The sequence below is a fragment of the Streptomyces sp. NPDC056987 genome, assembly GCF_042673865.1.
Taxonomy (GTDB): Bacteria; Actinomycetota; Actinomycetes; order Streptomycetales; family Streptomycetaceae; genus Streptomyces.
Map to the genome: position 1 here is coordinate 56928 of NZ_JBHURV010000027.1, position 57671 is coordinate 114598.

Annotated in this window: 47 protein-coding genes (2 of these 47 cut by a window edge); 30 read left to right on the top strand and 17 right to left on the bottom strand. The window is 71.6% G+C overall.

Going from position 1 to position 57671, the window contains the following annotated elements:
* A protein-coding gene (locus ACFTZC_RS27770) for a serine/threonine-protein kinase (protein ID WP_382894261.1) crosses the window boundary here: on the bottom strand, window positions 1-813 show its 5' portion. The gene continues 1164 nt to the left of window position 1, outside the view; the window shows 813 of its 1977 coding nt (coding positions 1-813); it begins with the start codon at window positions 811-813; the stop codon falls past the left edge of the window.
* A 303-nt stretch (window positions 814-1116) separates the two neighbouring features.
* On the opposite strand from ACFTZC_RS27770, the gene ACFTZC_RS27775 reads away from it, so the two are divergent.
* The 5 genes from ACFTZC_RS27775 (at window position 1117) to ACFTZC_RS27795 (ending at window position 7704) form a co-directional block, all read left to right on the top strand.
* Entirely contained in the window at window positions 1117-2508 is a 1392-nt protein-coding gene (locus ACFTZC_RS27775) for an aspartate aminotransferase family protein (protein WP_382894262.1), read from the top strand.
* 199 nt (window positions 2509-2707) lie between these two features.
* Entirely contained in the window at window positions 2708-3409 is a 702-nt protein-coding gene (locus ACFTZC_RS27780; protein ID WP_382894264.1) for a GntR family transcriptional regulator, read from the top strand.
* The gene (locus ACFTZC_RS27785) at window positions 3406-6204 is read left to right on the top strand and encodes a glycosyltransferase (RefSeq protein WP_382894266.1); all 2799 of its coding nucleotides are present in this window, start codon (window positions 3406-3408) and stop codon (window positions 6202-6204) included. Before ACFTZC_RS27780 ends, ACFTZC_RS27785 begins: the two co-directional genes overlap by 4 nt.
* 250 nt (window positions 6205-6454) lie before the next feature.
* Window positions 6455-7105: a hypothetical protein gene (locus ACFTZC_RS27790; RefSeq protein WP_382894268.1), complete on the top strand. Its 651-nt coding sequence runs from the start codon at window positions 6455-6457 to the stop codon at window positions 7103-7105.
* A gap of 188 nt (window positions 7106-7293) precedes the next feature.
* Window positions 7294-7704, top strand: coding sequence for a DUF488 domain-containing protein (locus ACFTZC_RS27795; RefSeq protein ID WP_382894270.1), 411 nt, complete (start codon window positions 7294-7296; stop codon window positions 7702-7704).
* A gap of 18 nt (window positions 7705-7722) precedes the next feature.
* On the opposite strand, the gene ACFTZC_RS27800 is transcribed toward ACFTZC_RS27795, so the two are convergent.
* Window positions 7723-8514 (bottom strand): SLATT domain-containing protein, encoded by a 792-nt coding sequence (locus ACFTZC_RS27800; RefSeq protein ID WP_382894272.1) that lies wholly within the window; start codon window positions 8512-8514, stop codon window positions 7723-7725.
* Window positions 8515-8861: 347 nt separating this feature from the next.
* On the opposite strand from ACFTZC_RS27800, the gene ACFTZC_RS27805 reads away from it, so the two are divergent.
* The 7 genes from ACFTZC_RS27805 (at window position 8862) to ACFTZC_RS27835 (ending at window position 16013) form a co-directional block, all read left to right on the top strand.
* Window positions 8862-9197: a YbaB/EbfC family nucleoid-associated protein gene (locus ACFTZC_RS27805; protein ID WP_382894365.1), complete on the top strand. Its 336-nt coding sequence runs from the start codon at window positions 8862-8864 to the stop codon at window positions 9195-9197.
* A gap of 64 nt (window positions 9198-9261) precedes the next feature.
* On the top strand, window positions 9262-9861 hold the full coding sequence (gene recR, locus ACFTZC_RS27810; RefSeq protein ID WP_382894274.1) for a recombination mediator RecR: 600 nt from the start codon (window positions 9262-9264) through the stop codon (window positions 9859-9861).
* Entirely contained in the window at window positions 9854-10531 is a 678-nt protein-coding gene (locus tag ACFTZC_RS27815; RefSeq protein WP_365806436.1) for a DUF5063 domain-containing protein, read from the top strand. The genes recR and ACFTZC_RS27815 overlap by 8 nt, the downstream gene beginning before the upstream one ends.
* A 451-nt stretch (window positions 10532-10982) precedes the next feature.
* Entirely contained in the window at window positions 10983-12254 is a 1272-nt protein-coding gene (locus ACFTZC_RS27820) for an aspartate kinase (protein ID WP_382894276.1), read from the top strand.
* Window positions 12251-13315 (top strand): aspartate-semialdehyde dehydrogenase, encoded by a 1065-nt coding sequence (locus tag ACFTZC_RS27825; protein WP_382894278.1) that lies wholly within the window; start codon window positions 12251-12253, stop codon window positions 13313-13315. The genes ACFTZC_RS27820 and ACFTZC_RS27825 overlap by 4 nt, the downstream gene beginning before the upstream one ends.
* 509 nt (window positions 13316-13824) lie before the next feature.
* Window positions 13825-14400 (top strand): SigE family RNA polymerase sigma factor, encoded by a 576-nt coding sequence (locus ACFTZC_RS27830; RefSeq protein WP_365806497.1) that lies wholly within the window; start codon window positions 13825-13827, stop codon window positions 14398-14400.
* A 149-nt stretch (window positions 14401-14549) separates the two neighbouring features.
* Window positions 14550-16013 (top strand): hypothetical protein, encoded by a 1464-nt coding sequence (locus ACFTZC_RS27835; RefSeq protein WP_382894280.1) that lies wholly within the window; start codon window positions 14550-14552, stop codon window positions 16011-16013.
* A gap of 74 nt (window positions 16014-16087) precedes the next feature.
* On the opposite strand, the gene ACFTZC_RS27840 is transcribed toward ACFTZC_RS27835, so the two are convergent.
* Together ACFTZC_RS27840 and ACFTZC_RS27845 are read right to left on the bottom strand one after the other, a co-directional pair.
* Window positions 16088-16840 carry an SURF1 family protein gene (locus ACFTZC_RS27840; RefSeq protein WP_382894282.1) on the bottom strand — a complete coding sequence of 251 codons (753 nt, stop codon included), beginning with the start codon at window positions 16838-16840 and terminating at the stop codon, window positions 16088-16090.
* 72 nt (window positions 16841-16912) lie between these two features.
* Window positions 16913-18769, bottom strand: coding sequence for a S9 family peptidase (locus ACFTZC_RS27845; RefSeq protein WP_382894283.1), 1857 nt, complete (start codon window positions 18767-18769; stop codon window positions 16913-16915).
* Between the two features lie 381 nt (window positions 18770-19150).
* Here ACFTZC_RS27845 and ACFTZC_RS27850 point away from each other — a divergent pair, with 381 nt between their 5' ends.
* The 4 genes from ACFTZC_RS27850 to mgtA all read left to right on the top strand — a co-directional run bounded on the left by ACFTZC_RS27850 (window position 19151) and on the right by mgtA (window position 23800).
* Entirely contained in the window at window positions 19151-19855 is a 705-nt protein-coding gene (locus ACFTZC_RS27850; RefSeq protein ID WP_382894285.1) for a hemerythrin domain-containing protein, read from the top strand.
* A 166-nt stretch (window positions 19856-20021) separates the two neighbouring features.
* Window positions 20022-20342 (top strand): twin-arginine translocase TatA/TatE family subunit, encoded by a 321-nt coding sequence (locus ACFTZC_RS27855; protein ID WP_382894286.1) that lies wholly within the window; start codon window positions 20022-20024, stop codon window positions 20340-20342.
* 327 nt (window positions 20343-20669) lie between these two features.
* Complete coding sequence (locus ACFTZC_RS27860; protein WP_329824143.1) at window positions 20670-21029, top strand: metalloregulator ArsR/SmtB family transcription factor; 360 nt, start codon at window positions 20670-20672, stop codon at window positions 21027-21029.
* 17 nt (window positions 21030-21046) lie between these two features.
* Window positions 21047-23800, top strand: coding sequence for a magnesium-translocating P-type ATPase (gene mgtA, locus ACFTZC_RS27865; RefSeq protein ID WP_382894288.1), 2754 nt, complete (start codon window positions 21047-21049; stop codon window positions 23798-23800).
* Here the strand turns inward: mgtA and ACFTZC_RS27870 are convergent.
* Entirely contained in the window at window positions 23791-25380 is a 1590-nt protein-coding gene (locus tag ACFTZC_RS27870; protein WP_382894290.1) for an LCP family protein, read from the bottom strand. The two genes, mgtA and ACFTZC_RS27870, sit on opposite strands and share 10 nt — an antisense overlap.
* 146 nt (window positions 25381-25526) lie before the next feature.
* On the opposite strand from ACFTZC_RS27870, the gene tatA reads away from it, so the two are divergent.
* Window positions 25527-25835 carry a Sec-independent protein translocase subunit TatA gene (gene tatA, locus ACFTZC_RS27875; protein WP_382894292.1) on the top strand — a complete coding sequence of 103 codons (309 nt, stop codon included), beginning with the start codon at window positions 25527-25529 and terminating at the stop codon, window positions 25833-25835.
* A gap of 30 nt (window positions 25836-25865) precedes the next feature.
* Here the strand turns inward: tatA and ACFTZC_RS27880 are convergent, their stop codons facing one another.
* Entirely contained in the window at window positions 25866-26096 is a 231-nt protein-coding gene (locus ACFTZC_RS27880) for a hypothetical protein (protein WP_382894294.1), read from the bottom strand.
* Window positions 26097-26273: 177 nt separating this feature from the next.
* Window positions 26274-28274 (bottom strand): molecular chaperone HtpG, encoded by a 2001-nt coding sequence (htpG, locus tag ACFTZC_RS27885; RefSeq protein WP_382894296.1) that lies wholly within the window; start codon window positions 28272-28274, stop codon window positions 26274-26276.
* A 377-nt stretch (window positions 28275-28651) separates the two neighbouring features.
* Between htpG and kdpF the strand changes: the two genes are divergently transcribed.
* Genes kdpF through ACFTZC_RS27905 form a run of 4 tightly spaced genes read left to right on the top strand, consistent with a single transcriptional unit; the run spans window position 28652 to window position 33301 of the window.
* On the top strand, window positions 28652-28741 hold the full coding sequence (gene kdpF / locus ACFTZC_RS27890; RefSeq protein WP_037817630.1) for a K(+)-transporting ATPase subunit F: 90 nt from the start codon (window positions 28652-28654) through the stop codon (window positions 28739-28741).
* Between the two features lie 8 nt (window positions 28742-28749).
* Window positions 28750-30438, top strand: a complete 1689-nt coding sequence (gene kdpA, locus ACFTZC_RS27895) for a potassium-transporting ATPase subunit KdpA (protein ID WP_382894299.1) — start codon at window positions 28750-28752, stop codon at window positions 30436-30438.
* 35 nt (window positions 30439-30473) lie between these two features.
* A complete protein-coding gene (gene kdpB, locus ACFTZC_RS27900) occupies window positions 30474-32615 on the top strand; it encodes a potassium-transporting ATPase subunit KdpB (protein ID WP_382894367.1) in 2142 nt (713 codons plus the stop codon).
* Between the two features lie 5 nt (window positions 32616-32620).
* Window positions 32621-33301, top strand: coding sequence for a potassium-transporting ATPase subunit C (locus ACFTZC_RS27905; protein ID WP_382894300.1), 681 nt, complete (start codon window positions 32621-32623; stop codon window positions 33299-33301).
* A gap of 9 nt (window positions 33302-33310) precedes the next feature.
* On the opposite strand, the gene ACFTZC_RS27910 is transcribed toward ACFTZC_RS27905, so the two are convergent.
* The 3 genes from ACFTZC_RS27910 to ACFTZC_RS27920 form a co-directional block, all read right to left on the bottom strand.
* Window positions 33311-35230 (bottom strand): LamG-like jellyroll fold domain-containing protein, encoded by a 1920-nt coding sequence (locus tag ACFTZC_RS27910; protein WP_382894302.1) that lies wholly within the window; start codon window positions 35228-35230, stop codon window positions 33311-33313.
* Window positions 35231-35347: 117 nt separating this feature from the next.
* On the bottom strand, window positions 35348-35542 hold the full coding sequence (locus ACFTZC_RS27915; RefSeq protein WP_382894304.1) for a hypothetical protein: 195 nt from the start codon (window positions 35540-35542) through the stop codon (window positions 35348-35350).
* 10 nt (window positions 35543-35552) lie between these two features.
* Window positions 35553-36404, bottom strand: a complete 852-nt coding sequence (locus ACFTZC_RS27920; protein ID WP_382894306.1) for a helix-turn-helix domain-containing protein — start codon at window positions 36402-36404, stop codon at window positions 35553-35555.
* Between the two features lie 216 nt (window positions 36405-36620).
* On the opposite strand from ACFTZC_RS27920, the gene ACFTZC_RS27925 reads away from it, so the two are divergent.
* The gene (locus ACFTZC_RS27925; RefSeq protein ID WP_382894308.1) at window positions 36621-37145 is read left to right on the top strand and encodes an ATP-binding protein; all 525 of its coding nucleotides are present in this window, start codon (window positions 36621-36623) and stop codon (window positions 37143-37145) included.
* A gap of 21 nt (window positions 37146-37166) precedes the next feature.
* Here the strand turns inward: ACFTZC_RS27925 and ACFTZC_RS27930 are convergent, their stop codons facing one another.
* Complete coding sequence (locus tag ACFTZC_RS27930) at window positions 37167-38639, bottom strand: hypothetical protein (RefSeq protein WP_382894310.1); 1473 nt, start codon at window positions 38637-38639, stop codon at window positions 37167-37169.
* 80 nt (window positions 38640-38719) lie between these two features.
* Window positions 38720-39703 (bottom strand): LLM class flavin-dependent oxidoreductase, encoded by a 984-nt coding sequence (locus ACFTZC_RS27935; RefSeq protein ID WP_382894312.1) that lies wholly within the window; start codon window positions 39701-39703, stop codon window positions 38720-38722.
* Between the two features lie 97 nt (window positions 39704-39800).
* Here ACFTZC_RS27935 and ACFTZC_RS27940 point away from each other — a divergent pair, with 97 nt between their 5' ends.
* Window positions 39801-40607, top strand: coding sequence for an SDR family NAD(P)-dependent oxidoreductase (locus tag ACFTZC_RS27940; protein ID WP_382894314.1), 807 nt, complete (start codon window positions 39801-39803; stop codon window positions 40605-40607).
* A gap of 34 nt (window positions 40608-40641) precedes the next feature.
* Here the strand turns inward: ACFTZC_RS27940 and ACFTZC_RS27945 are convergent, their stop codons facing one another.
* Together ACFTZC_RS27945 and ACFTZC_RS27950 are read right to left on the bottom strand one after the other, a co-directional pair.
* Entirely contained in the window at window positions 40642-42249 is a 1608-nt protein-coding gene (locus tag ACFTZC_RS27945; protein ID WP_382894316.1) for a CocE/NonD family hydrolase, read from the bottom strand.
* Window positions 42250-42344: 95 nt separating this feature from the next.
* Window positions 42345-43742 (bottom strand): CitMHS family transporter, encoded by a 1398-nt coding sequence (locus tag ACFTZC_RS27950; RefSeq protein WP_382894317.1) that lies wholly within the window; start codon window positions 43740-43742, stop codon window positions 42345-42347.
* Between the two features lie 181 nt (window positions 43743-43923).
* On the opposite strand from ACFTZC_RS27950, the gene ACFTZC_RS27955 reads away from it, so the two are divergent.
* The 4 genes from ACFTZC_RS27955 (at window position 43924) to ACFTZC_RS27970 (ending at window position 48746) form a co-directional block, all read left to right on the top strand.
* Window positions 43924-44844, top strand: coding sequence for a LysR family transcriptional regulator (locus ACFTZC_RS27955; RefSeq protein ID WP_382894319.1), 921 nt, complete (start codon window positions 43924-43926; stop codon window positions 44842-44844).
* A gap of 160 nt (window positions 44845-45004) precedes the next feature.
* Window positions 45005-46237, top strand: coding sequence for a CaiB/BaiF CoA transferase family protein (locus tag ACFTZC_RS27960; RefSeq protein ID WP_382894321.1), 1233 nt, complete (start codon window positions 45005-45007; stop codon window positions 46235-46237).
* Window positions 46238-46433: 196 nt separating this feature from the next.
* Window positions 46434-47375: an HpcH/HpaI aldolase/citrate lyase family protein gene (locus ACFTZC_RS27965; RefSeq protein ID WP_382894369.1), complete on the top strand. Its 942-nt coding sequence runs from the start codon at window positions 46434-46436 to the stop codon at window positions 47373-47375.
* A gap of 102 nt (window positions 47376-47477) precedes the next feature.
* Window positions 47478-48746 (top strand): methyltransferase domain-containing protein, encoded by a 1269-nt coding sequence (locus ACFTZC_RS27970; RefSeq protein WP_382894323.1) that lies wholly within the window; start codon window positions 47478-47480, stop codon window positions 48744-48746.
* A 57-nt stretch (window positions 48747-48803) separates the two neighbouring features.
* On the opposite strand, the gene eno is transcribed toward ACFTZC_RS27970, so the two are convergent.
* Window positions 48804-50087, bottom strand: coding sequence for a phosphopyruvate hydratase (gene eno / locus ACFTZC_RS27975; protein WP_382894325.1), 1284 nt, complete (start codon window positions 50085-50087; stop codon window positions 48804-48806).
* Between the two features lie 100 nt (window positions 50088-50187).
* Here eno and ACFTZC_RS27980 point away from each other — a divergent pair, with 100 nt between their 5' ends.
* Window positions 50188-51123, top strand: coding sequence for a winged helix-turn-helix transcriptional regulator (locus tag ACFTZC_RS27980; RefSeq protein WP_382894327.1), 936 nt, complete (start codon window positions 50188-50190; stop codon window positions 51121-51123).
* A gap of 101 nt (window positions 51124-51224) precedes the next feature.
* A complete protein-coding gene (locus ACFTZC_RS27985) occupies window positions 51225-53402 on the top strand; it encodes a UvrD-helicase domain-containing protein (RefSeq protein ID WP_382894329.1) in 2178 nt (725 codons plus the stop codon).
* A 30-nt stretch (window positions 53403-53432) separates the two neighbouring features.
* Here the strand turns inward: ACFTZC_RS27985 and ACFTZC_RS27990 are convergent, their stop codons facing one another.
* Both ACFTZC_RS27990 and ACFTZC_RS27995 read right to left on the bottom strand, forming a co-directional pair.
* Entirely contained in the window at window positions 53433-55073 is a 1641-nt protein-coding gene (locus ACFTZC_RS27990; protein ID WP_382894331.1) for an MFS transporter, read from the bottom strand.
* Window positions 55070-56407 carry a hypothetical protein gene (locus tag ACFTZC_RS27995; RefSeq protein ID WP_382894333.1) on the bottom strand — a complete coding sequence of 446 codons (1338 nt, stop codon included), beginning with the start codon at window positions 56405-56407 and terminating at the stop codon, window positions 55070-55072. Before ACFTZC_RS27995 ends, ACFTZC_RS27990 begins: the two co-directional genes overlap by 4 nt.
* Window positions 56408-56657: 250 nt before the next feature.
* Here ACFTZC_RS27995 and ACFTZC_RS28000 point away from each other — a divergent pair, with 250 nt between their 5' ends.
* Window positions 56658-57671 carry the 5' portion of a hypothetical protein gene (locus ACFTZC_RS28000; RefSeq protein WP_382894334.1) on the top strand. 426 nt of this gene lie beyond the right edge of the window, so only the first 1014 of its 1440 coding nucleotides appear in the window; the start codon lies at window positions 56658-56660; its stop codon lies off the right edge, out of view.

Sequence of the window (57671 nt, forward strand, 5' to 3'; positions counted from 1 at the left end):
CCCGCCCACCCGGGCCAGCACCTCCCGCGTGGTCGGCCGCTCCGCCGGGTTCTTGCGCAGGCAGTCGCGTACCAGCTCCAACAGACCCTCGGGCAGCCCCGACAGGTCCGGTTCCTCCTGCGCGATGCGGAACATCAGGGCGTGCATCCCGGTGTCCGCGCCGCCGAACGGCAGCCGCCCCGTCATCGCGTACGCCAGGACCGAGCCGAGGCAGAAGACGTCGCACGCCGCCGTCACCCGGTCCCCGCGGACCTGCTCGGGCGCCATGAAGCCGGGCGAACCCACCAGCGAGCCGGTACGGGTCAGCCCCTCGTCCGCGGCCGTCTCCAGCGCGCGGGCTATCCCGAAGTCGATGACGCGCGGACCCTCGATCGTCACCAGCACATTGGATGGCTTGAGATCCCGGTGGATCAGCCCCGCCGCGTGGATGTCCTGGAGCGCGTGCGCGAGGCCGGACGCGAGGATACGGACGGAACGCTCCGGCAGCGGCCCGTGCCGCCCCGACACCACCGTCTGGAGCGAGGGCCCCGCGACATAGCCGGTGGCCAGCCACGGCACGTCCGCCTCCGTGTCGGCGTCGAGCACCGGCGCCGTCCACGTCCCGCCGACGCGACGCGCCGCCGCCACCTCCTGCCGGAACCGGCCGCGGAACTGCTCCTGTTCGGCCAGCTCACGCCGGATCAGCTTGACCGCGACCGTACGGCCCCGGTCGGAGCGGGCCAGATAGACCTGGCCCATGCCGCCCGCGCCGAGGCGGGCCAGCAGCCGGTAGGCGCCGATCTGCGCGGGATCTCCCGCTACCAGTCTTTCCATGGCCGCGCGGCCCCTCCCCGTAACCCGTACCCGTGCCCCTGCCCGGCTGACACCCTTCGACACCATTGTGGACGGGACGCCCGGATCATCTCGCACCGAGGCGATGGAGGGGATGTGAGGGGACGGAGGGGAACGGAGAGGGCAACCAGGAGGGGAACGGAAGGGTCGGTGGGGCTCGATGAAGACCCCGTGGCGGAACGAATCCGCCAGATCGATGAACCCGACACAGTGCCGATCGGCGTGGCCCAGTCCATACATCCTGGCCATACCGGTCCTTCCCCGTACCTCCCTACGCTGGTCCCCATGACCGCACACGCCGCCCCGCACAGCACACCGCGCCACCTCCCGCACGCGGACCCCGGCGCCGGCGCCGCCGTGAAGGCCGCCGACCGCGCCCACGTGTTCCACTCCTGGTCCGCGCAGGAGCTGATCGACCCGCTCGCCGTCGCCGGTGCCGAGGGTTCCTACTTCTGGGACTACGACGGCAACCGCTACCTCGACTTCACCAGCGGCCTCGTCTTCACCAACATCGGCTACCAGCACCCCACCGTCGTCGCCGCCGTCCAGGAGCAGGCCGGCCGCCTCGCCACCTTCGCGCCCGCCTTCGCCGTGGACGTACGCTCCGAGGCCGCGCGCCTCATCGCCGAGCGCACGCCCGGCGACCTCGACAAGATCTTCTTCACGAACGGCGGCGCCGAGGCCGTCGAGAACGCCGTCCGGATGGCCCGCCTGCACACCGGCCGCCCCAAGGTGCTCTCCGCGTACCGCTCGTACCACGGCGGCACCTCCACCGCGATCAACCTGACCGGCGACCCGCGCCGCTGGGCCTCCGACACCGGCACCTCCGGCGTCGTCCACTTCCACGGCCCGTTCCTCTACCGCTCCGCCTTCTACTCCTCCGACGAGGCCGAGGAGTGCGCCCGCGCGCTGGCCCACCTGGAGGCGACCATCGCCTTCGAGGGGCCGGCGACCATCGCCGCGATCATCCTGGAGACCGTCCCGGGCACGGCCGGCATCATGACCCCGCCGCCCGGCTACCTCGCGGGCGTACGCGAACTCTGCGACCGGCACGGCATCGTGTTCGTGCTGGACGAGGTGATGGCCGGATTCGGCCGTACGGGCAAGTGGTTCGCCGCCGAGCACTACGACGTCGTCCCCGATCTGCTGACCTTCGCCAAGGGCGTCAACTCGGGGTACGTGCCGCTGGGCGGTGTCGCCATCTCCGCCGCGATCGCGGAGACCTTCGCCACCCGCCCCTACCCCGGCGGACTCACCTACTCGGGCCACCCGCTGGCCTGCGCCGCCGCGGTCGCGACGCTCCAGGTCATGGCGGAGGAGAAGGTCGTCGAGCACGCGGCGCACATCGGCGCGACGGTCCTCGGCCCCGGCCTGCGCGAGCTGGCGGACCGCCACCCCTCGGTGGGCGAGGTGCGGGGCACGGGGGTCTTCTGGGCGCTCGACCTCGTACGGAACCGGGAGACGCGCGAGCCGCTGGTGCCGTACAACGCGTCGGGCGAGGCGAACGCGCCGATGGCCGCCTTCGCCGCCGCCTGCAAGAAGGGCGGCCTGTGGCCCTTCGTGAACATGAACCGCACGCACGCGGTGCCGGCCTGCAACGTCTCCGAGGCGGAGGCGAAGGAGGGGCTCGCGATCCTGGACGCGGCCCTGACGGTCGCGGACGAGTACACGGTGTAGCTGTGGCTGTAGCGCCATAGCACGGAGTACGGGCCGGTCAGAGGCCGAATTCGGCCTCTGACCGGCCTCCGGCCCACCTCTGACGGCCCTCCGGTCAGGCCGGGCGGGCGGTCCGGAGCCCGCCCCGGTCCGTGGTCGGCCCGATCTTCCCCACCCCCTGGCTTAAGGTGTCCGAAGCCGGACGAGGGGACGGAAAACCATGCCCGCCAGCGGAGCTGTGACCCGCAGCACCTTGCGGCAGCAGATCGCGGACGCGCTGCGTGACGAGGTGCTCGCGGGGCGTTTACTGCCGGGACAGGAATTCACCGTCAAGCAGATCGCCGAGCAGTACGGGGTCTCCGCGACCCCCGTGCGGGAGGCGCTGGTCGACCTCTCCGCGCAGGACCTGCTCGACTCCGACCAGCACCGGGGCTTCCGGGTCCATCAGTTCTCCGTGGCGGACTTCCGCGGCATGGTCGAGGCGCGCGCGCTCGTCGTCGACGCCGTCTTCCGCGAACTGGGCGGCGGGCAGCTGGCCGCGCGGGCGCAGGGCACGGTCCTCGTCTCCGTACGCCGTCGGGCCGAGGAGGCCGCGCGCGCGGCCAGGGCCCGGGAGCTGAACATCCTCATCGGCTACGACCTGCGGTTCTGGCGCGAGCTGTGCGCCCTGGTCGCCAACCGTTACGTCGCGGAGTTCCTGCACCGGCTGCGCGTGCAGGCCTGGGTGTTCTCCGTACCGTTCCTGCGGGCGGAGTGCGAGAACGGGGCGGGCGGCCCGGGCACCACCTGGCTCTGGAACGGCTACGAGCCGCTGGTCGACGCCCTGACCCTCGGTGACGCGACGGCCGCGCGGACCGTCATCGGTGACTACGACGACCACTCGCTGAGGTGGGCGGACCGGCTGGAGCGCCCGCAGATATGACGGAGAAGAACATCCCGGACGCCGACACGGACTCGGGCACCCCCAAGGGCGCCGCCACGCCTTCCGACACCGGCGCCGACGCGCCCGCGGACGCCGACGGGCCTGCGGGTGTCGACGCCGGTACGGACGCCGACGCGCCCGCGGACTCCGACGCCGGTACGGACGCTGACGCGCCTGCGGACACGGACGCCGACGCCGACACCGGCACGGACGCCGACGCCGACACCGGTACGAGCGCCCCGAGCCTCGGCGGTCTCGTCGACCTCACCGTCGTCGTCCCCGCGTACAACGAGGAGCGCCGGCTGCGCCCCACCCTCGACGCCATCCGCGACCACCTGCGCGCGGACCCCGACCGCTGGGGCGAGTGGGAGCTGATCGTCGTCGACGACGGCTCGACGGACCGTACGGCCGAGGTCGCCGTCGAGGCCGCCGCCGACGAGCCGCGCATCCACGTCGTCAGGAGCGACGGCAACCACGGCAAGGGCCACGCCCTGCGGCAGGGCGTGCTCGCCTCGTACGGCCGTCGCGTCCTCGTGACCGACGCGGACCTCGCCACCCCGATCGACGAACTCGACCGGCTCGACCAGCAGCTCACGGCGGACGGTGGCGGCGGCGCGGCGATCGGCTCGCGCGCCCATCCCGACGCCCGGATCGAGGTGCGGCAGCTCGCGGTGCGCGAGTGGCTGGGGAGGCTCGGCAACCGGCTGATACAGCTGGTCGCGGTCGACGGCATCAGTGACACCCAGTGCGGCTTCAAGCTCTTCGACGGCGAGCGGGCGCGGGACGCCTTCGCCGACTCGCGGCTGGACGGCTGGGGCATCGACGTCGAGATACTGCGCTTCTTCCGGCGCTCGGGATGGCCGGTGACGGAGGTGCCGGTGCGCTGGTCGCACCAGCCGGGCTCGAAGGTTCGGCCGCTGGACTACGGCCGGGTGCTGCTGGAGCTGGCGCGGCTGCGGGGCGCACGCGGCCCCGCGGACCGCGTACGCGACTGGGCCCGCCGGCACCGTACGGACCTGGCGGTCGCCGGACTCTACGTCCTCGCCTCCTTCTTCCTCTACAAGGGGCTGTGGGCGGACCTCGACCGCGCCTACCTCGCCGACGCGGGCTCCGACCAGAACCAGTGGGAGTGGTTCTTCGCGGTCACCGCCGACAACGTCACGCATCTGCGCAATCCGCTCTTCACGACGGTCCAGAACTTCCCCGACGGCGTGAACCTGATGGCCAACACCGTCATGCTCGGGCTCTCGGTCCCTCTCGCCCCCGTCACCCTCGCCCTCGGCCCCGTCGTCACCTGGGCGCTCGTGCTGACGCTCGGGCTGGCCGCCACCGCGGGCGCCTGGTACTGGCTGTTCGTACGCCGGCTGACCGCGCACCGCTGGGCGGCGGCGCTCGGCGCGGCGCTGGCGGCCTTCGCGCCGCCGATGATCTCGCACGCCAACGCGCATCCGAACTTCCTCGTCCTGTTCATGATCCCGGTGATCATCGACCGGGCGCTGAAGCTGTGCGAACCCGCACCTGCGCCGGACGCCGGGACAGGACGGCGCGGGACCGTACGGGACGGTGTCCTGCTGGGCCTCTTCGCGACGTACCAGATCTTCCTCGGCGAGGAGGCGCTGCTGCTCGCCGTGATGGGCGTGCTGCTCTTCGCGCTCTCGTACGCCGTGCTGCGCCGCGATGTCGCACGGGCGGCGCTGGGTCCTCTGCTCCGCGGGACCGGGGTGGCGCTGCTGGTCTGTCTGCCGCTGCTGGCGTTCCCGCTGTACTGGCAGTTCCTCGGCCCGCAGAGCTACCACAGCGTGCTGCACGGCGACAACGCCGGCAACAGCCCGCTGGCCTTCCTGGAGTTCTCCGGTCGGGCGCTCTTCGGTGACGAGGCGACGGCCGACGCCCTGGCGATGAACCGCACCGAGCAGAACGCCTTCTACGGCTGGCCGCTGATCTCCCTCACACTGGGGATCGTGGTGTGGCTGTGGCGGCTCGCGGTCGTCAGGGCGCTGGCGGTCACGGCGGTGGGGGCGGCGCTGCTGTCGCTGGGCCCGAGGATCCCCGTCCCCTACACCGACATCGTCGTGCCGGGCCCGTGGTGGCTGCTGAGGGACCAGCCGCTCTTCGAGTCGGTCATCGAGTCACGGGTGGCGATGGTCTGCGCGCCGGCGCTGGGCGCGCTGGTGGCGCTCGCGGTGACACACCTGGCGGACGCGCGGGACACCCGGGAGGCCCGGGCCATGGCGGCGGGCGCCCTGGACGCGGGCGCCGCCCGGCAGTTGCGCGTCCAGCGGGCCGTCGGCCTCGCGGTGGTGGCGGCCGCGCTGATCCCGATCGTGCCGACGCCGCTGCCGGTACGGGAGCGGCCCGACGTGCCGCGGTTCTTCACGGAGAAGATGTACCGCCCGTACGTCGCCGAGGGCGAGTCCGTGGTCCCCGTACCGCTGCCGGACCCGGGCAACGCGGAGGCGCTGCACTGGCTCTCCGCGACCGGGCTCGGCTTCTCGGTGCCGGGCGGCTACTTCAACGGGCCGTGGGGCGAGAACCGGATGGGCATCTACGGGGCGCCCGCCCGCTACACCTCCAACATGCTGCGTGAGGTGCGTTACAGCGGCCGGGCCGCGGTGATCGACGACAAGTGGCGCGCGCAGGCCCGCTTCGACCTGGACTTCTGGAAGGGGGGCGTGGTGGTGCTCGCCCCGCAGCCCAACGACGCGGCGCTCTACGAGACGCTTGAGCAGCTGTTCGAACGGCCGGGGAAGCGGATCGGCGGGGTCTGGATCTGGGACCTCCCGCCCAGAGGCTGACCTCTCGTCCAGCGGCCGACGGACCGCCCGAAGGCCCGTCGGCCGGAGCATGAGGGCCCCCGGTTCCTGGGTAGCGATCGATACCGGATGATGGGGACGCGATGATGCGGGGCCGACGGGCCCCGGGGCCGCGGGAGGGGCCTCCGGGCCGATGGGGGCCGCCGGGCCCCTACGCCCGACGTGTCCGCCGCATTACGCTGTCCCGACCATCGCGCGCACGCGTACGAACCCGTTGGAGAGCGAGCCTCCCTTGGCCTGTGACCTGTGGTTGGTCCCCCTCGTCGATGTGCTGTGCCACAGCCCCGACAATCCCTTCGCCGAAGAGATCGCCGCGTACGACAAGGCGCTCGGCGAAGCCGGGCTGCCGTCCGTTCCCGTCTTCGCCTACATGCCGGGCCTCGCGGGCGATGTCGCCCCGGTCGCCGGCTTCGACTACGACGCGCTGCACTTCCTGCGGCGCGCGTACCTGCTCCAGCTCTGCGGCCTCGCGGTGACGCCGGTCGGTGAACTGGGCGGCGACTACGAGCAGTTGCTGGAGATGTTCGAGTCGACCGCGAAGCAGTCGCATCTCGTCTGGCATTACGACCACGCGGGCGCGTATGTCCCCGTGGACTTCGACACGCCCCTCTCGAACGAGGAACTCCTCGCGGGCGGCGGCCCGTTGGGCTCGTCGCAGGGGCTGCTGCGCGAACTGGAGATCGTCGCCCCGGCGATCGGCATCGACCCGGCCAACCCTCCGTCGGCCCCGACCCCGCCGGACCGCCCCACGTCCCTGGAGGAACCGGCGGCCTCGATCCCCTACGACGACAGCCCGTTCGCCCGGGAGCGCCATGTGTGGCTGGGGCTGCACGCGGCGGCCACCAGGAGCCTGGCCCAAGGCTCCATGATCATCTTCAGCTGACCGGCACGTCAGCGGGATTCCAGCAGACCGGGATTCCAGCTGACCGGCACTTCGGCGGACAGGCGCTCCGGTCCACGGGTTCAGGGGCCGACGAAACCATTCGGCCCCTGAATTCTCCCCTCTGTCGAGTTCTCGACATCCGGCCGCCAGAAGTCGCCGGGGTCACCGACCCTGGGCATGCTCGGAGCATGGAGCACAAGCGGAAAGACGCGTCGCCCGGGGCCCCCGCAGCGCCCGAAGTGGCGGTCAGGGTCAAACGGGTGTACGAGGACTGGGCCCCCGAGGACGGCACCCGGGTGCTGGTGGACCGGCTCTGGCCGCGCGGCCTCAGCAAGGAGGACGCACGGCTCGACGAATGGGCCAAGTCGGCCACCCCGTCGGCCGAGCTGCGCGCCTGGTACCACGAGCGGCTGGAGGAGCGGTACGAGGAGTTCTGCGCCCGCTACGAGGCCGAACTGGCCGAGCCCGAGCCCGCGGCAGCCCTGCGGCGGCTCCGGGAGCTGGCCCGCTCCGACCGCCCGCTCACCCTCCTGACGGCGGCGAAACGCCTGGGCCGCACACACGCGGACCTGCTGGCCCGCCTGGTGGCGGCTCCGTAAGACCTGTCGGCCGCTTGCCTACCGCGTCTCGGGCGGCCGCTGCCTGGGCATGTTCGGCCGGGCGCCCGGCGGCAGCGGGAAGCGGCCCAGGTGCGGCACCGGGCCCTCGCCGCGGACCCCGCCCATCGGCATCGACTGCATCACCAGCGGCGCCGGCCCCGAGCGGAACTCGACCATCCAGTCGGCGGTCTCCGCCCGTACCAGCTCCGTCACGTCCTCCGTGAACCGCCGCAGCACCCCGAGGCACCGGTCCGCCGCCTCGCTCGCCGTGCCGTCCGTCGGGCCCAGCATCTCCCGTACGCACTCCGACGCCCAGTCGAACTGGAGCGTCTGCAGCCGGCGCTGCACCGCCTGCGCCGTGGCCACCGCCCGCATCCATCCCGACGTCAGCCCGAAGTACCGGTCGCACCCCACGCACGCCGCGCCCAGCAGCAGCGAGATGTACCCCCATCCCGCCGCCCCCGGCAGCACCCCCGTCAGATCCACCAGCGGCAGCGTCGCGCCCGCCGTCACCCCGAGCGCGGTGGCGGCGCGCAGGACGCGGGCGTAGCGGCGTTTGCGCACCCGGTCGGCGAGATACCAGTCGACCGTACGGAGCGCGCCCGTCTCGACCCAGCGGTACAGCTCGTCGAGGCGTTCGGCCGGCTCGCCCCAGTCGCCGAGGGGGAAGGGCCCGCTGATCAGGTCGCCGTAGGGCGGGCCGCCCCCGGTGTCGCCGTCGCCGATGCCGTCCCCGGGGGCCGCGTCCGCGCCGGAGGAGGCGCCCTCCTCCCGGGCGGGGCCTCCGCTCTGCATATCCGGCTGGCTCACCGAGGCACTCCTCTACGGTCTGCTGGGCACTGGACGACACCGGGTGACGCGCATCACCCGCGGTGACGCGCTCGCGTGCGTACGTACATACGTGCGCTTACGCGTGCATGTGTACGAGGTGAACGGGGCGATCCGCGCATGATGATGTGCTCGCAATTCCTACCGCCGAATGGTGGGCCGCGCGGCCGGAATCCCGGCGATTCCACCCATCTCAGGGGTGTGATCAGGTAGAGGAGCCGTAAGGGATTCACCCGAAAGAGTTGGTCCCGGTGGGGTGGGGCGCGCTGCGCGAGGACCACGTAGGCTCGGCTTACAGGTACATCGTCGTCGAAATGCCAGGAGTGCCCGTGATTCCCGGTGGTGGTCAGCCCAACATGCAGGAGCTGCTCCAGCAGGCCCAGAAGATGCAGCAGGACCTCGCGCGTGCGCAGGAGGAGCTGGCGGCGACCCTGGTCGACGGCCAGGCGGGCGGCGGGCTGGTGAAGGCGACCGTCAACGGCTCCGGGGAGCTGCGCGGCCTCGTCATCGACCCGAAGGCCGTGGACCCGGAGGACACCGAGACGCTGGCGGACCTCGTCGTCGCGGCCGTCCACGCGGCGAACGAGAACGCGCAGCAGCTCCAGCAGGAGAAGCTGGGCCCGCTGGCGCAGGGCCTCGGGGGTATGCCGGGTCTGCCCTTCTAAGACTCACCGGTACCAACTAGCGTACGTACTCACGTTTCCCGGCCGTGGCAGGAAAGGCAATCCGTTGTACGAAGGCGTGGTTCAGGACCTCATCGACGAACTGGGCAGGCTGCCCGGCGTCGGTCCCAAGAGCGCGCAGCGGATCGCCTTCCACGTCCTCCAGGCCGAGCCGGCCGACGTCCGCCGCCTCGCGCACGCGCTCCTGGAGGTCAAGGACAAGGTGCGCTTCTGCGCGGTGTGCGGCAACGTCGCCCAGGAGGAGCGCTGCGGGATCTGCCGCGACGTCCGGCGGGACGTGGCGGTGATCTGCGTGGTGGAGGAGCCGAAGGACGTCGTCGCGATCGAGCGCACCCGTGAGTTCCGCGGGAAGTACCACGTGCTCGGCGGCGCCATCAGCCCCATCGAGGGCGTCGGCCCCGACGACCTGCGGATCCGCGAACTGCTGGCCCGCCTCGCCGACGGTACGGTCACCGAGCTGATCCTCGCGACCGACCCCAATCTGGAAGGCGAGGCCACGGCGACGTACCTCGCCCGCATGATCAAGCCGATGGGCCTCAGGGTCACACGTCTGGCCAGTGGTCTCCCCGTCGGGGGCGACCTGGAATATGCCGACGAGGTCACGCTCGGGCGTGCCTTCGAGGGGAGACGACTTCTCGATGTCTGACGCAACGCTGCACGCCGTCGACCAGGATCCGGACGACTTCGCCGTCCAGATCGCCGACCAGATCGAGAGCTTCATCGTCGCCGTCACGGAAGTGGCGAAGGGCGACGAGCCGGACAGCGCCGTACCCTTCCTGCTGCTGGAGTTCTCGCAGCTCATGCTGGCCGGCGGCCGGCTGGGCGCGCACGAGGACATCCTCCCCGACGAGCGGTACGAACCGGACCTGGGCCCCGAGCCGGACGTGGACGAGCTGCGCGAGCGCTTCGCGGTGATCCTGGAGCCGATCGACGTCTACTCCGAGGTCTTCGACCCGTACGAGCCGCGCAAGGCGCCGGTGCCGCACCGTATCTCCGACGACATCGCCGACGTGGTCACGGACCTCCGCCACGGCCTGGCCCACTACCGCGCGGGCCGCACGACCGAGGCGCTGTGGTGGTGGCAGTTCTCGTACTTCTCCAACTGGGGCTCCACCGCCTCCGCCACCCTCCGCGCCCTCCAGTCCCTGGTCGCCCACGTCCGCCTGGACCAGCCGCTCCCGGCCCTGGACGGCCTCGACACGGACCAGGACCTCACCGAAGCGGCGGAGGACGTCCTCGCGGAGGAGGCGGGCCGCGTCATGGCGGAGGAGATCGCGGGCCCCCTGGGCCTCCGTACGGTACGCACGGTCAGGTGACGGGCACCGCCCCGCCGGACCTTTCCACAGCACACGCCCCCTCCACCCGGAGGGGGCGTTCTGCGTGTCCGGAACTGTCGCTCTTTCCGGAGCAGGGGCTGCGAGTCGAGTCCTACCGGCAGGGGAGGGCTCGTCCCGACGGGGCACTCGCGCCCGAGGAGTACTGTGCGGCCGCCCGCATCCCCGTCCACCCAAGGATTACGCGGAGTGGGAGCGGACCCGGTGCCGCGCGCATGCGCGTGACGTGGGCCACGTTGCCGCGTGTCACCGGCGAACGGGGGCATGCTTCCTCACCGAGCGGCCGTGCATGCCTCGGTGATCACGGAGTGAGCGGGACATCTCACGATGCGATATATCCGGGCCGTCCTGCGGCCGCTCGTTAAACTGAGCCGACAGCTGTGCTGTGCCGCGACGCGCGGCGCAGCAGCGATGGACTGAGCGAGGAGCGCACGTGGGCCTTGTCGTGCAGAAGTACGGAGGCTCCTCCGTAGCCGATGCCGAGGGCATCAAGCGGGTCGCCAAGAGGATCGTCGACGCCAAGAAGAACGGCCACCAGGTGGTCGTCGTGGTGTCGGCGATGGGTGACACGACGGACGAGTTGATCGATCTCGCCGGGCAGGTATCCCCGATCCCTGCCGGGCGTGAGTTCGACATGCTGCTGACCGCCGGAGAGCGGATCTCCATGGCCCTGCTGGCGATGGCGATCAAAAACCTGGGCCACGAGGCCCAGTCGTTCACCGGCAGCCAGGCAGGCGTCATCACCGACTCGGTCCACAACAAAGCGCGCATCATCGATGTCACGCCGGGCCGGATCCGGACCGCCGTCGACGAGGGCAACATCGCCATCGTCGCCGGGTTCCAGGGGGTGTCCCAGGACAAGAAGGACATCACCACCCTGGGGCGGGGCGGCTCGGACACCACCGCCGTCGCGCTCGCCGCGGCGCTGGACGCCGAGGTGTGTGAGATCTACACCGATGTGGACGGTGTCTTCACCGCCGACCCCCGGGTCGTCGCGAAGGCCCGGAAGATCGACTGGATCTCCTTCGGGGACATGCTGGAACTGGCCAGTTCCGGCTCCAAGGTGCTGCTGCACCGCTGCGTCGAGTACGCGCGCCGATACAACATCCCGATCCATGTCCGCTCCTCCTTCTCGGGGCTTCAGGGCACATGGGTCAGCAACGAACCGCAAGGGGACCGCAAGGTGGAGCAGGCCATCATCTCCGGTGTCGCTCATGACACCTCCGAGGCGAAGATCACGGTCGTGGGCGTCCCCGACAGGCCCGGCGAGGCGGCGACGATCTTCCGCGTCATCGCGGACAACGAGATCAACCTCGACATGGTGGTGCAGAACGTCTCCGCCGCGTCGACCGGGCTGACCGACATCTCGTTCACGCTGCCGAAGACCGAGGGCCGCAAGGCCATCGACGCGCTGGAGAAGACGAAGGAGAAGATCGGCTTCGACTCGCTGCGCTACGACGACCAGATCGGCAAGGTCTCGCTCGTCGGCGCCGGGATGAAGACCAACCCGGGCGTCACCGCCGGATTCTTCGAAGCGCTCTCCAACGTGGGGGTCAACATCGAGTTGATCTCGACATCCGAGATCCGGATCTCGGTCGTCATGCGGGAGGAGTCGGTCGTGGACGCCGTACGCGCCGTGCACACCGCCTTCGGCCTCGACAGCGACTCCGACGAGGCCGTGGTCTACGGCGGCACCGGGCGATGAACGGGCGGCCGACGCTCGCGGTCGTGGGAGCGACCGGGGCCGTCGGCGCCGTCATGCTCCAGATCCTGTCGCAGCACGCCGACGTCTGGGGCGACATCCGGCTGCTCGCCTCACCCCGTACGGGCAGCCGTGAGCTGTCCGTACGGGGCTGCGCCGTCGAGGTCGTCCCGCTCTCCGAGGAGGCCCTGGACGGCGTCGACGTCGCGGTGTTCCTCGTACCTGACGACGTGTCCGCGAAGTGGGCACCCGTCGCCGCCGCCAAGGGCGCCGTCGTGGTGGACCAGTCGGCCGCCTTCCGGATGGACCCCGACGTACCGTTGGTCGTACCCGAGGTGAACCCGCACGGCGTCCGGGCCCGGCCGCGCTCCATCATCGCGGGGCCCGGCTGCGCCACGCTCACGATGATCGTCGCGGTGGGCGCGCTGCACGCCGAGTTCGGCCTGCGCGAGCTGGTCGTCTCCTCGTACCAGGCGGTCAGCGCCGAGGGACGGGAGGGTGTCGACGCCCTGCGCGACCAGCTCTCCCTGGTCGCCGGTACGGAACTGGGCACCCGCCCCGGGGACGTACGGCGCGCCGTCGGCGATGCCACCGGGCCGTTCCCCGCGCCGCTGGCCCTCAACGTCGTGCCGTGGGCCGGCTCCCCGGACCCCGCGGGCGACGGCTGGTCCTCGGAGGAGGCTGCGATCCGGGACGAGACCCGGAAGATCCTTGACCTGCCCGCGCTGCGGGTCGCGGCGACCTGCGTCCGCGTCCCCGTCATCACCGGGCACTCCCTCTCCGTGCACGCGCGCTTCGAGCAGGAGGTCACGGTCGGCCGGGCGCACGAGATCCTCGCGACCTCGCCCGGCGTGGTGCTCTTCGACAACCCGGGGACGGGCGATTTCCCCACGCCCGCCGATGTCGTGGGGACGGACCCGACCTGGGTGGGGCGCGTACGGCGCTCGCTCGACGACCCCAGGGCGCTGGAGCTGTTCGTCTGCGGCGACAACCTGCGCAAGGGCGCCGCGCTCAACACCGCCCAGATCGCCGAGACGGTCGCCGCCGAGCTGACGAAGCGGTAGGCGGCGGGCCGGCCCGGGCAGGCGGGGCGCCGGCGGCCGGCCGACAGCCCCTAAGGGGCGGTAGCGGCGGTAGTGGTGGCTGATCGGTCGTAGTCGGCGTAAATCAGTGGGTCGAGATGCGTCAAACCTTTGTAGGATCTGTGAACGCCCCATGGGCAGGCTGACCGGCTATGCCTCTTGAACTGGGGCGTTGTCATGTCCGACGATACTCGTCCCACCTTTCCGCGAGTCTCCGCGCGAACACCGCGCGAGCACTGCAACCGCCGGATGGCTGGGAAGCGTCTCTGTGGTCGCCCCTGTGAGGTGCTGCGGAATTGGGGCATAGGGGGAGATCGGGTACGCATGAGGGTATTCAGTGCAGCGTCAAATGGGGCGGCGTGTGCGTACAACCCTGACGGGGGGAAGCGTGTCCAACAGGCGTGGCAGCAGAGGTTCTCGACATCACGGCGGTTGTCCCGGTGCGCGGCGCGGCAGTGCGTCCGCACCGGCGGACCCGCACGCCCGGCGGCATGCCGGTGATCGCCCCCATGCCGGCCGCCCGGCCCACCCGTATCCCGTCCCAGCGCGAGGGCGCTGAGGAGGCGATGGCGGCGGGTACCACCGTCGACCATCTCACCGAGACCTACCGCGCCCACTACCGGTCGCTGCTCGGTCTCGCCGCCCTGCTGCTCGACGACACGGCCTCCTGCGAGGACGTCGTCCAGGAGGCGTTCATCCGCGTCCACTCCGCACGCAACCGGGTGCGGGAGCCGGAGAAGACGCTGGCGTACCTGCGCCAGACCGTGGTGAACCTCTCCCGCTCCGCGCTGCGCCGCCGCATACTCGGGCTGAAGCTGCTCTCGAAGCCGATGCCCGACATGGCGAGCGCGGAGGAGGGGGCGTACGACCTGCTGGAGCGGGACGCGCTGATCAAGGCGATGCGCGGACTGCAGCGCAGGCAGCGTGAAGTGCTCTCCCTGCGCTACTTCGCCGACATGACCGAGGCGCAGGTCGCCGAGACGCTCGGGATATCGCTGGGCTCGGTCAAGGCGTACGGCTCGCGCGGGATCGCGGCGCTGCGCGTCGCGATGGAGGCGTCGGGATGAGCGCGTGGCGCAAGGACCGGGGCGCCGCCGGACGTGAGCACGGACCGGCGGGCGAACCGGACCATGGACAGGAGCGTGTACGGGGGCGGGAGAAGGATGGGCGGGGAACCCCCGACGTGCCGTTGAACGACCTGACTGGGAACGGAACTGTGAGCAACGGGCCGGAGAACGAGCTGAGCGGCCGCGCTGACGGAGAGGGCGCCGAGGCCACCGCGGAGCAGGCGAAGGCCGACGCGGCGGGAACGGCCGAGGAGCCGGGGACGGCCGAGAAGGCCGACGAGGCCGAGGAGCCCGACGAGGCGGGCCGTGGCACGGGTGACGCCCGGGACGCGGGTGCGTCGAGGGACGCCCGGGATGCACGGGACGTACGGGACGCGGGAGACGCGGGTGACGTGCGCGCGTCGCGTGAGGCGAGCGGTGTCCGTGATCTACGTGATGCCCGTGACCTGCGTGACGCCGCGGACCGGCGCTCCGACGGCGACCTGACGACGAAACTGCACGCGGATCTGAACGCCGGTCCGCCCGCGGATCCGAGCGGGGATCCGGGTGCGGATCCGAGCGGGGATCTGAGCGGTGACCCGGCCGGGGCCCTGGGCGGCGACGAGTTGGCGCTGCGCAGGCTCCTGCACGGGGCCGTGGGGGACCTGCGGCCGTCCGACGGCGCGCTGGACCACCTGCGCAAGGCGGTCCCCGTCCGGCGGGCCAGGAAGCGGCAGGCCGTCGTGGGCATGGCCGCCGCCGCGCTGCTCCTCGGCACGGCGGTGCCCGCCTTCGTGCACGTCACGAACACCAGCACGGTCGCGGACGGCCAGGCCATCTCCGCCGGCCACGGTGAGAAGTCGCCGAGCGGCGCGGACGCCGACAAGGCCGACAAGGATCAGAAGCAGAACCCGGACGGCCCCTCGGACAAGGTGTCCGCCGACGAGGACGAGCCCGGCAAGAAGGAGCGGCCCGACGCGGAGGCGTCCGGCGCGAGCGACGGCGGCAAGAGCGGTGCGGCCGAGAACACCGGCGGCTCCGGTGAGGTCACCTCCTCGCAGGTATGCAGCGCCGGCCAGCTCGGCGGGGCCAGCGCCGAGGTGGGCACGGCCGACTCCACGGGCAAGGTGTACGGCACGTTCCGCGTCGCCAACGTCTCTTTCTCGCCGTGTACGGTCACCGGCCGCGGCACGATCGGCCTCGGGACCGTCGGCGCGGCCGACTCGACCAAGGTCAGCCAGTCGGCGCACTTCGCGGGCGACGCGGCGACCGGGCTGCCGGACCCCTCCCAGGAGCTGTCGACGCTGACGCTGCCGCCGAGCGGCGCGTACCTGGTGAAGTTCGCCTGGGTGCCCTCGGAGACCTGCCCGACGGTGAACCCCTCGCCCGATCCCTCACCGTCCGGCGACACCTCGGCGGGCGCGACCACCGGCGCGACGACCGGCACCGGAGAGACCGGCACGGACAACGGCGGAACCGGCACGGAGACCCAGCTCCTCACCGACGGCACCACCGAGGACGGCAGCGTCTCCGTCTCCTACACCGCCCCGGCGGGCGCCCCGAACGTACAGGCCACGATCCCCAACGCCTGCGCGGGAACCGTCTACTGGACGGGCGTGCTCAGCGGCTCGTAGGGCGTCGCACCACCTGACCGCCCGATGGCGGCGGTCGGGCGAGGCGGCAGGACAGGGGCGGTCGGGCCGGACGGTCAGGCCGCGGTGCCCAGGCCCAGCGCCTCGTCCTTGGCGGTCTCCACCTCGCGCCGGGCCAGCCGGAACCACATGAAGACCACGAACGCGGCGAACACGAACCACTCGCCCGTGTACCCCAGGTTCTGGAACGCCTTCAGGTCGAGCCCGGTGTTCTGCGGCGCGGCGGCGGGCACGGGCCGCAGCCCGTCCGACGCCTGGCCCACGGTGACCCAGGCGTCGTACACCTCGTACGGCACGAGGTTGACCAGCGAGGCCGCGCTGATCATGCCGAGCTGCCCCTGCGGCAGCCCGCCGCCCGCCCGCACCCCGTCGGAGCCGACCGCCTCGGAGGCCTGGAGCGATCCGGTCACCGTGACCTCGCCGGCCGGCGGCGCGGGGGCCTTCTCGCCGTCGGCGAGCCAGCCGCGGACGACGGGCAGCGCCTGGCCCTCGTCGGTACGGAGCATGGTCAGGACATACGAACCGGTCCTGCCGTCCAGCTCCCGGTCCGGCACCACGAACTGATCCGCGTACCGCCCCGTCGCCGTGACATGGCGCCCCGAGGTCTCCTGGTCGACCGGCAGCAGCGACGCCACCGCCACCGCGGGGCGCTTCCCCGGATCGGGCTTCGCCTCGGCTGCCCGGTGCGTCTCCACCCGGTCCTCGAAGCGCCCGAGCTGCCACATTCCCATGAAGATACAAAAGGGGATCGCCAGAACGACGAAGACGTTGATCCCCCACCACCGCGGAGTCACCAGGAACCGGTACACCCCTCCACGGTACGGAACGCCGCGCCGCCCACGGCTCCCGGGGCCCGCTTCACCCCCGATCCGCGCCGTTGGCTACGCCATGCCCAGGTGCCTCCTCGCGAAGTCCAGTTCCAGCCGCACCTGCTTGATCCGCTCCTCCACCACGAGCGACCCGTGCCCCGCGTCGTACCGGTACACCTCATGGACCGCGTCGCGCGCCGCCAGCCGGTCCACGTAGTTCTCCACCTGACGGATCGGGCAGCGCGGATCGTTCACCCCCGCCGAGATGTAGACCGGGGCCCGCACCGCGTCGACGTACGTCAGCGGGGACGACGCCTCGAAGCGCTCCGGCACCTCCTCCGGCGTACCGCCCAGCAGAGTGCGGTCCATCGCCTTCAGAGCCTCCATCTCGTCGTGATACGCCGTCACGTAATCCGCGACCGGCACGGCGGCGAGCCCCACCGCCCAGGCGTCCGGCTGGGTGCCGAGGCCGAGCAGGGTCAGATAGCCGCCCCACGAGCCGCCCGCCAGGACCAGCCGCGCCGGGTCGGCCAGCCCGGAGGCCACCGCCCACGCGCGCACCGCCGCGATGTCCTCCAGCTCGATCAGCCCGACCCGGTGCTTGAGCGCGTCCGTCCACTCCCGCCCGTACCCCGTCGACCCGCGGTAGTTGACCCGGACCACCGCGAAGCCGTGGTCCACCCAGGCGGCCGGGCCCGCGGCGAACGCGTCGCTGTCGTGCCAGGTCGGGCCGCCGTGGATCTCGAAGACCGTCGGGAAGGGGCCCTCGCCCGCCGGGCGCTGCACCAGCGCGTGGACCCGGCCGCCGGGGCCCTCCGCCCACACGTCCTCCACCGGCACCGAGGCGGGCGCCGCCCTGCCCGGCGGGTCCAGCACCACCCCGCCCGCCGTGGACCGCACCTCCGGCGGTCTGGCCGCCGACGACCACAGATACTCCACGCTGCCGTCGGGCCGTGCCGTCGCCCCCGAGACCGTCCCGGCCGGGGTCTCCACCTGGATCAGCGCACTTTTGACGAAGTCATAACGCCACAGCTCGTCGCGGGCCTCGAAGCTGTGCGCGATCAGCAGCCCCGAGCCGTCCGGATACCACTCGGCGTGCACGTCGCCCGGCAGCTCGATCGCGAGATCCGTCTCCTCACCCGTCAGCGGATCCCAGACGATCGGCTCCCAGCGGCCCCGCCGCTGATGGCCGACGAGCAGCCGGCTGTCCCCGGCCACCGGGGCGAAGCCCAGCACGTCGAGGCCCAGCTCACGCGTGCCTCCCTCGGTGTCGTCCAGCTCGGCCACCACCGAGCCGTCCAGCCGCAGCACCCGCACCGCCGAGTGCATCGCGTCCCCGTGCTCGGTGTGCTCGATCGCGAGCAGCGTCCCGTCGTGCGACAGATCACCGACCCCGGCCGACTCCCGGTGGCGGTAGATCTCGACCGGCGCCTCGCCCGGCCGTACGACATGGAGCGTCGAGCCGTCCTCGTCGGTCGAGCGCCCCACGACCGCCGTCCCGTCCCGCCCCAGCGCCAGACCGGCGGGGTAGGAGGGACCGAGCCCCGGCGTCGCGGGCTCGTCTGGCCCCGCCGCCGACTCCGCCCCGGCCGCCGCCCCGGCCTCCCGCGCGCCGGAGAACGGCTGGCGCATCCATACCCCGAACTCGTCCCCGTCCGTGTCCGAGAACCACCAGATCCACTCGCCGTCGAGCGAGAGCACCCCGTCCGTCGTCCCGTTCGGCCGGTCCGTCACCTGGCGCTGCGCGCCGGTCGCGCGGTCCCACGCGTACAACTCGTACGTCCCCGTCGCGTTCGACACGAACAGCGCCCGCTCCGGCGCGTCCTCCGCCCAGTCGGGCAGGGAGACGCGGGGCGCCCGGAAGCGCTTCTCCCACTCCGGCATGGAGTCCAGCGTCGAGTCCGGCTGCGAGCCGTTGATCTCAGTCATGACCCCATTCTGCGCTCGGCCGCTGACATCCCGTCGAGATCCCCTTCAGCCTGTGGAAAACCGACCCTGTGGACAACTCGATAACTCGACGACTCGACAGCTCCCGGATTCTCGACAGCTCCCGGATTCCGGCTGAGGCGGGGCGGCCCGGCGACAGGGCGGGGCGGCGGGGCGTATGAGGGGCGTATGAGATGCGTATGGGGTGCGTATGAGGGGGTGTGTGAGGGGCGTACGAGGTGTGAGGGGCATGTGTGACGGGAATCTCCTCAGGGAGAGGTGCTCTCGTCCCGGAACACCTCGGCGGGCATGCGCGCGGACCGGAGTGTTCCGCGGAACGGTGTGAGACCGGGCGCCCGCAGATCGAAGGGGGACAGACAGGCGATGGCTGTTTCACCAGCGCTCCGAGCCGAGCGCTCGCGCATCCATGACGAACTCCTCGCCGAGCACACCCTCATGCGCCGGGGCGCCGCCCTGGTCACCGTGTCGTTCTCGGCGCTCGCTGACGGTCGGCCCGTCGACGTACGGACCCTGGTCGCCACCACCCGGTGGCTGATCGAGTTCGTCCACGGCCAGCGCGCGAGCGAGGCCGAGCTGCTCTGGCCGGTGCTGCGCGGACTCTTCCCCGGGCCCGTCGCGGAGCTGGCGGGCATGGTCGCCGAGCGCGAGGCGCTCGACGCCGAACTGCACACCCTGGCCCGCGCGGTCGACACGATCGCGGCCCGCGAGGTGACCGGCGGGCGCGGCGAGGTCCTGGTGGTCGTCGGCGAGGCGGCGATGACGGGGCTGCCCTCCGCCCTCCGCGTCCAGTCGATCCTGAACCGGAACCTCGACGAGGAGGAGCCGCTCCTGCTGGACCTCTTCCCCCGGGTGCCGGACCGCGATGTCGCCCGGCTGCGGGGCGCGATCGTCCACGGAGCCCCGCGCACGGGGCCGCATCTCGTGTTCGGCCTGCTGGAGGACCCCGACCGGGTCCCCGGGCACACGGCGCTGCTGGGAAATTTCCCGGCGTCGGTGCGCTGGCTGCGCAGGGTGTTCCTGACGCGGTACCGCTCCACCAAGCGGGCGCTCGGAGTTCCTTCTCTGTGACCACCCGCACAGACGCGCGCACTCACCTCTTCCCAGGTGTCCGTGCGAGGGTGATCCTGGCCTTGTTGCCCGTGCGGTTGATACGGGATACTTCTACAGCGCTGTAGATGTTGCGGCGATACGGCGGCAGGACGGCCGCGGACGTTCCCGGGAGAGAGCAGACCTGATGTTCGGCTTGAGCGAACTGGCCGTGATCCTCATCATCATCGCCGTGGTGGTCGGGGTGAAGAAACTCCCCGAGCTGGCCCGCTCCGCGGGCAAGGCCGCCCGGATCCTCAAGAGCGAGAAGAAAGCGTTCAAGGAGGAGGGGAAGGCGGCTGACACCGCCGGCGCGGCGGCGGGCGCCACGCACCAGGACGAGTCCCCGGGCGGGCCCCGGAACGACGGCCAGGACGGCTCGCAGGGCGGTCGCCGTATCGTCACCGGCACCATCGTCGAGCCGAACGAACCTCCTAAGCACCCTGAAGAGCCCTCGAAGCGCCTCTGAAGGGGCCTCAGCGGCCTCGAAGCGCCCTCGGGAGCCGTCAAGACCCCGTCAAGAGCCTGTCGAAAGGCGTTAAGTACCCGTCAAGAGCCCCGGAAGAGCCCCCGGCCCCGGCGGCCGGGGAGCTCCCGCCCGTCATGCTCCTGGGCGCGGCGGCCCCGTTCTGCCTGAGACCTCTCCCCGGAGGGAGCCCCTAGACTGAGCCGTTGGGCTCGGACGAGGGGGGATCGGGCAGGCGACCACAACGCGCATCGGGCACGCGACGAAGACGCGGACCGGGCATGCGACGGGAACGCGGGTGGACGGCCCGCGTGGGACAGGAGAGCGATCGTGACGGCAGGTGTCGGCGGCTTCGGGGATCCTTCCGCCGAGGTGCTGGCGGACGCCGCCGCCGCGTTCGGGCTGCTGGCCTCGTCGGCGCGGCTGCACATCGTATGGGTGCTGGCGCAGGGCGAGAGCGATGTCACCGGGCTCGCCGAGCGGGTCGGCGGCGCGCTGCCCGCCGTCAGCCAGCATCTCACCAAGCTGAAGCTCGCCGGTCTCGTACGGTCGCGCAGGGAGGGCCGGCGGCAGGTCTACTTCGTCGACGACCCCGATGTCGTCACCGTCGTGCGGCTGATGGTCGGACAGCTCACCGACCGCGCGGCGCTCGCGCCCGGGCCGCGGCGCATCAGCGACGTCGGCGCCTGAGAGCGCCTGAGACCCCCATGTCCGAGTCCGTGGTGCCGGGGCCCGCGGCCTGGGACGCCCCGGCGGTCACGGACCCGGCCGGGCACCGGGACCCGGAGGGCCGGGCGGCCCCGCCCACCTCCCTCCAGGTGCTGCGAAAGCTCGGCAGCGGACCGCGCGGACTGACCGAGGCCGAGGCCGAGGAGCGGCTGGTCCGGTACGGCGAGAACGCCGTGCCCGAGTGGCGCACGCCCTCCTGGCCGCGCCTCTTCGTACGGAGCCTGCGGGACCCGTTCACGGCCGTGCTGCTCTGCCTCGGTCTGGTCTCCGCGACGGTCGCCGCCTGGGGCACCGCCCTCGTGATCCTCTCGCTCGTCGCCGTGAGCTGTCTGCTGCGCTCCTCGGGCGAGCATCGCGCCGACCGCTCCATGGCCGCGCTGCGGGACCTGGTGGCCACGACGGCCACCGTACTGCGGCGCACCGACAACGCGACCGGCTCGACCGGCGTGACCGGCGCGGACGGCCCGCGGCCGGTGCCCCGGGAGATCCCCGTCGACCAGCTCGTGCCCGGTGACGTGATCCGCCTCGGCCCCGGTGACCTGGTGCCCGCCGACGTACGGCTGCTGCGGGCCAGCGGCCTGACCGTCCATCAGGCGCCGCTGACGGGGGAGTCGGCCCCGGTCGCCAAGTACGCGGTGGACGCGCCCGGGAAGCACTCGGGGATATTCGGGGGCCACCTGGGGGTGTTCGGGGAGCCGCACCTCTGCTTCCAGGGCAGCAGCGTGGCCTCCGGGAGCGGTACGGCCGTCGTCGTCGCGACCGGTGGCCGTACCCGGTGGGGCGCGGCGCGCAGCCGCCCGGGACGGCGCCCCGCCAGCGCCTTCGACCGCTCGGTGCACGGGATCTCCTGGGTGCTGATCCGGTTCATGCTGCTGACCCCGCCGCTGGTCCTGATGGCCAATGCCGCGCTGCGCGGCCGGGGGCTGGAGACGCTGCCGTTCGCCGTCGCGGTGGCGGTCGGACTGACACCGGAGATGCTGCCGGTCATCGTCACCACGGCGCTCGCCCGGGGCGCGTCGCTCCTCGCGCGCGACCACAGCGTCATCGTCAAGCGGCTGCCCGCGCTGCACGACCTGGGCGCCGTCGACGTCCTGTTCCTCGACAAGACGGGCACCCTCACGCAGGACCGCCCGGTCCTCGACCGGGCGACGGACCCCCGGGGCGACCCCGACCCGGACGTACTGCACTGGGCCGCCGTCAACGCCTGGTGGACGCTGCAACTGGCCGATCTGCCCGCTCCCGACGCGCTCGACGAGGCGATCCTGGACGCCGCGGAGACGGCGAGGGAGGAGGGCGGCGAGGGCGGTCCCGCGGGGTACGGCGAGGGCGGTCCCGCGGGGTACGAGGGGGTCGCGGCCCTGCCGTTCGATCCCGTACGCCGGCTCTCCACCGCGGTCGTACGGCGCCCCGGGCGCCTGGGCACCCACACCCTCGTCGTCAAGGGCGCCGTCGCCGACGTACTCCAGCGGTGTGTGCTCGACGACGACGAGCGCGCGCGGCTCTCCGCCCTCGCCGCCCGCGAGGCGGACCGCGGGCTGCGGCTGCTGGCGGTCGCCACCGCCGACCGGCCGGCCCGGCGCCGTGACTACACCCCGGCCGACGAACGCGGCCTCGACTTCCGCGGGTTCGTGGCGCTCCGCGACGCGCTCGCCCCGACGGCCGCCGACGCGCTGGAGGTCTTCGCGGCCCGCGGCGTCACGGTCAAGATCCTCACGGGCGACCACCCGGGAACGGCGGTCCGCGCCTGCCAGGACCTCGGGGTCCCGCTGGGGCCGCCCGGCGAGGTGGTCACCGCCGACCGCGTCGACGCCCTCACCGACGCCGAACTCGCCGAAGTCGCCCGGCGCACCACCGTCTTCGCGCGCTGCACGCCCGAGCACAAGGCCCGTATCGTCGCCGCCGTACGCGCCGACGGCCACACCACCGGCTTCCTCGGCGACGGCGTCAACGACCTGCCCGCCCTGCACGCCGCCGACGTGGGGATATGCCCGCGCGACGCCGTCGACGTCGTGCGCGAGTGCAGCGATGTCGTCCTGGCGCAGAAGGACCTCACCGCGATCGACCACGCGATCAGCGCCGGGCGCCACTCCAGCGGCAACATCGCGACCTATCTGCGGATCACGCTCTCCTCGAACCTCGGCAACGTCATCGCGATGCTCGTCGCGGGCCTGCTGCTGCCCTTCCTGCCGATGCTCCCGGCACAGGTCCTCGTGCAGAACCTCTGCTTCGACGCTGCGCAGCTCGCCTTCGCGTACGACCGGCCGGGGCCCGAGGCGCTGCGCAGGCCGACGGAGCTGCGGTCCCGCGCGTTCCTCCGCTTCATCACGGGCTTCGGGCTGATCAACGCCACCGCCGACCTGGCGACGTTCGCGGTGCTCGCGCTCGCCCTGCGCACGGCGGTGGACGAGAGCAGCCAGGCGGCCTTCCACGCGGGGTGGTTCACGGAGAACCTGCTCACCCAGGCGCTGGTGATGCTCCTGCTGCGGACGAGCGTGCGCGGCGGGGGAGGGGGCCGGGGCGCGCCGAGTCCCGTCCGCTGGGCCGCCGCCGGGCTCGCCGCGACCGGGGTGCTGCTCCCCCTCTCGCCGCTCGGCCCGGCCCTCGGGATGCCGCCGCTGCCCGCGCTGTACTACCTGCTGCTCGCCGCGGTCCTCGCGCTGTACGCGGTGGGGCTGGCGGTGGCGAGGGGACGCCATGAGCGGCGTCATGAGGGTCGTCCCGGTCAGCCGTAGGAGAGGTTCGAGCAGGGGTCGTCGTCGGCGGAACGGGCGTCGTCGGCCACGGCGGACGGCACGGAGCTTGAGCCCGGTGCGGACGGGGAGGTTCCGGTCCCGTCGGCCGGGGCGTCCGCGTACGACGTGCCGAGGACGACATCGATGCCCGAGGTGGTGGACACGGGCGTGACCGCCGCCCCGGGGAAGAGCCGCGCGACGGTCCTCGCCCGGTCCTCCAGGCCGGCGCCGTACTCGATCACCGTGGTGGTGCGGTCCTGGCTGCTCGCGGTCGCGGTGCCCGTGACGGTGAAGTCGTGCTCCGCCAGCGCACGGGAGGCCCGCGCGGCCAGCCCGGTGACGGTGGTGCCGTTGTAGACGGCGACGCTGATGCCGCCGCCGGAGACCTCGCCGGTGGCGCTCGCCGAGGGGGAGACCGAGGGGGAGACCGAGGGGGAGGCGGTGACCTCCTCGGTCCCTCCGCCGTCCTTGGACCCTCCACCCTTCTTGCCGCTGGCGTCCTTGCCGTCGACCGTACGGTCGGCCTTGAGCGCCGCCCACAGTTCGGAGGCGTCCGGCTCGACGATCGCGACGCGCGCGCCCTCGTACCGCCAGGGGATGGTGACGAACTTGGTGTTGTGCAGGTCGATGTCCTTGAGCGACATCATGAAGCTGATCAGTTTGTCGGCCGAGCCGAGCCCCGGATCGACGGTCATGGACCGGGTCGCGGCGTTCGCGAGCGGCAGCAGCTTGGTGGGGGTGAGGCCGTCGCTCTTCACCTTCTTGAGCAGGGCGGCGACGAAGGCCTGTTGGCGCTTGATACGGCCGATGTCGGAGCCGTCGCCTATGCCGTGCCGGATCCGTACGTAGTCCAGCGCCTGCTGCCCGGAGACGGTCTGGGCGCCCTGGGTGAAGAGGCGCTTGCCACGGGTGGTGCGGCTGGGGCTCAGATCCTGCTGGTAGATGTCCTGCGGCAGACACACCTGGACCCCGCCGACGACCTCGGTCAGCTTCGCGAAACCCTTGAAGTCGACGACGACGGTGTGATCGACCCGCAGCCCGGTGAGGTGCTCGACGGTGTTCTGGGTACAGGCGGGGTTGCCCTTGGCGCTCTGCCCCACGGAGAACGCCGCGTTGAACATGGTGTTGACCTGAGTCTTCGTCCATGTGCCGTCGGGCAGTTGGCAGGGCGGGATGTCGAGGAGCGTGTCGCGCGGTACGGAGACGGCGACGGCGTGCCTCTGGTCGGCGTAGACGTGCAGCAGGAACGCGGTGTCGGAGCGGCCGATGTCGTCCTTGTCGCCGCCGCCCAGCGAGCGGTTGCCCTCCGTGCGCGCGTCCGAGCCGATGACCAGGACGTTCTGGCCCTTGGAGGTGGCCGCGGGCCGGTTGTCGGAGAGGCCGCCCGCGCTGAAGGTCCTGATGTTCCCGCCGAGTTCGAGGTAGACCCAGCCGGCTCCGGCGGAGGCGAGCACCAGCAGGGACAGGGCTATGGCGAACGAGGTGCGCAGTCTTCCACCCTGCTTGCGCCGCCGGGCGCGGGTGGGGGCGGCACGGCGGCTGCCGTGCGGGGATGCCGTGTGCCGACTGCTGCCTGCCATATGCGCGCCCTCATCATCCTCTGGCCGGCCTCTTGGTTGTACAGTTGCGCAATGTAGCAACTTTGGTGAGAGGTGCGGGCCCCGGGTGCGTGCGTGAGGCGGGGCGCCGGCCGGTACGGGATCGGACGAGAGGAAGGCGGGGCGGAATGTTGCGTAACGGTTTGGAGCCTTGGCACCTGCTCATCGTGGCCATCGTGATCATCGTCGTGTTCGGCTCGAAGAAGCTGCCGGACACCGCGCGGGCCGTGGGTAAGTCCCTGCGCATCCTCAAGAGCGAGACGAAGGCGATGAAGGAGGAGGGCGGCACGGGAGTGGACGGCGCTGTCGCCTCGCCCGTCACACCTCCCACTCCCTCCTCCTCGTCCCCTTCTCCCTCCCCGTCCCCGTCTTCCTCCCCGTCCCCCTCCTCTTCATCCTCCGTCTCCCCTTCCTCCCCTGCCTCTTCGGGCCGCTGACGGGACCGGCCGGCCGGTCCCGTCAGGTCTTCAGGGACTGGCCAGGTCGAAGCCGTACCGCAGGGGCTCGCCCTGGACGCGCGGATCGCGCCGGTAGACGAAGAGCGCGTCCACCTGTGCGCCGCCCGAGGGGCCGTCGAGTTCGCAGGGGTACGTCACCTGCACCACGGACGGCCGGTCGGCGACCCGCATCCGTACCCCGTTCGCGGGTCCTCCGTCGAGGACCGCGATCTCCCATTCCGTTCTGCCGCGATCATTCATGGCAACACTTTAAAGGTTGCGCAATCTTTGAACCATGGGGCACGGGGTGCGCTCCGGAGCACGCGGAGGAGCGTACGTACGCCGGACGGCACGCACGCCGAAGCGCGCGTATGCCGGAGGGCGGCCGCCGGTGCCGGTGGCCGCCCTCCGAAGTGTTCCGCATCCTGCCGCCGGGAGCTACAGGGTCCGCTCCAGCCGGTCCGCCATCAGCTTGATGAAGCGTGACGGATCGGCGAGCTCGCCGCCGTCCGCGAGGAGGGCCATCCCGTAGACCAGTTCGGCCGCCTCGGCGAGACCGGAGTCCGAGGGCGCATCGGCGTGGGCCTTGCGCAGGCCGGCGACCAGCGGGTGCGTCGGGTTGAGTTCGAGGATCCGCTTGATGCGCGGCACGTCCTGGCCCATGGCGCGGTACATGTTCTCCAGCGCCGGGGTCACGTCGAAGGTGTCCCCGACGATGCAGGCGGGCGACACCGTGAGGCGCGAGGAGAGCCGTACCTCCTTCACCTGCTCGCTCAGCTGCGAGGACATCCAGGTCAGCAGCGCGGCGAAGTCCTGCTGCCGCTTCTCGCGCTCGGCCTCGACCTCCTTCTTCTCCTCCTCGGTGTCGAGGTCGACCTCGCCCTTGGCGATCGACTGCAGCGGCTTGCCGTCGAACTCGGGGACGGACTGGACCCACACCTCGTCGACGGGGTCGGTGAGGAGCAGCACTTCGAATCCCTTGGCGCGCAGCGCCTCCATGTGCGGCGAGTTCTCGATCGCCGTACGGGACTCGCCCGTCATGTAGAAGATGTGCTGCTGCCCCTCCTTCATGCGCTCCACGTACTGCTTGAGGGTGGTCACCCCGTCCTCGTCGCCGGTGGAGTGGGTCGAGGCGAACGACGAGACACCGAGAATGGCGTCGCGGTTCTCGAAGTCGCTGAGCAGCCCCTCCTTGAGGACCCGGCCGAATTCCTTCCAGAACGTCGCGTAGGACTCCGGACGGTCGGCCATCATCTCCTTCACCGTCGACAGCACCTTCTTGACCAGCCGCCGGTGCATCAGCTGGATCTGCCGGTCCTGCTGGAGGATCTCGCGCGACACATTGAGCGAGAGGTCCTGGGCGTCGACCACACCCTTGACGAAACGCAGATAATCGGGCATCAGCGCTTCACAGTTGTCCATGATGAAGACGCGCTTCACATAGAGCTGAACTCCGCGCTTGCTCCCCTGGGTGAACAGGTCCTGCGGTGCGTGCGACGGGAGGAAGAGCAGTGCCTGGTATTCGAAGGTGCCTTCCGCCTGCATGCGGATGGTTTCGAGCGGGTCGGTCCAGTCGTGGCTGACGTGCTTGTACAGCTCGCTGTACTCCTCGTCGGTCACCTCGCTCCTGGAGCGGGCCCACAGCGCCTTCATCGAGTTGATGGTCTCGGGCTCGGGCGTCGCGTCGGAGGCGTCGGAGGCGTCGGAGGAGTCCGAAGCGTCGGGGGCGTCCGAGGCGTCAGCGGTGGTCGCGTCAGCCGCGTCGGCGGTGGCCGGCTTCGCCTCGGCGGCCATGCGGATCGGCCAGGTGATGAAGTCCGAGTACCGCTTGACGATCTCCTTGATCTTCCACGCGGACGTGTAGTCGAAGAGCTGGTCCTCGGAGTCCTCCGGCTTCAGCCGCAGCGTGACCGCCGTGCCGCGCGGCGCCTCGTCGACCGTGTCGACCGTGTACGTGCCCTCACCCGTGGACTGCCAGCGCGTCCCCTTGCTCTCGCCCGCGCGCCGGGTCAGCAGGGTGACCTCGTCGGCCACCATGAAGCTGGAGTAGAAGCCGACGCCGAACTGGCCGATGAGTTCCTCGGAGGCTGCCGCGTCCTGTGCCTCCTTCGCTTCCTTCAGCTCCTTCAGGAACTTCGCCGTACCGGAATTCGCGATGGTGCCGATCAGCTCCACGACGTCGTCATGCGACATTCCGATGCCGTTGTCGCGTACGGTCAGCGTGCGCTGTTCCTTGTCGACCTCGATGTCGATATGAAGATCGGACACGTCCTCTTGGAGTTCGTTACGGAGAGCTTCCAGTCGCAATTTGTCCAGCGCGTCGGAGGCGTTGGAGACCAGTTCGCGAAGAAATACATCCTTGTTCGAGTAGATCGAATGGATCATCATCTGGAGGAGCTGGCGTGCTTCCACCTGAAACTCGAACGTCTCGGTCGTCATATCCAAGGATTCCTTTCCTCGCTCAATTCGGCAGCGTCGGTACCGTCAATACGTGGATCCGTATTACGTGGATCCGTATTACATGGAGTCGTATTGCGTGGAGCCGCCCTCCATCGTATCCAGGCCGTGCCCGCGCCGACCCGCGATCCGCGCAGCGCGTAAGAGAGCCGTCAAGCCCGTGGCCGGCGCCGTATGGACACCGTCAACGGATGACAGAAGCCCCGAACGAGGAGGTTTCCTCAGGACGTCCGTTCCCCTCGTACCTCACCCGTACCGAACCTCATTCAGGAGCTCACGATGGCCGATCTGGCCTTCGTCGTCACCACGGTCGCGGTCTTCGCGCTGGTGGCCCTCGTCGCCAAGGGGGTGACGAAGCTGTGACCGCCGAGAACGTCGTCGGCCTGGTCGTGGCCGTCGCCCTGCTGGGATATCTCGTCCTCGCCCTGCTGTTCCCGGAGAGGTTCTGAGCCCCGTCATGAGTCCTGTCCTCGCCGGCGCGCTCCAGTTGCTCGCGCTGATCGTGGCGCTGGGGCTGGCGTACCGCCCGCTCGGTGACCACATGGCCCGCGTCTACTCCCCGGACCCCTCCGCCGGTCGGGGGAGCGTCCGGCATCTGCGGGTCGAGAAGTGGATCTACCGGGCCATCGGTGCCAACCCCGACACCGAGATGCGCTGGACCGCCTATCTGCGCGGTGTCCTCGCCTTCTCGGCGGTGAGCGTCCTCTTCCTCTACCTGCTCCAGCGCGTCCAGGGCGGACTGCCCGGCTCGCTCGGCTTCTCTTCCATCGACCCGGATCAGGCGTTCAACACGGCTGCGTCGTTCGTCTCGAACACCAACTGGCAGTCGTACTACGGCGAGCAGGCCATGGGCCCGGTCGTCCAGACCGGCGGGCTCGCCGTGCAGAACTTCCTCTCCGCCGCCGTCGGCATGGCCGTCGCGGTGGCGCTCGTACGGGGCTTCGCCCGCTCCCGTACCGGCGAACTGGGCAACTTCTGGGCCGACCTGGTGCGGGGCACCGTACGGATCCTGCTGCCGATCTCCGTCATCGGCGCCGTCGTCCTGGTCGCCTGCGGCGCGATCCAGAACTTCGCCGGCATCCACGAGGTCGGCCAGTTCCTCGGCGGACCGCAGCAGTGGAACGGCGGTGCGGTCGCCTCCCAGGAGGCCATCAAGGAACTGGGGACCAATGGCGGCGGCTACTTCAACGCCAACTCCGCGCACCCCTTCGAGAACCCCAACGGGATCTCCAACCTCTTCGAGATCTTCCTCATCCTGCTCATCCCGTTCGCGATGACCCGGACCTTCGGCAGGATGGCCGGTTCCGTCAAGCAGGGGTACGCGATCCTCGCCACGATGGTGGTGATCTGGATCGGCTTCACCACACTGATGATGTGGACCGAGTTCCACCACGGCGCGCCCGCGTTCGACATCGCGGGCGGCGCGCTGGAGGGCAAGGAGACCCGGTTCGGGGTCGGCGGCTCGTCGATCTTCGCGGTCGCCACCACCCTCACCTCGACCGGCGCGGTCAACGCCTTCCTCTCCTCCTTCACCGGATTCGGCGGCGGGATCGCGCTGCTGGGCATGCAACTCGGCGAGATCGCGCCCGGCGGGGTCGGTTCGGGTCTGTACGGGATCCTGATCATGGCCGTCATCGCGGTGTTCCTCGCCGGTCTGATGGTCGGACGTACGCCCGAGTACCTGGGCAAGAAGATCGGCACCCGCGAGATCAAGTTCGCCGCGTGCTACATCCTCGTCACCCCGGCGCTGGTGCTCTGCTTCACGGCCGTCGCGCTGGCGCTGCCCACCCCGGTCCACTCGCTGACTAACTCGGGGCCGCACGGCTTCTCCGAGATCCTGTACGCGTACACCTCGGCCGGGAACAACAACGGCTCGGCCTTCGCCGGGCTCAACGCGGACACCCAGTGGTTCAACACGAGCCTCGGCATCGTGATGCTGCTCGGCCGCTTCGTCCCGATGGTGTTCGTCCTCGCGCTGGCGGGATCGCTGGCCGAGCAGCGGCCGATCCCCTCGACGGCGGGCACCCTGCGTACGGACAAACCCCTGTTCACAGGGCTGCTCGCCGGCACGATCCTGATCGTCACCGGGCTGACCTACTTCCCCGCGCTGGCGCTGGGACCGCTGGCCGAGGGGCTGGCGTCATGACCAGGCGTACGCGTACGAAGAAGCAAGAGGACACGATGTCCACTCCCACCCCCACTCCCACCTCCACTCCGGCCCGCGCGCCGCACAGCGACCTCTCCACCGGACGGGTCGGCGTCGGATTCTTCGACCCCAAGCAACTGCTCAGCTCCCTCCCGGACGCGCTCAGGAAGCTCGATCCACGGGTGATGATCAAATCCCCGGTGATGTTCGTGGTCGAGGCCGGCTCGGTCCTGACGACGGCGCTGGCGATCCTGGACCCGGGGGACTGGTTCGGCTGGGCGATCACCGCGTGGCTCTGGCTGACCGTGGTCTTCGCCAATCTGGCGGAGGCGGTCGCCGAGGGCCGTGGCAAGGCACAGGCCGACACCTTGCGCCGGGCCAAGACGGACACGGTCGCGCGCCGGCTCACCGGCAGCGGTCCCGGCGCGGGCGAAGGGCCGGGCGTGGCCGAGGAGCGGGTCCCCGGTACGGAGCTGCGCATCGGTGACCGGGTGGTCTGCGAGGCGGGCGACATCATCCCCGGCGACGGCGATGTGACCGAGGGCGTCGCCTCCGTGGACGAGTCCGCGATCACCGGCGAGTCGGCCCCCGTCATCCGCGAGTCGGGCGGCGACCGCTCGGCCGTCACCGGCGGTACGAAGGTGCTCTCCGACCGGATCGTCGTCCGGATCACGACCAGGCCCGGCGAGACGTTCATCGACCGGATGATCGCCCTGGTCGAAGGCGCGGCCCGGCAGAAGACCCCCAACGAGATCGCGCTGAACATCCTCCTCGCGTCCCTCACGATCGTCTTCCTGCTGGCAGTGGTCACCCTCCAGCCGTTCGCCACGTACGCCCACGCCGAGCAGTCGATGATCGTACTGACGGCGCTGCTGGTCTGCCTGATCCCGACGACCATCGGCGCCCTGCTCTCCGCGATCGGCATCGCCGGGATGGACCGCCTCGTCCAGCGCAATGTGCTGGCCATGTCGGGGCGGGCGGTGGAGGCGGCGGGTGACGTGTCGACGCTGCTGCTCGACAAGACCGGCACGATCACGCTCGGCAACCGTCAGGCCGCCGAACTGGTCCCCGTACGCGGCACGGACCCGGCGGAGCTGGCCGACGCGGCCCAGCTCTCCTCCCTGGCCGACGAGACGCCCGAGGGCCGCTCCGTCGTCGTCCTCGCCAAGGAGCGGTACGGGCTGCGCGAGCGCCACCAGGGCGAACTGGCCGGCGCCGCATGGATCGCCTTCACGGCACAGACCCGGATGTCCGGCGTCGACATCACGGAGGACGGCGCCGCGCGCAAGGTACGCAAGGGCGCGGCCGGTTCGGTGACCGCCTGGGTCACCGAACGCGGCGGCCAGGTCTCCGGGGACACCCGCGAACTGACCGACGCGATCTCCCAGGCGGGCGGCACGCCACTCCTCGTGGCCGTCGAGGACGGCGCGGGCGCGCGGGTGCTGGGCGTCATCCACCTCAAGGACGTCGTCAAGGACGGCATGCGCGAGCGCTTCGACGAACTGCGCCGCATGGGCATCAGGACCGTCATGATCACCGGGGACAACCCGCTGACCGCGAAGGCGATCGCGGACGAGGCGGGCGTGGACGACTTCCTCGCCGAGGCCACCCCCGAGGACAAGATGGCCCTGATCAAGCGGGAACAGGCGGGCGGCAAGCTCGTCGCGATGACGGGCGACGGCACGAACGACGCGCCCGCGCTCGCCCAGGCGGACGTCGGCGTGGCCATGAACACCGGCACCTCGGCCGCCAAGGAGGCCGGGAACATGGTGGACCTGGACTCCAACCCGACCAAGCTGATCGAGATCGTGGAGATCGGCAAGCAGCTCCTGATCACGCGGGGCGCGCTGACGACGTTCTCCATCGCCAATGACGTCGCGAAGTACTTCGCGATCATCCCGGCGATGTTCGCGGTCGTCTACCCGGGCCTGGACAAGCTCAACATCATGCGGCTGTCGTCCCCCGAGTCGGCGATCCTCTCGGCGGTCGTCTTCAACGCGCTGATCATCATCGCGCTCGTACCACTGGCCCTGCGGGGCGTACGGTACCGGCCGACCAGCGCGGACCGGATGCTCCGGCGCAACCTCGGGATCTACGGCCTCGGCGGCCTCGTCGCGCCCTTCATCGGCATCAAGATCATCGACCTGGTCATCTCCCTCGTCCCCGGGATCGGCTGACCGTCATGAACATCTCCGTACGCAACACCGCGCGCCTGCTGTGGGCCGGGCTGCGCGCCCTGCTCGTCCTGACCGTGGTCTGCGGGGTCGTCTACCCGCTGGCCGTGACCGGCGTCGCCCAGGGCCTCTTCCCCCACCGGGCCAACGGCTCGGAGATCACCTCCGGCGGCAAGGTGGTCGGCTCGGAACTGATCGGCCAGAGCTACCTCTTGCCGAAGCGGAACCCCTCCGACACCGCCGAGTCGGCCCGCCCCGACCTGCGCTGGTTCCAGCCGCGCCCGTCCCGGGGCCTCGGCACCAACACCGTCAACACCCAGTACAAGCTGCTGCTCTCGGGCGCGACGAACCGTTCCGGCGACAACAAGGAACTGATCGCGTGGGTGACAGCCGCCAAGGCCGCCGTCATCAGGGACAACTCCACCCCGGGCCACCCGGTCACCCCCGACGCCGTCCCCCCGGACGCGGTCACCTCCTCGGGCTCGGGCCTCGACCCCGACATCTCCCCGGAGTACGCCCGCCTCCAGATCAACCGCGTCGCGGAACGCAACCACCTTCCCGCCGACCGGGTACGCGCCCTGGTGGACGCCCACACGGAGGGGCGGACACTGGGTTTCATCGGGGAGCCGCGCGTCAACGTCCTGGAACTCAACATCGCCCTCCGGTCGTTGACGGCAGCTCACCGTTGACGGAGCGCGCTAGGAGTTCCGGTTCCGGTCGGCGGCCGTCATGAACTCCCTCGGCGTCAATGCGCGGGTGACGATGCGTGTGTCCCCGATCCAGCCGTAGAAGCCCTGGCCGAAGCGCTCGTCGAACTGGGTGGCGCCGATGACGAAGGGCTTGCCGAGCGTGGCGATGCCGGTCGACGGCTGGGTCGGGTTACGGGCGATCTTGGAGCCGTCCACGTACATTACGGTGCGCCGGCCGTCGTTGACGACGGCGATGTGCGTCCAGCGGCCCACGGGGACGGCATGGCTCCAGGAGGTCGGGTCGGCGTTCTGCCGGTGCGGGTAGACCACGAACTGGAGGAAGCGCTCGGGGGAGAGGTTGAGGCTGCAGGTGGGCTCGTCAGGGGACCAGCCGGTGGTCTTGCCCGCGTCGCTGTTACGGCCCTCCCAGCTCAGGATGCCCATCCAGGCGTGGTCGCCCTCGAAGGGCTCCGGAAGCCTGATGAAGGTCTCCAGGGTGTAGCCGGAGGTGAACTTCTCGGAGTTCAGCGGGGCCCGCGCGGACGTGGTCAGAACGGCGCCCCGGTCCGGGTTCTTGCCCCCGTCGAAGCGGAGGCTGGCGTGCGCCGGCTGACCCCGGTGGTGGTCGTCCGACCAAGTGAGCGCCCCGGGGCCGCTGTCGTGCAGACGAGCGGCGGTGAGGTCGTTGCCGTGGCCCGACAGGTCCCGGATGACCGTGCCCGTATCGACGGGGCTGCCCGCGCCGCCCGCCCCGCCCGCCGCTGCGACGCCGGACGCGTCGAAGCGCCAGTACGCCACGGTGCCGCGCGGCATGACGGCCTCGGCGGGGCGCGGTCGGGGCGGCACGACCGGGGAGAAGCCCGCGAAGTGGCGTTCGAAGTCGATGTCCAGGGTGAACCGGTCGACCGGGCCGCTCAGTTCGACGGTCTCGGCCTCCAGCGGCGTCCGTTCGGCGGGGTCCCGGGCGAGGAGCCAGGGCGAGAACGTCTCCACGTCGATCACATTGCGCGCGAGGTCGAAGCCGTAGTGGCGGATCATCCCGGCGCCGCCGTAGTAGCGGTCCTGGTAGTTGGTGATCTGGATGTGGACATCGTTGTCGGAGTCGTTGGTCAGGACCGTACGGCCGGGCGGCCAGTAGTGGCCTCCGAGGGCGAGGAAGATCTGGTCGTTGCCGCGGACGAGGCCGTCCCACAGGCGCTTGCCGTTGTCCGAGAGCTGAGCGGCGCCCTCGTCGTCGGCCCACGCCAGGTCATGGGTGGTGAGCACGGTCGGCAGCGTGGGATGCGCGTCCAGTACGCCCTGGGCCCAGCGCATTCCGTCCCGCGAGACCCGCCAGTCCAGGGCGAGGATCAGCCACCGGCGCCCGGCCGCCCGGATCACATGCCAGCTGTTGTACCCGTCGGACGAGGCCCCGCCGAACGTCGGCAGGCCAGCGAAGCGCCGCGGCCCGAAGCTCTTCAGATAGGCGCTGTCGCCCCGCTGGTCGTCGGTGCCGGAGTTGATGTCGTGATTCCCGGCGAGCACGGAGTAGGGGACCTTGCCGTGAAGGGTCCGGAACGTGTCGGCGGCCAGCCTGATCTCGTCCTCGGTGCCGTGCTCGGTGACGTCACCGAGATGCGTCATGAACGCGATGTTCCCCCTCCCGCGCTCCGAGACCAGATGGCGGAAGCTCGCCCGGAGCGGCTCCGGGTCCGCACTGTCGGCGTCGAAGAGGTACTGCGTGTCCGGCAGTACGGCGATACCGAAACGCGGGCTCGCCTCGTCGAACCGACCGCCTCCGGTCGACCCGGCGGCCGTGGCCGCCGCGGGGGCGGCGGCCTGCGCGGACCCGGCGCCCAGCACCGGGACGGCCGCACCGACGGCCGGAATCGCGACGGCCGCCTGCAACACGGCACGTCTGCCGGGGCTGTTGCGCTCTGGTGCACTCATGCGTACTCCTGTGAAGGAACGGGAGGGACCAGACCGAACTGTGGTGAACCACCGTGGCCGTGCGGCGGCGCGGAGCTGAACAGTTGCCGATACGTGGCATGCGGGCGGGAGTTGGGGCTAGGGCAGCAGGTGGTCGGCCTTGCCGGCTTTGATGTCGCGGATGAGGGTGGCGAGGGCCTCGCGGGTGTCGGTGAGGTAGGTGTCCTCCTGGCCGGCGACGGCGATGTAGGCGTTGCCGTCGGAGTCGGTGCCGATACGGAAGCAGTTGTTGCCTTCCCCGCAGAACGGGTCTTCCCAGCTGATCTCGGTCATGGTGTTCCCCTCATAGCTCTCGGACGAGGTTGTGGATGAAATCGCGGGAGGCGCCTGCTGACAAGCATTCCTTCTCCATCCACTCCAAGTGGGCCCGGTACTTGGCGAGATGTGGCTCGGTGTGCAGGAAGTCCGGACCGTGGGCCGAATCCACCTGTGCGGTGTCGAGTTGGGGCACGGCGCCCTCCGCGTAGAGCAGGGCGTGTCCCGCGCCGGGGAAGCTGCCGCGTTCGAAGGGCACTATGCGGATCGTGATGTTGTCCTTCTCGGACGCTGTGATCAGCGCGTCGAGCTGATCCCGTGCCGCCTCGCGCCCGCCGAAGCGCATGCGCAGCGCCGCTTCGTGTACGTAACCCACGAAGCCAGGAGGCTGTTCCCGGTTCAGTACCTGCTGCCGTTCCATGCGGTGGGCCACGCGGAGTTCGACTTCGAGGCGCGAGAGCGCCGGGAGGACCGCCGCGAAGATGCTGCGGGCGTAATCCTCGGTCTGGAGCAGACCGGGCACATGAGCGGTCTGGGTCGTCTGGATGCCGACCGCGTGCCACTCCAGTTCCGCGATGTCCAGCAGCCCCGGCGACAGCCGGCCCCGGTACTCGTCCCACCAGTTCCGCCGCGAGAGCGCGGTGAGTTCGAGCAGCGCGGACACGTACTCCTCGTCCGTGCACTCGCAGTGCGTCGCCAGCGTCCGGAGCCGCTCCGTGCTGATGTGGCGGATGCCCGACTCGATGTGCGAGATCTTGCCCCGGTCGACGCCGAGCAGCCCGGCGGCGTACTCGATCGACATGCCCGCGCCGGTACGCAACTTACGGACCTCTGCGCCAAGCCTCTTCTGTCGCTGCGTCGGTGCTGTCCGTGCGGCCATGGAGTTCCTTCCTCTCGGCCGGTGCTCAGTGTGCCGGGCATCACCCTATAGGTCTATTAGGGCTTGAAGTTTCACCGATGGGTGGAACTTCAAGCCCCTCATGCCCTACCTTCGGTGATGAGGCGCTCACATACAGCAAAGCAGAAGCGCATCCCGCGAGCCTGCCCGCCTCCCCTCCTCGACACAACAACCAGCGCATCAGCGAGCGGAGTTGTCATGCCCGAGAGCCACATCACGTCCGTACCGACGACATGCTGTCCCACCCCCGGCGTACCGGAATGCCCGCCGCCGCTGCCCGATCTGGGGGAGCCGACGCCCGGGAGTCTCGCGTACAGCCTCACCCTGCCTGCAGGCCTGGCCAGCCCCGCCGTTGCCCGGGAGGTCGCCGAACTCGTCCTTGACGTGCACGAGATGGACCGCCTGATCGACCCGGCGCTGGTGGTCGTCCGCGAACTGGTCGCGTACGCCTGCCGGTTCTCCGGGGACGGCGCGGACGTCCACCTCGCACTGCGGCAGCGGGCGGACACCCTGCGCGTCACCGTGTACGACACCCACGCGGCCCACCCGCAGCCCCGCCTCGCCGCCCTCTGCGAGGAGCGGCGCCGCGCCGCCCTCACACGTACGCCCGCCGTGGTGGCGGCCCATCGGGGCACCTGGGGCTTCCGCGCCGCCCAGTGCCCGGGGGCCGGTACGTGGACGTGGGCGACTCTCGTGCACACGCCCCGGAGCTGGGCCGCCTGACGGGCCGACACCATCACCCCCTCAGGCCCGCTGCCGCCGGCGCCGGTACAGGGCCGCCAGGATCACGACCGTCACCGCTCCGCCCGCGCCCGCCGCCCACAGGGTGGGGCTCCGGTAGAGCGGGGCGGGGGACGCGTCCAGGGGGATGGCGGCCGTGTCGTTGCCGGGGGTGCGGTCGTAGGGGTTGTACGTGCGGATGGTGCCGCGTGCGCCCGGGACCTGGCGGTCGATGCGGATGCGGAAGTCGATCGTGGTCGTCCCGTCCTCGTGCCGTGCGTCGAGGAAGCTGACCTGGCCGATGTCGCAGACGAACGCGCCGCCGGGCCGCTCCGGCCGCTTGCACGCCCAGTCGCTGCCGTCGTTCTCGAAGACGTACGGGATGGAGGTGACGGTGGTGCCCTCCGGCGGGACGACCTCGAAGCCGCTCGGCGTCTCGGTGCCGGCAGTTCGGCCGGGGCCGTGGTCGCGTACTCCGAGCCGTACCCTCACCGTGTCGCCGACCCGGCCCCGGACGGGGGACGTGACCGGCTCGTAGTCGGCCTGCACCGTGGTCTCGACCTGGACGTCGGTGCTGACGGTCGTGAGGCCGCGCGGGGTGGCCGTCCGGGTCAGGGTGAGCGGGGCGTCCGTGCCGCGCGTGGTGAGGTCGTCGAAGTCGCCGGGCTTCCGGGGGTCGGACGACCAGCTGTACGAGAGCGTGCCCGTCAGCTTCCCGGGGGCGGAGGTGTAGCTGACCGGGGAGGTGAGGCGGTACGCGGAGCCCGGCCCGGCCTTGGTGGGGAACGTGCACCACGCCGAGGTGGACGTGGAGTCGAAGGAGCAGTTGCGGGGGTGTGAGGTCAGCCGCAGACCGTCCCGCGCCGTGATGTGCAGCGCGACGCCGTCCTCCGTGGTGAAGCGGCTGTGGTTGGCGAAAGTCGGGGTGAGTGGTGCCGGCTTGCCCGGTTCCAGGCCTTTGACCGCCTTCTCCTTCTCGGGCGTGTGCAGGGTGGGGCCGCCTACGGTCATGCGGGTCGTGCCGGTGACCGGGGACGCGTTCTCGGCGGTGGCGGTGTAGGTCACCGTCCCGCTGTCGCCCGGCCGTACGCCGTCGACGCCGTGGAGGGTGAAGGGCGCGTTGGCCTCCCCGTCGCCGTTCTGCACATCGCCGTAGGCGCAGGTGAACACGGGGCCGTCGCCGGTGCAGTTCCCGTAACCGCCCTTCACCGCCCGCCCGATGCCCGTCAGCCCCGACGTGTCCACGACGACCTTGACGTCGCGGGCCGGGCCGCCGTCGCTCGGGAGGACGGCGACAGGGACGGGGAAGTCGTCGTTCTCGGCCCCGGCGCCCTCGTCGGCGTTGTACGCGAGGTACGTCGCGGGGGCTTCGAGGCGTAGCGCGACCTCGCCGGAGCCGTCGGCCGCCGTAGGCACCGGTACCGCGGCGAGCAGGGTGGTGGCGAGAGCCGCCGCGAACGCGGCCGTGCGTCGGGTGATCCGTGTGCGTCCGGGCATGCGGGCACTATGCCAGTGGGGGAGGGAAGGGCGGCATCGCCCGCCGCTCCCTTGGCCGGATCTCCGCGAGCGGCTGTGGGTTACGGGTGTGCTGCGCCGGCCTGTTCCCTGACCAGTTCGTAGGAGCGTACGCGGTCGGCGAGCGCGTACACGGGCGTGACCAGCATCAGTTCGTCCGCTCCGGTCGCCTCGGCCAGCTCCGTCAGGCGGCCCGCGACCGTCTCGGGTGTGCCGACGGCCTGTTGCGCCCGGAACGCCCGCAAGGCGCGGCTCTCCTGCGGCGTGAAGGTGTGCGCCGCCGCGTCGGCGGGTGTGGGGAAGGGAATGTCGCTCACTCCTTGCAGCAGCCCCGCCTTCACCACGTTCATCGGCCCGCCCAGCCGTTCGGCCTCCTCCCGCGTCTCCGCGCACACCGTCTCCACGCAGATCAGCACCCGGGGCTCCGCGCACCAGCGGGACGGGGTGAAGTCCGCGCGGTAGCGCTCCAGTGCGGCCGGCGTGTGGTCGGGGCGGATGTGGTGGGCGAGGGCGATCGGCAGGCCCAGTTCGGCGGCGAGCGCGCCGCCGGCGGTGCTGGAGGCGAGCAGCCACGGTTCGGGGAGGGGGCCGAGCGCCATCTCCTCCACCAGCAGACGCAGCGTCGAAGCCACGTCGGCCCGGTACTCGGCGTCGGTGATCGGGCCGGCCCCCCGGCGCAGCGCCCGCGCCACCGTCTCGTCCAGCACCCCGGGGCCCCGGCCGATCCCCAGGTCGATGCGGTCGGGGTGGAGCGCGGCCAGTGTGCCGAACTGCTCCGCCAGCATGAGCGGCGTGTGGTTGGGCGCCATGACCCCGCCGGAGCCGAGGCGGATCGACGAGGTCGACGCGGCGGCGTGCGCGGTGAGCACGACCGGCGGGAAGGCGCCGATCGCGGGGGAATGGTGGTGTTCGGCGTACCAGAGTCTGCGGTAACCGAGGCGATCGAGGTGTCCGGCGAAGGCGGCGGTGTCGCGCAGGGTGGCCGCGGGGTCGACACCGGCCTGGACCATCGCGACTTCCAGTGCGGAGAGAGGCACATTGATCATACGGTCAGCATAGGAAGCAAAGCCCCACAATCGTTGGTGCGTTGACGGATTGCCGCGATGACCCCATCGTCGGTCGACCGGCTCATATGCTCGGGCGATGACCGAACGGGAGAGCACACAGGAGTACGGCCAGGGCCTGCTGACGGGCCGGGTCGCGATGATCACGGGAGCGTCCAGCGGGATCGGCGCGGCTGCCGCCGCGCTCTTCGCGCGGGAGGGCGCGGCGGTCGTCCTGACGGCGCGCCGCGCCGACCGGCTGGAGGCGCTGGCGGAGGAGATCGCCGCGGCGGGCGGCCGCGCACTGGCCGTTCCCGGCGATGTCACCGACCCGGGCGACGTGCGGCGGGTGGTCGAGGCGGCCGTGGAACGGTTCGGCCGCCTCGACTGCGCCTTCAACAACGCCGGTTACGCCACCATCGAAGCGTCCCTGCACGAGACGGACGACGAGGTGTTCGACCGCACGATGGACGTCAATGTGCGCGGCGTCTGGAACTGCATGAAGCATCAACTGCCGGTGATGCTGGCCTCGGGCAGGGGCGGCTCCATCGTCAACACCAGCAGTACGGCGGGCCGTTACGCCACCGGCGCCTCCGTGCCGTACGTCGCCTCCAAGCACGCGATCCTCGGCATCACGCGGGCCGCCGCGGCCGAGTACGGGGAACAGGGCATACGGGTCAACGCGCTGGTCGTCGGCACCACGCGCAGCGAGATGATCGACGGGGCGGTACGCCAGGTCCCGGCGCTGGAGCAGGCGTTCATCGCCCCGCAGATCCAGAAGCGCATGGCGGAGCCGCGCGAGATCGCGGAGGCCGCGGTCTGGCTGTGCAGCGACCGCTCCTCGTTCGTCACGGGTACGGCGATGCCCGTCGACGGCGGGATCTCGGCGCAGGCGAAGGCGGGCTGACGCGGGCGTACGACAGTCAGGGGGCCACCGCCGGTCAGGGTGAGGCGGCCGCCCGGGGGTTCCGTACCGTGAGGCGCAGCGCCGAGCCGGCCGCGCCGACCCGCAGACGTACGCGGCCCGCCGGGGCGTCGGAGTCGATCTCCGGGTGGTCGTCGCTGGAGACGCGCAGCACCAGCCGGTGGCCCGCCGAGAGCCGGTGGTGCGTGGGCCAGAGGTGGATGTCCAGGTCGTAGTACGTGCCCGGGTGCACGCGCGAGAGCTTCGTATGGCCGTGCCGGTGGCTCGCCTTGAGCCACCCCGAGGTGATCCTCGTGGCGGTCCCGTCCGGCGCCTGGTCGAAGAGCACCGCCGCGATGTTGCCGTCGGCGGCGGTGAAGGAGGCGCGGACGCGGGCCGTGGCATCGCCCGCGAGGACGTGGTCGCGGCGCAGCACCGGTGTGGAGAAGCGGAGCTGCTGGTGCTCCGCCGGAGGCGCGGTCCCCGTGTTGACGTCGAAGGCGGACACCGCGGCGCGCCCGGGCGCCGAGCGCAGGGAGCCGTCGGGACGCAGCCGGAGCGTCAGGTCCCCGGCGTCCGGCGGCGGCCACCGGGCGAACCGCTGCCAGCCGCCGCCCGCCCCAGGGCCGGGCACCTCGTACGAGGTGACGCGCGCGGCGGGCAGGGGGGCGCGCCGGTCCCGTGCCAGCCAGTGGTCCCACCAGGCGAGGTAGGCGCCGGGGCCGATGCCGGCGTACTGGCCCTCGGGGTAGCCGTGCTCCCACGGCCCCGACACCAGCCATACGTGCTCGGGCTGGGCGAGGTGGTTCTTCACCATGCCGTCCCGGTACCGGTCGTACCAGCCGTTGATCTCCAGGGTGGGCACGGTGAGCGCGTCCCAGCGGGACATCACGCTGCGGTCGCGCCAGAAGTCGTCGTACAGCGGGTGGGCGGCGTAGGTGCGGAGGGTGTCGGGCGCGGTCGCCTGCTGCCAGTCGCGGATGCGGGCCGAGTAGATGCCGCCGCGGTAGATGGTGTTCTCGTACCAGTCGCTGATGCCGTTCATCGGGATGACGGCCTTGAGGTGCGGCGGCCGGTTCACCGTGGCGAGCAGGGTGGTGTGCCCGCCGTAGCTGACGCCCATCTGTCCGATGCGGCCGGTGGAGGCGGGGTGCCGGGCCAGCCACTCGATGACGTCGTAGTTGTCCCGCTGCTCCTGCGGGCCGAACGGGTCGACCGTGCCGGGGGACGCCCCCGACCCGCGGACTTGGCAGACCAGCGCGTTGTACCCGCGGCGGACGAAGAAGGAGGCGCCGTCCCCGAACGCCTCCAGGTTCGCGGCGTAGGCGGTGTACTCGTACACGATGCCCGGGAAGACGCCGGGCACGGGGCGGCCGGAGGCGTCGCCGGGCCGGTAGAGCTGGCCCGCCAGGTATCCGCCGTCGCGCAGCGGCACGCGTACGTCCTGGCGCACCACGCCGTGGACGGCGGGGCGGGTGTACGAGAAGAAGGGGTCGGCCGGGACGGGCGCGGCTGCGGCGGGGGCGGAGGCGAAGGCGGCGGAGGGGGTGAGGGCCGCGGTGAGTGCCGTGGCCGTACCGAGGGCGCAGACGGTCCGGCGCCGTACGGGCCGAGGGGGCTGCGGGCCGCTGGTGGAGGGGTGCATGCGCGGGGTCTCCTTCAGGGGAGGGCGAGCGGGGTCCGGGGTCTGCCGTTGCCTGATCCGAACGAGCGGCCCAGGGGCGGCGGAACCGGCCCGTATCAGAGCGAGATGGCCCCGGTGAGCAGGGCCGCGACGGTCATCACGAGGGTGGTGCCGAAGGCCCAGCGGAAGATGAAGCGCTGGTGCTCCCCGAGCTGCACACCGCTCATGCCGACGAGGATGAAGGTGGAGGCGGTGAGCGGGCTCAGCGGGAAGCCGGTCGTCATCTGGCCGAGAATGGCGGCCCGGGCGATCTCGGCCTGGTCGGTGCCGAAGCCGGCGGCGGTGTGCGACAGCACGGGCAGGACACCGAAGTAGTACGCGTCCGGCGTGAAGGCCAGGCTCAGCGGCATCCCGGTGATGGCGACCAGGGGCGGCAGATGGCCGCCGAGGGAGTCGGGGACGACGGAGACGAGCGCCTCGGCCATCTCGGAGATCATCTTGGTCCCCGTCAGCACTCCGGTGAAGACACCGGCGGCGAAGATCATCGTGGTGACGAGCACCACGCTCTTGGCGTGCTTCTCCAGCAGCGCCTGCTGCCCCTCCCACGTGGGGCGGTTGACGAAGAGGGCGAGGGCGAAGGCGAGCGCGAACAGCACCGGCAGGGGCATGACCTCCATGACGAGCGCGACCAGCAGCACGAGCGTCAGCAGGGCGTTGAAGGCGGTGAGCCAGACCGGCGCCGCCGCGCGCGGAGTCTCCGCCTGCGAGGTCTCCACCTGCGAGGTCTCCGCTTGCGAGGTCTCCGCTTGCGGGGACTTCACCTGCGGGGTCTTCGCCTGCGGGGTCTCCACTTCCTGGTCGGCCGGCCGCTCCGCGTTCCGCTCGCCCGGCGCCGTCAGCGCGCCGAGCCGGCGGCGCTCGCGGCGGCCGATCCAGTACGACGCGGCCAGGACCCAGGCGATCCCGCAGGCCATCGCGGGCAGGACGGGCGTGAACACCTCCGAACTGTCCAGCTTCAGCGCCGTCATGGCCCGGACCGTCGGACCGCCCCAGGGGAGCATGTTCATCACGCCCGCGCCGAGACAGACCGTGCCGGACAGCACCAGCGGGCTCATCCCCAGCCGCTTGTAGACGGGCAGCAGCGCGGAGACGGTGATGAGGAAGGTGGAGGCACCGTCCCCGTCCAGGGCCACGCACATCGTGAGCACGGCCGTACCGACGGCCACCCGCGCCGGGTCGTTGCGGGTGGCGCGCAGTATCTGGCGTATCAGAGGGTCGAAGAGGCCGGCGTCGACCATCAGGGAGAAGTAGAGGACCGCGAAGGCGATCATGATGCCGGTCGGTGCCACCGTGGTGAGACCGGCGAGGATCATCTCGCCCATGCCGCCCGCGAAGCCGCCGACGAGCGCGGCCAGTACCGGGAGCAGCACCAGCGCCACCAGGACGGAGACGCGCTTCGTCATGGTGAGCAGCAGGAACAGACCGATCGTGGAAAACCCCAGAGCTGCCAGCACGGGTGATGCTCACTTTCTCGTATACGGCGCACGGCGGGGGACCGCCGGGCGTCCGGTGAGCGGCGCCCCGCGTTGCGGACGAGTTTCGGAGCGGCGACAGATCGGCGTCCAGCATCAAACCGAGATCTGTCCATGCGATCTGCGCATCAATGTGCCGGACCTGTGCCTACACTCGCTCGCCATGGAGAGCACCCTGCGTCAACTGGCGGCCTACGCGGCCGTGGCCCGGGCGGCGAGCTTCACGGCCGCCGCCGCTCAGCTCCACGTATCGCAGTCGTCGCTCAGCCGCGCGGTCGCGGACCTGGAGCGGCAGCTCGGCGCACAGCTCCTCGAACGCGACACGCGGAACGTCCGGTTGACCGCCGCGGGGGTGGAGACCCTGCGGATAGCCGAGCAGATCGTGAACGCGCACCGCTCCGGGATGAAGGAGCTGGAGCGGTTCCTGCTCGGCGAGTCGGGCACGGTCGCGGTGGCGACCCTCCCCTCGGTGGCCGCGGTACTGCTGCCCCGGGTGATCTCCGCGTTCCGCAGGCAGCGGCCCCAGGTGACGCTGCAGATCATGGACGGGCTGGAGCGGTCCGTGCTGGGCCGGGTCCTGTCGGGGGACGCCGACTTCGCGATCACGACGGGCGAGCCGTCGGGGCAGCTGGAGCACCGCCCGCTGGTCCGCGACCGGTTCGTCGCGGTGCTGCCGCAGGACCATCCCCTGACCGGCCGGCCGGTGGTCTCCTGGGAGGACCTGGCCCGTGAGCCGTTCCTCGCGGTGGGGCGGGATTCGAGCGTACGGAGGCTCACCGACGCGGCCTTCGCCCAGGTCGACGCGCGGGCGGCACCGGCCACCGAGGCCGGGAACGTGGCGACAGTGGGCGGGCTCGTGGCGGCCGGCCTCGGGGTGTCCGCGATGCCCGCCCTCGTGCTGCCGCTCCTGGGCACCGGACCGGTGGTCCACCGGCCGCTCGTGGACCCCGTGGTCGACCGCCGCCTGGACATCGCCCTGCGGACGCGCCGCCCCCTGCCGCTTGCGGCGCAGCGGTTCCTGGAGACGCTGGAGGAGCTGCGCGCCCAGCGGCGCGACCTGCCGCCCGGGGTCTCCTGGGCCTGAGGCGGGGACCCCTCGGGCCGTGTCCCACCAACTCATGCGGAAAGCGCATGGATTGATGGATGTTTCTTGCTGGACAGGCATTTCCTCGCGTCGGCACGCTGAAGACACCGGTGTCGCGCCACGGCGCGGCGAACGACGGAATCGGCGAGGGAGCACGGTGGTGTCGAGCACAGAGTCGAGCACGGATCCGGAAACCGGCGGCGGTCGTGGGCAGTTGCGCGGGCTGAAGGTGGTCGAGTTCGCTCATGTGGTGGCCGGTCCGCTGGCCGGCTCCATGCTCGCCGACCAGGGCGCCGACGTGGTGCACGTGGAACCGCCGGGCACGGGCGACGCGGCGCGCGGGATGGGACCGAGGAAGGACGGCCACCCGCTGTGGTTCAAGGTCGCCGGGCGCAACAAGCGTTCGGTCACCCTCGACCTGCACCACGAGGCCGGCCGGGAGCTCGCCCACCGCCTCGTGGCCTGGGCGGACGTCGTCATCGTCACCCTGCGGGCCGGCCGGCTGCGCGCGTGGGGCCTCGACTGGGAGGCCGTGCACCGGATCAACCCGAAGGCCGTGCTGCTCCAGATATCCGGCTTCGGCGCGACCTCCTCCCGGGCCGACGCGCCCGGCTTCGGCAAGGTCGGCGAGGCGCGCAGCGGGGTGGTGCATCTGACCGGGTTCCCGGACAGCCCGCCCGTGCACACCGGCTTCTCGCACGGCGACGCGGTGACCGGGCTGATGGGCGCGTACGCCGTCCTCGCCGCCCTGCACCGCCGCGACCACGACCCCGACTTCGACGGCGAGTGGATCGACCTCGCCCTCTTCGAGCCGCTGTTCCGGCTGGTCGAGTGGCAGGTCATCGTCCACGACCAGTTGGGCTCCGTACCGGAGCGCTCCGGCAACCAACTGGCCGTCGCCCCCGCGGCGGTGATCAACACCTACGCGTCCCGCGACGGCGAATGGATCACGGTCACCTCCGCGACGCTGCGTTCCGTACGCAACATCGCCCGGCTGCTCGGGCTGGACGAGGACGAGTTCGCCACGGTGGAGCAGCAGCACGCCGGGCGTGAACGGCTCGACGACGCCCTGCGGGCCTGGGTGGCGGAGCGCACCACCGCCGAGTGCCTGGACGCCTTCGCCCGTACGGACGTGGTGGCCTCCCCGGTGCTCAGCGCGGCGGACATCGCCGCCGACCCGGTCTACGCCGAGCGCGAGGACATCGTCACCGTCGAGGACGCGGACCTCGGCGCGGTACGGATGCAGGCGGTGATCCCGCACTTCCGGCAGCGGCCGGGACACGTCTGGCGGACCGGGCCGGCGCTCGGGCAGGACAACCACCTCGTCTACCGCGAGTGGCTCGGCCTCGGCGAGGAGGAACTCGCGGCGCTGGAGGACAGCGATGTCGTCTGATCCCCTCGCGTCCGGCCCCCGCGCGTCCCACGCGTCGGCCGGCCTGCCGCCCATGCCGGGCCTGTCGTCCGAGCCCGGCCCGCCGCCCGGGTCGGGCCTGCCACCCGTGCCGGGCCCGCCGCCCGTGCCGGGCCCGCCGCCCGGGTCGGCCCGTACGCCGGGGTCGGCTCCGCAGCCGGGTTCGGCACGGCCGCCCGTGTCGGCGTGGCCGTCCGCCCCCGCCCCGGCTTCCGTCCTTAGGCCCCCGCTGCGCTCCCTCCTCTTCGTGCCGGGCACCCGGACGGACTGGCTGCCGAAGGCGCGGGCGGCGGGTGCCGACGCCGTGATCCTCGACCTGGAGGACGCGGTGCCGCGCGACGGCAAGGCGTCCGCCCGTGACCAGGTGGCCGAGGCCGTCGCGGGCGCCGCCGCCGACCCCGGCGGGCCGGCGCTCCTCGTCCGGGTCAACCCGCTCGACGGCTGGGCGGCGGCCGAGGAACTGCGCGCGGTCGCCCGCCCCGGGCTCAGCGGGATCGTGCTGCCCAAGGTGGACGGGGCCCACGACGTACGGTTCGCGGACCGGCTGCTCGCCTGGTGCGAGCGCGAGCAGGGCTTGGCGCCGGGTGCCATCGCCCTCGTACCCCTCCTGGAAACGGCCCGCGGGCTGCGTGACGCCCACGACTGCGCGGCGGCGGCCGCCCGCGTCGCGTACCCGGGCGCGATCACCGGCGCGGGCGGCGACGTCGAGCGCGCCGTCGGCTACCGGTGGAGCCCGCAGGGGGCCGAGACCCACGCGCTGCGCTCCCGCGTCCTGTTGGACGTACGGGCCGCGGGCGCCCTCCATCCTGTCGCCGGACTGTGGACCCGTATCGGCGACCTCGAAGGGCTCCGCTCCTTCGCCGAACAGAACCGTTCCCTCGGCTACACCGGGATGATGGCGATCCACCCCTCCCACGTCCCCGTGATCAACGAGGTGTTCTCACCGCACCCCGACGAACTCGCCCGCGCGGCCCGCCTGATAGCGGCCGTGGAGGAGGCCCAGGCGCGCGGGGCGGGGGCTGCGACCTTCGAGGGGGAGATGGTGGACGAGGCCATGGCGGCGACGGCGCGGCTGCTGCTGGAGCGTCACTCCGTACCGGATCCCGGCGGGCGGACCTGATTCCGCGTATGCAACCTGTGATGCGGTCATTGACTGGCACGTGCGGCGTGTCCACCCTGGTCTGAGTCGTATCTGCGGATTCCGCTGACTGAGGTGAGGGCTGTGGCCGTACTGGTGGTGCAGCACGGGCGGGAGGAAGGCCCGTACGCGATCGGTGAGGCGCTGGCGGCGGCCGGGCTACGGGTGCGGCTGTGCCGCGTGGCGGCGGGGGATCCGCTGCCGGGGAGCCTGGCCGGTGTCGAGGCGCTGGTGATCACCGACGGCCCGGCAGCCGCGCACCACGACTCCGGATCCGCCACGCACCACGCCGAACTGGCCCTGCTGCGCGCGGCACTGGCCGCCGAGGTCCCGGTGCTCGGAGCCGGCTCGGGGGCACGGCTGCTGGCGGTGGCGGCGGGCGGCGCGGCCGGCGCGGAGCAGGGTACGGAGCCCGGTGCGGAGCACGGCGGGCGAGCGGGGTGCGGCGACGTCCGTACGAGCCCGGCGGCGGCCGGGGACCCGCTCTTCGCGGACGCGCCCGAACGGCTGCGGGCACCGCACCGCCACGGCGAGGCGCCGGAACTCCCCGCCGGGGCGGTCCCGCTGGCCTCCTGCGAGCGGTGCCCGGCGCGGGCGTTCCGGGTGGGCGGGGCCGCGTGGGGGCTGCCGTTCCACCTGGACGGCACGCTCGGCGGGAAGGACCCCCTCGGCGAGTTCACCGCACCCCGTGCCCCGGCCGGGCCGGCTCCCTACCCGGACCTGCTGCTGGGGCGGTTCGCGGTGCTGGTGGCCGCGCGGGCGGTGCTCACCGCGACCCGTGCGTTCTTCGCGCCGAAGGCCGACACCTGGGAGACACGTTTCGCCGCCGACGGGCCCAGGTACGAACAGGCCGTCGCCCGCCTGGGCCTGCGCCCCGGTCAGACGGCGCTCGACCTGGGCTGCGGCACCGGACGCGCGCTGCCCGCCCTGCGCGCCGGGGTGGGGGAGAAGGGTGCGGTCCTCGGAGTGGACGTCACCGCGGCCATGCTCCTGGCGGCGGCCCGCGAAGGGCGCTGCGGCCCGGCCGGCCTGCTGCTCGCCGACTGCTACCGGCTGCCGTTGCCGCCGGGCACGGTGGACGGGATCTTCACCGCCGGTCTGCTCGACCACCTCCCCGACCCGGTCACCGCCCTGCGCGAATGGGCCCGAGTCACCGCCCAGGGCGGCGCCCTCCTCCTCTTCCACCCCTCCGGCCGCGTCGAACGCGCCGCCCGCCACGGCCGCCCGCTGAGCCCCGACGACCCCCTGGGCGAACCCAATCTGCGGCCCATGCTGGACGGCAGCGGCTGGCGGCTGGACTGCTACGAGGACGCCCACGCCTACTTCCTGGCCCGAGCGGTCCGCGTCCCCTGAGCCGCGCTGCCCGCCTCACCGGCCCCACCTCAACAGCCCCACATCAACAGCCCCACCTCAGCGGCGCAGCCCAAGAGCCTCCCGCCCCGCATAACGCGCCTGGCCGCCCAGTTCCTCCTCGATGCGGATGAGCTGGTTGTACTTGGCGGTGCGGTCCGAGCGGGAGAGCGAGCCGGTCTTGATCTGCCCGCAGCCGGTGGCCACGGCGAGATCGGCGATCGTGGTGTCCTCGGTCTCGCCGGAGCGGTGGGACATGACCACGGTGTAGCCGGCGCGGTGGGCCGTGGCGACGGTGGCCAGGGTCTCCGTGAGGGTGCCGATCTGGTTGGCCTTCACCAGGATCGAGTTGGCGACACCGTCGCGGATGCCCTGGCGCAGCAGGGTCTCGTTGGTGCAGAAGACGTCGTCACCGGTGAGCTGGCAGCGGTCCCCGAGCCGGGACGTGAGCAGCCGCCATCCGTCCTGGTCGTCCTCGGCCATCGGATCCTCGATGGACGCGACCGGGTAGCGGTCGACGAGCGAGGCCAGGTAGTCGGCGTGCTCGGCCGGGTCGCGGCGCACCCCCTCGCCGGTGTAGTCGTAGACGCCGTCGCGGAAGAACTCGGACGTGGCGGGGTCCATGACGACGGTGATGTCGGTGCCGGGCTGGTAGCCGGTGCGTTCGACGGCCCGTACGACGAAGTCCAGCGCCTCCTCCGCGGTCCGCAGCGCCGGGGCGAACCCGCCCTCGTCGCCCACGCCGGTGCTGTGGCCCGCGGCGAGGAGGTCGCGGCGCAGGGTGTGGAAGACCTCCGAGCCGATCCGTACGGCCTCGGTGAAGGTGGCCGCGCCGATCGGAGCGATCATGAACTCCTGGAAGTCCAGCGGATTGTCCGCGTGCGCGCCGCCGTTGATGATGTTCATCATCGGTACGGGCAGCAGCCGGGCGTCCACCCCGCCGACGTAGCGGTAGAGCGGCAGCCGGTGGGCGCGCGCGGCGGCCTTGGCGGTCGCGAGGGACACGCCCAGGATCGCGTTGGCGCCGAGTCTCGACTTGTCCGGAGTGCCGTCCAGCTCGATCAGCGCGGAGTCCACCCCCGCCTGGTCCTCCGACTCAAGACCCACGACGGTGTCCGCGATGGAGTCGTTGACGGCGTCGACGGCCCGCCGTACCCCCTTCCCGTGGAAGCGGGCCGGGTCCCCGTCGCGCAGTTCCACCGCCTCGCGGGCGCCGGTGGAGGCCCCGGAGGGCACGGCGGCGCGTCCCGTCGAACCGTCCGCCAGCTCGACATCGACCTCGACGGTCGGGTTGCCGCGGCTGTCGATGATCTCGCGTGCCGTGACGCGGGTGATGGTGGTCATGGTGCTGCTCCTCATGTGCGATCCCCGCGCAGGGGACAAGACAGCAGTAAGTTCCAATCCGAAACAAAGTGAGTTCCGAAAGGGAACGTACTATGCGTGCATGAGGATGCACAATGCCGACGAGCACTGCGGGATCGCCCAGGCCGCCGTCGTCACCGGCGACTGGTGGAACGTCCTGGTCCTGCGGGAGATCGCCCGCGGTCATGTCCGCTTCGACGCCCTCGCCGCCGAACTCGGCCTCTCCCGCAAGGTCCTGACCGAGCGCCTAGGCCGGCTGGTCGCCTCCGGGGTCCTGCGCCGGAGCCTCTACCAGCGCCGTCCGGTCCGTTACGAGTACCTGCTCACCGACTCGGGACTGGCCCTGCTCCCGGTGCTCGTGGCCATGCAGGAGTGGGGCGACCGCTGGGTGCTCGGCGACGGCGGCACCACCGCGACGGCGAGCCCTCAGCGGTCGGGCGGCGCGGAGCAAGCCCGCGTCCACGCCCTCGCGTCCGCCGGGGCGCGACTGCCGGCCGGCCTCGAACTGCCCGCCGCGGACGGCACGGACCACCCCGTCGTCGCACCGGACGCCGCCGCGACCGTACTCTTCACGTCCCCCGGCGCGTACCCCGGTACATCCCCCGGCGCCGAGGTGCACCGACCCGCCGGATCCATCCCGGAGCACCGGCTCTTCCGCGACGCCTGGCCCGACTACCGCCGCGCGGGCGTGGCCCTGCGCGGGGTCAGCGCCCAACCCCCGTACGAGCAGGCATCCGTCACCCGAGCCGAGTCGATCCCGTACCCCCTCCTCTCCGACACCGAGCACCGCCTGACCGCCGCCCTGCGTCTGCCCACCTTCCGCGCGGCGGGCAGGCTGCACCTCAAACGGCTCGTCCTGGTCCTCGACCGGGAACGGACGGTGCGGCACGCACTCTTCCCCGTGGACGACATCCCACGAGCGGTCGAAGATGCATTGCACCTGGCCAGGAACACGGCATCCGCATCCGCATCCGCAACGACAACAGCATTCGAGAACCGGCCGCAGCCGCAGCAGTGACGGACGCGGCCCTTGACCGACCGCCCCTCGGCGGGCACGCCCCCTGTCCGTTCATAGCAGATGGTCTTAAGATCACTACTCTCCGTACGAGGGGGCGTGCTATGGCGGCTGGTGGATCGGCGTCGCGGCGGGCGCAGGAGGCGCGACTGCAGGAACGGCTGCTGCGGGAGCAGTGGCAGGCGGCCCGGCTGCAGGCCCGCGCATGGGAAGCCGCAGGCGAGGGTGAACGCAGGGTCGCCGCCCAGCTGTTGGTTCTGACCGCGCGCGGGTGGCGATTACTGGTGGACCGCAGATGGCCGGGGACGAGGGCGGCCAACGTGGACATGCTGTTGGTCGGTCCTGGCGGTGTGTTTGTCCTCGATGTCAAGAACTGGCGTTCCGCGCCGGAGACTTCGGACGGAGGCCTCCGCGTCGGCGGCGAGCCCCGCCACGAGCACACGGCCAAGCTCCTGGCCGTGACGAAAGTCGTCGAGTCGGCGGTGGCGGCCCTGGGCATGTCGCCGGTCGCGGTCCAGCCCCTCATGGTTTTCGCCGGTCAGCGCGTCGATGCCGGACTGGGCAGGATCCGGCTGCTGGGAGAGCACGAGGTCGGACCGGCCCTGCTGGCGGAGCGCCACCGGCTGCGCGCCGAATCCGTACGTGCCGTCGCGGACCACCTGGAGCGGGTCTTCCCCGAGTACGAGGCATCCTCCGTTGCGACAGAGGCGACAGAGGCGACAGGGGCGACACGGGCGGCACCGTCGCCGTCCCGCCCCCGCCCCCGCCCTCAAGAGGAGCTGTCCGACGGCCTGTTCGACCTCGACGGGTTGCGCGAGGCGGCCCTGGAAGAAGCGCTGCGGGCTCCGATCGAACAGTGGATGACCTTTCTCCATCCCGACCAGGTGGCTCTGGTACGCCGCAACTGGGCCGGTCCGGCACGGATCAGCGGCCCGGCGGGCACCGGCAAGACCGTCGTCGGCCTGCACCGCGCGGCCTACCTCGCCCAGCGCACCACCGGCCGGATTCTGTACGTCACCTTCGCCAACAACCTTCCCCGGGTACAGGCCACCTTCCTCAAGGCCATGTCTCCCGCCGTGGCCGGCCGGGTCGACTTCCGCAGCCTGCACGCCTGGGCCAAGGAGTTCCTGCACGACTGCGGTGTGCCGGTCCGGCTGCACGGGGACAAGGCCCGGACCGCCTTCAGCCTCGCCTGGACGAAGGTCGGCCGGGGCAGCTCCCTGGCCGAGATCGACCCGGCCCCGGGCTATTGGCAGGAGGAGATCGACCACGTCATCAAGGGCCGCGGCATCACCTCCTTCGAGGAGTACGCCACGGTGCCCCGCCGACGCCGCCGCGCGAGCCTGCGACGTCCGCACCGGCAGGCGGTGTGGGCTCTGTACGAGGCGTACGAGGAGCGCCGGATCGAGCGCGGTGTGCACGACTTCAACGATGTCCTCTTCCTCGCCCTGGCGGAGGCGCGCCGCCGTACCGGGCAACAGGGCTACGCGGCGGTGATCGTGGACGAGGTCCAGGACCTGACCCTGGTCGGAGTGCGGCTGCTGCAGGCTCTCGTCGGCGACGCCCCCAACGGTCTGCTGCTGGTCGGTGACGGCCAACAGGCCGTCTACCCCGGCGGTTTCCGCCTGTCCGACGCGGGCATCGACATCCGCGGCGACCGCGGACAGGTGCTGCGCACCAACTACCGCAACAGCAAGGACATCCTGGACGCGGCGCTTGCCGTCGTCGCCGAGGACTCCTTCGAGGACATCGACGGGCTGCGCACGCCGGGCCGACGCGACGTCGACCTCACGTACCACGACGGTCAGGTGATCCGCGTCTCCGAGCCGACAGAGGCCGAGCACGACGAGGCCCTCGTGGCGGCCCTGCGCGACCTGCCGCCCGCGGCCCGCGCCGATACCGCGGTGCTGTGCCCTTCCCTGCGCGCCATCGGGCACTACCAGCGGCTCCTCGAACGATCGGGCGTCCCCGTATGCCTGCTGGAGCACTACGACGGCCACCCTGTCGACGCCGTCAAACTCGGCAGTTACCGCCGTGCGAAGGGGCTGGAGTTCAAGCGCGTGTACCTCCCCGACCACGACGCGCGCCTTACCCGTGCCCCCCGGACGCCCGGCACGGAGACCCCCGAGTCCGTCGGGACCATGACCGGCACCATGACCGGGACCGAGACCGAGACCGAGCGCGAGCGTCATGAACTGTTCCGCAGCCAGCTCTTCGTGGCCATGACCCGCGCCCGGGACGTGCTGTGGCTCGGCAGCGTGGACCGGCGCCCGACCGGCTGACGACAGCCGGAACCTGAGGCCGTGTCGCCGCTACGGCCCGGCCGACCCGGGCGTGCCCGAACCGGGCTGGACCGTAGGGATCCGGTGCGTGAAGTACAGCGCGACGAGGGCGCTGAGCGCGAGGACGCCGAGTGCGGCGCGCAGCCCGTCGAGTCGCGCCGCCGCGTTCGCGTCGAGCGCGGCGGAGGTCACCTCCGGGCTCGCTCCGGCGTCCTTGAGCGCGGTCTTGAGCTGGGCGTCCGACAGGAACGGCACACCGCTCTGGAGCTGGGCGTTCGCCTCGCTCTTGACCGTGGACGGGACCGCCGGATTCTCTTCAATGCTGGTCAGGAACGACGTGGTCAGCGTGGCGATCAGGATCGACCCGGCGAGGGCCGTACCGATCGAGGCCCCGAGGTTGGTGACGGAGTTCTGGACGCCGCCGACCTCCGCGCTCTGCTCGTCCGGCACCGCGGACACGGTGACCGAGCCGAGCTGGGAGGCCAGCGCGCCCATGCCGAGACCGATGAGCAGCAGCGGAATCGTGACGATCTCCGCGCCCGCGTCCGCGTCGAGCGCGGCCATCAGCGCCACCGCCCCCGCGAGCATGGCGAGGACCCCGAGCCGCACCACCCGCCGCGGCGAGACGTCCGGGAGAAGCCGCGGGATCAGGATCGCGGCCGCCAGCAGCGTCACCGAGAGCGGCAGAATGCGCACGCCGGTGTCGAGCGCGGAGAGGCCGAGCGCCACCGACAGATAGAGCGGTACGACGAAGAACACGCCCATCTGCACGAGGTACTGGAAGAAGAACATGGTCAGGCCGCCGGTGAGCTGCTTGTTCTCCAGCAGCGCCGGGTCCACGAGCGGCTCCCTGCCCCGTACGACGAGCCGCGCCTCCCAGCGGAGGAAGGCCCACAGCAGGAAGAGCCCCGCCAGCATCAGCCACACGACCGGCGAGACCCCCAGCCACACCGGGCCGTCGGGCTTCGGCCGGAACCAGCCCCACTGGTCCGAGCGCAGCACGCCGAACACGAAGATCCCGAGCCCCAGGGAGGAGAGCGCGACCCCGACGAGATCGATGCGCGGACGTCTGCCGGGCGCCGCGTCGGCGACCCGCCGGGCGAGGGCCAGGATGCCGAGCACGAGCGCCACTTCACCGGCGAAGACCCAGCGCCAGGAGAAGTACGTCGTCGCCACACCCCCGATGAGCGGCCCCACCGCGATCGCGACCGCCCCGGCGGCGGCGACGAGCCCGTACGCGCCGGGCCGGCGTTCCACCGTGAAGTTCCCGGCGACGAGCGCCACGATCGCGGGCAGGATCAGCGACGCCCCGACCCCCTCCAGGAACGCCCAGCCGACCAGCAGCACCGGGAGGTTCGGGGCGAGCGCCGTCGTCAGCGACCCGCACCCGTAGACGACACAGCCGATCATGAAGGCCCGCTTGCGGCCGATCAGCTCGCCCACCTTGCCGCCGGGGATCATGAGCATCGCCATCACGAGGGTGTACGCGGTGATCGCGCCCTGGATCCCGGTCACGGTGGTGCCCACGTCGTCGGCCACCGTCGCGATCGACACGTTCATGACGGAGCTGTCGAGCGCCATCAGGAACTGGCCCGCCGCGAGCGTCAGCAGGACGATCCGCGTCGATGCCGCGCTCCCGCGCGTGTCCTGTGTGTCCGCCTTGGGGGTCAACGCCGTACTGTCGACGAACCGGCGGGCGGGGTGGCGCCGGCGTCGGCGTCCAGGAATTCACGGATCGCGAAGGCGACCAGCGTGAGTACCGCGGTCCACACCACGACCGCGATGGTCGGGTAGGTCCAGGTGAACAGGACGACCGCCGCGACCACCAGGATGACGACCCCGATCCAGCGCTTGAAGCGGTGCACGAACCGTCCGACCGGACCCAGTCGAAGGCCTGCCGACCCCGCCACGTCGCGCAGCGCGGCGATGCTCCTGCGGCAGCCCGTACGGGTGAGAACGGCGACCCGGGACGGACCGGCGAGGAACGCGCCGACCGCGGTGAAGAGAGCGACCGCGGCCAGCGCCCGTACACCGGCGCGCAGGAACTTGATCAGCGCGTCGTACACGGCTCCGGCAGCGGGCTGGGACGCACCGGGAGGCAGGTGGTTGAGGTAGACGTCGCGCGCGACGGTGAGGGCGATCCCGAGGACCAGCATGGCGACGAACACCGCCAGCGCCACCCCGATCAGCGCGTGCCGGCGGTTGAATGCCACGTACACCCCGGCGGCGGCGATCAGCAGGGCGATGACGGGCAGCCAGCCGCCGAGGATCTGCAGCACACGCAGCCAGGTCTTGATCTTGCCGACATCCTCCGACGCGAACACGACGAAGCTCGTGTGGACGGTGGGGATCTTCGCGGCGGGCCCGAAGCCCGCGCCGACCAACCGGTCCTTGACCTTGGCGACGATCGGGGCCACGTCGATGGTGACCTGGTTGTTCTTCAGCGAGACCGCGCTGTTGGCCTGCCCGGTCAGTGCCTTGTCGAGAGCGGCGTGCGCCCGGCGGTTGGCCTTCACCCAGACGGTCTGGAAGGTGCTGCTGGTGACCACCCGCTCCACCGTGCCACTGACCAGCTGCCCGAGCCCCTTGGTGATCGGCCCGTCCAGGCTCTTCAGCAACTGCGCCGCCCGGGGCGGGACGCCCTTCTGCTCAGCGGCGGTCGCCAGTTCCTTGACCAGGGCGTCCACGTTGATCTGCGCCAGCACCACGCTGGTGACCCGGTTGGTGACCGCCTTCTGCACATCGGGGTTCTTGGCCAGCGGCCCGACGGTGGCGACGTAACGGTCGGTGTCCCGCACGATGCTGTTCGCCCACACCGCCACGACGGAGAGCAGCGACAGCAGTGCGGCGAGAAGGATCAACAGCACCGACCCGACCGAGCGGAACGGATGCCGGCCCGTGGTCCGCGACGCCCCGCCCTTCTCCAGGGCATGGAGCCGGTGCCGCAGCTCGTCCAGTTCGCCGCGTTCCGGGTCCGGGAGGCGACCGTCGCCGTTGTCGCTCATGACCACAAGAAGATCGCCATGACCGGGAACGCGCGACCGGGACGGAGCACCCGTGTGAACGCATCAGGCCGGCCGCGGCGGAGAGGGCGGCGCAAGAGAGGGTGACGGGTCCCACCGACCCCTCGTCCCGCACAGCAGGTTGGCGGCTCGGCGGCATACGCACCCACTGGTATGGACCCTTGTCCCCATGTAATCGCCGCTGCCATGCTGTAACCGCGTTCGGACATCCGGCCCGCGACAGGAGTGCCCCGTGCCCACTCTTCCCTCGCTCTCCCGCCGCCGCTTCCTGGGTGCCGCCGGGGCCCTCGGGGCCGCCGCCACGCTGAGTGTGCCCGATGCCGCGCTCGGCGTGCCCGATGCCGCCGGAGCCGGAGTCGGAGCCTCCGGGAGCGACGTCACTCCCATCGCCTGGCAGAGCCTCGGGTCGTACCCGGGAACCGACGCCGCCGGCGGTCGGGTGACAGCGATCCTCGCGGGCAGCTCCCGCTATCTGATCGGGCCCTGGTACGCCGGGACGTACACGCGGTACCTCCCCGACGGCTACATCGATCTCAAGGGCACCGACGAGCGGGCCGTCCGGCTGCCCGCCATGGCCGCGGTGGCCGCCGCCACCGCGCTGACCACCGGCACCTACGACCCGCGGACGCTGTCCGCTGCCAACGCCACCATCCGGACCCGGAACCTCATCCGCACCCTCGCCGCCCGGCACCGGGCGAACAACGCGGACCCCGCGACGCGCTGGGGCAACGGCTGGCAGACCGCGCTGTGGGCGTACTACACCGCACTGGCCGGCTGGCTGTTCTGGGAAAGGCTGGACACCACCGAGCGGGACCACCTGGCCACCCTGCTGGCCTGGGAGGCCGACCGGCTGACCACCGGAGACGACGTCCACCTCATCGGCACCGGCGGTGACCAGCTCTACATGACCCGCCGCGACGGCACCGTCGTCACGCCCGGCGACAGCAAGGCGGAGGAGGACAACTGGAGCGCGGCCGCGCTCTCCCTGGCCGCGGTGATGATGCCGCGCCACCCCAACGCCGCCCGCTGGACGCGCCGCAACATCGAACTCCTGCTGGCGGCGGCGGCCTGCCCGCAGGACCTCACCGGCAACAGGACGATCAACGGCGTCCGGCTGTCGACCTGGCTGCAGGGCACGAACATCGCCGACGACGGCACCCTGCAGAACCACGCACGCCTGCACCCCCTCTACATGGTGGCGTTCGACCAGAGCCTCTACCAGGGCTTCGTCTTCGGCCTGGCGCAC

Bases quoted from the DNA above. Each gene is read 5' to 3' on its own strand.
- ACFTZC_RS27775 (WP_382894262.1), top strand. From the start codon at position 1,117: ATGACCGCACACGCCGCCCCGCACAGCACACCGCGCCACCTCCCGCAC.
- ACFTZC_RS27780 (WP_382894264.1), top strand. From the start codon at position 2,708: ATGCCCGCCAGCGGAGCTGTGACCCGCAGCACCTTGCGGCAGCAGATC.
- ACFTZC_RS27785 (WP_382894266.1), top strand. From the start codon at position 3,406: ATGACGGAGAAGAACATCCCGGACGCCGACACGGACTCGGGCACCCCC.
- ACFTZC_RS27795 (WP_382894270.1), top strand. From the start codon at position 7,294: ATGGAGCACAAGCGGAAAGACGCGTCGCCCGGGGCCCCCGCAGCGCCC.
- ACFTZC_RS27815 (WP_365806436.1), top strand. From the start codon at position 9,854: ATGTCTGACGCAACGCTGCACGCCGTCGACCAGGATCCGGACGACTTC.
- ACFTZC_RS27825 (WP_382894278.1), top strand. From the start codon at position 12,251: ATGAACGGGCGGCCGACGCTCGCGGTCGTGGGAGCGACCGGGGCCGTC.
- ACFTZC_RS27830 (WP_365806497.1), top strand. From the start codon at position 13,825: ATGCCGGTGATCGCCCCCATGCCGGCCGCCCGGCCCACCCGTATCCCG.
- ACFTZC_RS27845 (WP_382894283.1), bottom strand. From the start codon at position 18,769: ATGACTGAGATCAACGGCTCGCAGCCGGACTCGACGCTGGACTCCATG.
- ACFTZC_RS27850 (WP_382894285.1), top strand. From the start codon at position 19,151: ATGGCTGTTTCACCAGCGCTCCGAGCCGAGCGCTCGCGCATCCATGAC.
- ACFTZC_RS27855 (WP_382894286.1), top strand. From the start codon at position 20,022: ATGTTCGGCTTGAGCGAACTGGCCGTGATCCTCATCATCATCGCCGTG.
- mgtA (WP_382894288.1), top strand. From the start codon at position 21,047: ATGTCCGAGTCCGTGGTGCCGGGGCCCGCGGCCTGGGACGCCCCGGCG.
- ACFTZC_RS27870 (WP_382894290.1), bottom strand. From the start codon at position 25,380: ATGGCAGGCAGCAGTCGGCACACGGCATCCCCGCACGGCAGCCGCCGT.
- tatA (WP_382894292.1), top strand. From the start codon at position 25,527: ATGTTGCGTAACGGTTTGGAGCCTTGGCACCTGCTCATCGTGGCCATC.
- ACFTZC_RS27880 (WP_382894294.1), bottom strand. From the start codon at position 26,096: ATGAATGATCGCGGCAGAACGGAATGGGAGATCGCGGTCCTCGACGGA.
- htpG (WP_382894296.1), bottom strand. From the start codon at position 28,274: ATGACGACCGAGACGTTCGAGTTTCAGGTGGAAGCACGCCAGCTCCTC.
- kdpA (WP_382894299.1), top strand. From the start codon at position 28,750: ATGAGTCCTGTCCTCGCCGGCGCGCTCCAGTTGCTCGCGCTGATCGTG.
- kdpB (WP_382894367.1), top strand. From the start codon at position 30,474: ATGTCCACTCCCACCCCCACTCCCACCTCCACTCCGGCCCGCGCGCCG.
- ACFTZC_RS27905 (WP_382894300.1), top strand. From the start codon at position 32,621: ATGAACATCTCCGTACGCAACACCGCGCGCCTGCTGTGGGCCGGGCTG.
- ACFTZC_RS27910 (WP_382894302.1), bottom strand. From the start codon at position 35,230: ATGAGTGCACCAGAGCGCAACAGCCCCGGCAGACGTGCCGTGTTGCAG.
- ACFTZC_RS27915 (WP_382894304.1), bottom strand. From the start codon at position 35,542: ATGACCGAGATCAGCTGGGAAGACCCGTTCTGCGGGGAAGGCAACAAC.
- ACFTZC_RS27920 (WP_382894306.1), bottom strand. From the start codon at position 36,404: ATGGCCGCACGGACAGCACCGACGCAGCGACAGAAGAGGCTTGGCGCA.
- ACFTZC_RS27925 (WP_382894308.1), top strand. From the start codon at position 36,621: ATGCCCGAGAGCCACATCACGTCCGTACCGACGACATGCTGTCCCACC.
- ACFTZC_RS27930 (WP_382894310.1), bottom strand. From the start codon at position 38,639: ATGCCCGGACGCACACGGATCACCCGACGCACGGCCGCGTTCGCGGCG.
- ACFTZC_RS27935 (WP_382894312.1), bottom strand. From the start codon at position 39,703: ATGATCAATGTGCCTCTCTCCGCACTGGAAGTCGCGATGGTCCAGGCC.
- ACFTZC_RS27940 (WP_382894314.1), top strand. From the start codon at position 39,801: ATGACCGAACGGGAGAGCACACAGGAGTACGGCCAGGGCCTGCTGACG.
- ACFTZC_RS27945 (WP_382894316.1), bottom strand. From the start codon at position 42,249: ATGCACCCCTCCACCAGCGGCCCGCAGCCCCCTCGGCCCGTACGGCGC.
- ACFTZC_RS27955 (WP_382894319.1), top strand. From the start codon at position 43,924: ATGGAGAGCACCCTGCGTCAACTGGCGGCCTACGCGGCCGTGGCCCGG.
- eno (WP_382894325.1), bottom strand. From the start codon at position 50,087: ATGACCACCATCACCCGCGTCACGGCACGCGAGATCATCGACAGCCGC.
- ACFTZC_RS27980 (WP_382894327.1), top strand. From the start codon at position 50,188: ATGAGGATGCACAATGCCGACGAGCACTGCGGGATCGCCCAGGCCGCC.
- ACFTZC_RS27985 (WP_382894329.1), top strand. From the start codon at position 51,225: ATGGCGGCTGGTGGATCGGCGTCGCGGCGGGCGCAGGAGGCGCGACTG.
- ACFTZC_RS27995 (WP_382894333.1), bottom strand. From the start codon at position 56,407: ATGAGCGACAACGGCGACGGTCGCCTCCCGGACCCGGAACGCGGCGAA.